Genomic DNA, 40,695 nt, shown 5'->3' on the forward strand with positions numbered 1-40,695 from the left:
TATATAGTCTTCGTTGTATCTAGTAAAACTCTCAAATGGAGCCCATAACCGGATTTGAACCGGTGACCTCTTCCTTACCAAGGAAGTGCTCTACCTACTGAGCTATATGGGCCTAAATAAGATGGAGCGGGTGATGGGAATCGAACCCACGTGATCAGCTTGGAAGGCTGGAGTTCTACCATTGAACTACACCCGCAGATAATTGGTAATAAAGGTGGTGGAGAGGGGAGGATTCGAACCTCCGAAGGCAGAGCCGGCAGATTTACAGTCTGATCCCTTTGGCCGCTCGGGAACCTCTCCGATATTGCATAAACGCGGCATTATGATTTATAGACTCTTAACTGTCAACTGATGATTTTTTACTTTTGGCATTTACGGGAGTTCTGGACATTTGTTTGGGACATGGTCGGTCAAGGTTTCCCTGAGTAAAGCGAGGGGCTTATTATAAGCGGGTTTAAACCGCCATGGTTCCTGTGATTTAACCCCTAACTCTCTTCCGCAAAGAGAGAGGGTTATCGTGGCTCAGCTATTGATCTTGTTCATTACCGCTCCAATGTCGCCAGCAATGATCTGGTCGATAAATCCCTTCCCATTGTCAATTGCGGAGAGCATAAGCTGGCTATCAGCCTTGGACGGGGCTGACAGTACATAATCGGCGACGACCATTCCCGCAGGAGGACGGCCTATACCAATGCGTAAGCGGTAAAAGCTGTTGCCGCCTAAATGGGCGATAATGTCCCTAAGCCCGTTGTGCCCGGCGTGGCCGCCGTCTTTCTTCAGCTTGACAACACCTGCATCGAAATCCAGTTCATCGTGGACAACAAGGATTTCTTCTATGGCTATTTTGTAATACCGCGCCACTTTGCCTACCGATTGCCCACTTCGGTTCATGAAAGTCTGCGGCTTAAGCAAGAAGACTTTTTCGTTGGCAATGTTACATTCGGAGATATGGCCTTGAAAATCCGGTTTATTTGACCAAGCAGATGACCTTCCTGCAACCAAACTGTCCAAAAACAAAAACCCGGCATTGTGCCGGGTTTTTTCGTATTGCTGACCCGGATTTCCAAGGCCAACGATGAGCTTTATCATAACCAGTCTATTGCATTACTCTACAGCTTTGCTGGCATCATCCGCCGCATCCTCTTTGCTGGCTTTTGATGACATCATCGATACAACCGGCAGGTCATGTTCTGGCCCTTGATGCAAAGCAACAATTTCGACACCTTTGGACAATACGAGGTCGGACAAATGCAGGGTGTCGCCAATATCCAGTTTAGTCAAATCCACTTCGATGAACTCAGGCAAAGCTGAAGGCAAGCAGGTCACTTCGACATCCACCATGGAATGCGTGGCAATACCGCCTTTTTTACCACCAATTGAGGTGCTTTCGTTGATAAAATGCAGCGGAACATGCACTTTAATAGCTTCTTTCATGCTAACCCGTTGGAAATCCAAATGCAAAATCTGGAATTTTGCAGGATTGCGTTGTACACCTTTCAATATCGCTTTTTCCGTTTTACCATCGACGGTGACATCCAAAACGTGCGAATAAACCGCCTCGTGTTCAAGGTGCTTAACGACTTCATTATGGCTCAACATGAGCATCTTGGGTTCGTCATGACCACCATAAATTACCGCAGGCACTTTACCTATACGACGCACGCCCCGTGCTGCGTTCGTTCCTGACTGTCCCCTGCTTTCAGCGACAAATTCAAATACATTTGACATTTCAACTCAACCTCGCGCCTTCAAGCGCTCATAAAAACTATCTTAAAACTTTCAATCGACGTAAAGCGAGCTTACGGATTCACCTGCGGTAATGCGGCGTATCGTTTCAGCCAACATTTCAGCAACACTTAATTGCCGTATCTTTTTGGACACCGTCGCTTCATCACTTAGCGGGATGGTGTCGGTCACCACCAATTCATCCAGCGTCGAGCCGTTAATATTCTTTAATGCAGCCCCTGACAATACCGCATGAGTACAATAAGCCACGACTTTTATTGCGCCATGTGCTTTCAGGGCAGTCGCTGCGTTGCATAGCGTACCCGCCGTATCGACCAAGTCATCTACCAAAACGCAGGTACGGTCTTCTACATCACCGATAATGTGCATGATTTCCGACACATTGGCTTTTGGCCTGCGCTTATCGATAATGGCAAGATCGGCATCGTCCAACCTTTTTGCCAACGCCCTGGCACGAACCACCCCGCCTACGTCTGGCGAAACAACGATTAAATCTTTGTATTGCTGCCGCCACACGTCGCCCAGCAAAAGTGGGGATGCGTAGACATTGTCAACCGGTATGTCAAAAAATCCCTGGATTTGGTCAGCATGTAAATCCACGGTCAAAACCCTATTCGCACCAGCTTGTTCTATCATCTGGGCGACCAGTTTGGCCGTTATCGGCACCCTTGCCGACCTCGACCTACGGTCTTGCCTGGCATAACCGTAATAAGGCATTACTGCAGTTATTCTCGCTGCGGAGGCGCGCTTGAGCGCGTCCATCATCACCAGCAGTTCCATCAAATTTTCGTTAGTGGGCGAACAGGTTGGCTGGATAACGAAAACATCCTTACCGCGGACATTTTCCTCAATTTCTATCGCAACTTCACCATCACTAAAGCGCCCAACATCAGCCATCCCTAAGCGCATATTGAGCTTTTTGACGATACCCTCGGACAAAGCCAAGTTAGCATTTCCCGAAAACACCATCATGGCGGTGTCGTTCATCCGAGCACTCCTGATTCTTTCTTAGCCCATGCGAAGAGAGTGGCTGGGTCGCTAGGATTCGAACCTAGGTATGCGGAGATCAAAACCCCGTGCCTTACCGCTTGGCGACGACCCATTAAATCATTAAATTCAAATTTGCTGTATCAAGCTTCACAAATAAAGGCGAGCGATTAACCCCTTTTGCCAAATAGCTGACCCACTTGCCTTTCAGTTTCTGGTAAGCACCACTTGCGTCTTCATAGGAATCAAATTGGGCGAAAACACACGCACCAGTCCCCGTTAACCTCGCCACTGCAAATTCGGACATATCTTTTAACGCCTCATCTACTATAGGGTAAAATCGGCAAACTGTCTCAAGGCAATCGTTTCGGCGATCACCTTCTATAAAATCAGGCATTTTGATGGATTTGCTGTTACGTGTCAAATCTTTAGCTGAAAAAATTTCCTTGGTGTTCACATGACAATCTGGCTTTAGGATTACAACCCATTGTTCAGGAACAATAATTTCACTAAGCTTTTCGCCAACCCCTTCTCCCCAAGAAGCATGCCCGTAAATAAATACCGGAACATCCGCACCCAGCGACAAACCCATCGTAAGCAATTTTTCTTTTGGTAAATTCAAACCCCAGAGTTGATTCAGCACCACCAACGTGGTTGCGGCATCAGAACTGCCCCCACCTAAACCGCCACCCATTGGCAAATTTTTCTCCACTTCGATACAAACACCTGAACTGCAGCCAGTCTCGGCTTTCAGCAATTTGGCAGCCCGTACCGTCAGGTCGTCGCTTTCTGCCACGCCTGGGATGGTTTTTAGCAGGCTAACTTCACCATTATCAACCGGATGAAAAGTCAGCCAATCGCAGAATTCCACAAACTGGAACACGGTTTGCAGCAGGTGGTAACCGTCTTCTCGTTGCCCAACGATACGCAGCATCAAATTCAGTTTTGCAGGTGCGGGCCAGCGCCCTGACCATGCCGACTCCTTAGTTAGTCTTTCCGCCATTCAAATCCCATCGGTCAACAATCAATTTTAGCTTTACATGCTCGTCGGAAACCGACATTTTATGCGGCATGGTCTCAACGCCTGTTTTTTGCATTTCTTTATAAGCGATCAGCCATCCGCCCTGCACAAAGCCATCGGACGTTTCTTGAAAATCCTGTCCTGATTCCGGCAAGCCCACCGCCCAAAAGCGCAAGGATTCCAGAGGCACAAGCAACCCCAATTGCTGGCTGATAAACTGTTCAGGATGATTTGATGTCTGCACATTACCGCCACCCCGGTCAATTTTAACGACATTACCCGCCAGCTCAATCACGACAGCACCCTGGCCTAAAGGTCCCGACAACCTTATTTTCTCACTGTTCGGCAAATGGCCCCATTCAATATTGGCCGACCATGAATCTTTAGGCGAAACGACCGCCAACCGCCCCTGCAAGCGCCATTCCTGTATGCCATAAAGATGCGCTCGTGCTGCCTGTGTATATGCGCCTTGATGAACAGGCGGCACACTGGCGCAAGCGGACAACAACAGCACCACGCAAGTCGTGCTTAAGTGATTTGTTAGTCGGTGAAACACGTTAATGTGCGGAATTTAATTGCAGGAATTTATGTTTAAAATGGAGAAGGAAGCTATCATCTGGCGCATCTTGCAATGCTTTTGCGATTAATTTTTTGGCTTCTTCTTTTTTTCCTGAAACCCAAAGCACTTCGGCAAGATGCGCAGCGATCTCGTTTTCCGGTTGCTTGTCGTACGCTTTTTGCAAATAGTCCAGTGCGGCTTGGCGATTGCCCATCCTATATTTTAACCAACCATAGCTATCCAGTATAACCGCCTCGCCCGGCTTTAAGCGTAAGGCATGAAGGAGGTAGGTTTCTGCTTCCGCATAACGAGTGGTTTTGTCAGCCAAACTGTAACCCAAGGCATTTAACGCTTCCACATTATCTGGATGCTTAGCCAATATTTTTTGCAGATCGGCCTCCATGATGCCTAAATTACCCATCCGGTCAGCCATCAACGCACGGGAATAAAGCAATTCTTCTTGATCCGGGTAGACGCTTAATTCCTCAGTCAAGTAGCTGTAGGCTTTTTCATACTGCTTTTGTTGACTATACAATTCAGCCCGAAGCAGCACAATGCGTGGCTTTTGCTTTGGAAATTTACCCGGCAATGCCTTCAAGCGCTGCTCTGCCCTGTCATACTGCTTATCTTTGGCGAGCAAGGAAATACCCGTCAAAGCGGCTTCAAATTGAAATGGGCCGTCCGTGACTTTATCAAATGCGCTCAGCGCGTTTTCTAAATTACCCCGCTTTTCTTCGATTTTGCCCAAATAGAAATTTGATTGGTTGCGCCAATCGGCTTGCACTAGCAGCTGCTTAAAAATATCTTCCGCTTTACCGTCGCGATCCAATTGCAAATGTACCAGGCCCAAGGAAAATTGGCTTTCGAAATCCTTGGGGTCATTCGCAAAAAGCGTTTCGTATACCTCGCCGGCTTCTTCATATTTAGCCGACTTGATTAGCACCTGCGCCAGCATTTTCTTAAATTTTGGATTGTCGGGATATTTTAGCGAAGCGTTCCTCAACAAGGTTTCTGCACGCTTGAAATCTTCGCCATAGACCGCCAATTGTGCTTGTAAAATTAGCGCCTTATCCCAGTCCGGCTGCAATTTTAAGGCACGTTCAATTTTTCTTTCCGCCAAATCCTTGTTTTTCAAATCCGAAGCCAGCAAAGACTGGATAAAAAAAATGGACGCTTGGTCGGGATGTTTAACGGCCAAATCGTCCATGACCGCGTAAATAAAGGCGACGTTATCCTCTTTTTGCAATGCACCTGCCAGTTCAAACAAGGTTTTTTCAAACCCGGCGGGATCTTGTTTCAGGAGCGCGCTTAACTGTTCGACGGACTGCTGCTTATTCTCCGCTTTCAATGCCGAAAGCGCGGCTATTTTTCTGGCCGACAGGTTATTGGGGTCTTGTTTCAACCACAAAGAAACCGCTTCGTTCGTCTTGTTGCCGTCTTTCATATACATGGCAATCATTGCCGCCCGTTCCGTAAGCCGTGGATCATGTACACGCTTTGCGGCTTCCAGATAACCTTCCATGGCGACATCATACTGCCCCCTTTGTCCGGCGATTTCAGCTGTCATCAACATGAATAACACATCTGGATCTATAGATGTTTTGCTTTCCTTCTGTTGCTTTTTACCTAAGGGCTTAGTCAGTTCAACAGCTTTTACAGCCGCTCCAGGTGTTGCAGCCTGTTCATTTGTGGTTGCACAACCATAGAGCAAAACGAGAACAATAACGGGAAACAATCTAAAAATTGGCACAGATGATCCTATCCATAATTCATTAAATATCACACATAGATTAGCAGAAAACCTAATAGGTTCAGACTGTTAATTTATCTGACGCATATTGTACATTTATTCAGGTACTTACTGAACAACTAAACAGCCCGTCACCGTATTCGCATGGAATTTTCAACTCCCTTGCAACAAGCTGACTTATTTAGGCGGTATATTATCGACCCCATAACATGGTATTCCTTCTGGATTAAGCAATACTTGTGTTGCATGTATTTATTCAACATGAAGTTCTATTGTTACAAATGCTCACTGTTTCACAAAATTCGGGTAAATGTGTGCGAGTTAGGGGCCTAGCCCAATAACACTTTCCAAATCTGTTACAATTTAGCCAATATTTTCATTCTGTTGTCACATGACATTTTTAGCCATCGGAATCAATTACAATACCGCACCGGTCGCAATCCGTGAGCGTCTGGCGTTTCCTGCCGATACCTTGCACACGTCTTTGCTCGATTTGCGGCAGGTGAGCGAAATCAGCGAAGCCGCAATACTTTCTACGTGTAACCGCACCGAATTTTACTGCAACGCAAACACCTCCGACGAAAAATTCTTGATTGACTGGGTGGCTGAAACCAAAAGCATTGACCCTAACGCCTTCAAGCCGTATTTGTACACCCATGCCGACAATCAGCTAATCCGGCATATGTTCCGGGTGGCTTGCGGCCTGGATTCCATGATCTTGGGTGAGCCCCAAATCCTGGGACAAATGAAATCCGCTTACCAGACGGCTTGCGAAGCCGGCACCTTGGGTAAGGACTTGGGTAAATTATTCCAACAAACCTTTACTGCCGCCAAGAAAGTCCGCACGGATACGGCAATCGGTTCCAGCCCTGTTTCTGTCGCATTTGCCGCCGTCCAGCTTGCCCAGCAAATTTTTTCTAATCTTGGGGAACAAACCGCACTACTGATCGGTGCCGGAGAAACGATAGAGCTCACCGCACGGCATTTAACCCAACAAGGCATTGGCCGACTTATCATTGCCAACCGCACTCACGCAAAAGCGCTTGCCCTCGCCGAACAGTTTAAGGGATTGGCTATCGCCTTAGCCGAATTGCCTTCGCATTTGGCAGAAGCCGACATTGTCATTTCGTCGACTGCCAGCCAACTGCCCATACTCGGCAAGGGAAGCGTCGAAAGCGCCTTGAAAAAACGTCGGCATAAGCCCATGTTCATGGTCGACCTTGCCGTCCCCCGTGATATTGAAGCCGAAGTCGAGCAACTTCGGGACGTATACCTGTACACAGTCGATGATTTGCAAAACACCATCGACCAGAACATGGATTCCCGCCGCCGCGCCGCCGCGCAAGCCGAAGAAATTATCGACACCCAAGTCGACCATTTTTTGGCTTGGCTACGCGCCCAAAGCGCACAAACAGTCATCCGCGACTACCGCTTGCAAGCTGAACAAACCCGCGATGAAGCCCTGCAAAAAGCGATCGGCTTATTGAAAAACGGTGGCACACCCGAAGAAGTCTTAACACGCTTGGCTTACAGCCTGACCAATAAGCTAATCCACACGCCCAGCACCCAAATCCGTGATGCGGCTGCCAACGAAAGGCACGATGTCATTGCCGCCGCACACGAGATCTTTAAGTTGAATAAAACGTAAGGCACAAAACAGCAAAAACCCTTGCGCCTAGATTAAAAAACAAACCAAGAAGTTAAAATGAAGCCTTCAATCCAACACAAACTGGAAAACCTCTGCGAACGCTATGAAGAAATAGCGGCGTTATTGTCTGAGCCGGAAACGCAAAACAACCAGAACAAATTCCGCGCCTTAAGCCAGGAATACGCGCAAATCACGCCATTGGTCGAATGTTATAAAAAACGTGCGGAAGCGCTTGACCAAAAGGCCTCGGCTACCGAAATGATGAGCGACAGCGACCCCGAATTGCGGGAACTCGCCAAGGAAGAAATCGCGGAAGCGGAGCGGACCATCGACGCTATTGAGCATGACCTGCAAGTCTTACTGTTACCGAAAGACCCCAATGATACCCGCAACATCTTCCTGGAAGTCCGGGCCGGCACGGGTGGCGACGAAGCCGCCATTTTTTCCGGCGACTTGTCCCGTATGTACCAACGCTATGCGGAACGTAAAGGCTGGCAAACGGAGATCATCAGCGAAAATCAGGGCGAACACGGAGGCTATAAGGAAGTGATACTTCGGGTGTCCGGTCGTGACGTGTATTCGCAACTCAAATTTGAATCCGGCACGCACCGCGTTCAACGGGTGCCGGAAACCGAATCGCAAGGCCGTATCCACACCTCTGCCTGTACCGTCGCCATTATGCCGGAAGTCGAGGAAGTCGATGCCATCGACATTAATCCTGCCGACTTAAAAGTGGATACCTACCGATCATCCGGCGCGGGCGGCCAACACGTAAACAAGACCGAATCCGCCATCCGCATCACCCACATCCCATCAGGCGTGGTCGTCGAATGCCAAGATGAACGCTCGCAACACAAAAACCGTGCCCGCGCCATGTCCCTATTGGCTTCCCGATTGCTGTCCGCCGAGCAGGAAAAGCATCATGCCGAACAATCCCTTAACCGCAAATTACAGGTCGGTAGCGGTGACCGCTCCGAGCGTATCCGCACCTACAATTACCCCCAAGGCCGCCTGACCGACCACCGCATCAACTTAACCTTATACAAACTGGACGACATCATGCAAGGCGGCTTGGAGCAAGTCATCCAACCCCTCATCAGCGAACATCAGGCCGAACTGCTGACCCAACTGGGTGACGAATAACCCACACAAGCCGCAATCAATGCCTACCCTTAAATCGACGTTGGCAGAGGCAGTCAGCTTATTGCAAGCAACGACTGAATCACCTTTGCTGGATGCCGAGCTATTGCTTTGTCACGTATTGGGCAAAGACCGATCTTATTTGCGGGCTTGGCCGGATGCCGAGCTCAATCCCGAACAACTTCACGCCTATCGGGCGTTGGTCAATGACCGGCGACAAGGCAAACCCATCGCTTACCTCACGGGTACGAGAGAATTCTGGTCACGGGATTTTCATATCTCGCCCGATGTGCTGATTCCCCGGCCTGACACTGAATTGCTTATCGAGCTTAGCCTTGCATTAATCCCGACAAACCAACCGTCCAGGATCATCGACTTGGGCACGGGTTCCGGTATCATCGCCATCACCCTTGCCGCCGAACGCCCCGCTATCCACGTCAGCGCAACCGATATTAGCGCAACCGCCTTGCAGGTTGCGAAAGCCAATGCCGCGCGGCATCAGGTCGAACGCATCCAATTTTGCCAAAGCCATTGGTTTGACGATGTCCCAACGGGAAAATTTGACCTCGTCGTCAGCAACCCACCTTATCTTGCGTCTGATGACGAACATCGACAACAAGGCGACCTGCGTTTTGAGCCGCTTACTGCCTTGGTTTCGGCCCAACAAGGGCTCAGCGATATACAAACGATAGCCGAAACTGCCCGTAACCGCTTAGAAAACGGCGGTTTTTTGCTGGTAGAACACGGTTATAACCAGAAAGAAGCGGCCCAGAAACTATTCCGCAACTTGGGTTATCATAACGTGCAGACGCACCATGATTTATCAGGGCAACCTCGCGTGACTTTAGGGCAATACCTATCGCCTTCTTGAAAAAGCTTTTACAATGCTGTCCCAACCACTTCCCCTCTCCCTCTGGGCGAGGGGCAAAAAGTAATTTAAAACCCTCATCCCGMCCTTCTCCCAAAGGGAGAAGGGGACGTTTTCTGTTAAGGAATCAATATGACTCAACACGAGCAAACCACAGAAACCCAGATACCCCGCAAACTGACCAACCAGTTACTGCATCTTGCCCAACTGTCGCCCGACGACGAAATTTGCGGATTGGTCGGCAGCCTTAACGGTATCCCCATCACCTGTTACCCCATCGCCAACATAGCCGAACAGCCGCAGCAGCGTTTCCTGCTCGATGCCAAACAGCAAATTGCCGCGATGGCAGAAATGCGGGAACAAGGCGAAGAACTGTTCGCCATTTATCATTCCCATCCGAAAACACCCGCCGAACCGTCCAGTTACGACCTGGAATCCACTACTTACCCCAAAGCGCTTTGCCTGATTATCTCGTTGAACACCAAAGGCGTATTGGAAATGCGTGGCTTTAAAATAAGCCCACAAAAAGCAGAGGAAGTGGAGTTGACGTTGCTGGAGGAATGATTCCGCTTTTGGGGCGACGTATTACCTAATACGCGGTTTTCCATGAAGCAAATCGGTCAAGCCGTACGTGATACGTACTGGGCTTGACCCCATCTTAGTTGTTAACGATGGTTGGGGCCATCGTCATGTCCACCATGGTGGTTATCATGGCCGCCATGACGCATCCTGCTTTTCTTTCCACGGCATTTGGCGTTATCGTCTTCAACCAATTGGCCGGTCACGCCATTATCAGTGGTTTTAAAAATCGAACCTGTAACAGACCGGTTTTTGATAAAGTCGAAAGTAATAGCGGTTGCGCCTTCAGCAATGTCATTGGTATTGCTATCGAAATCAAACTCAACTTCATCGCCAGATGAACTAATCGTTTGAACATCGCCCGACTTAATGATCACTCCACCTGATTTCACTTCGGCATAATAACTGCCATTACCAAGCCCTTCTCCGTCTACAGATACCTTAGACCGGTCAGGCCGCACTCGGCATTTTGTCTCAACTTGGTCGGCATACACATCCGCCAAAACAGTCAAATAAAGCCCCAAAATTGTTGCCGCTGCGAAAGCGAGTTTTTTTATGCTCATAGTTATCTCCTTAAAGCTTACAAAATAAATAAAGAGAAATAATTCAAAATTGCTCATTTCGCCTTATCACCCTTCCGTTAATTGCAAAATATAGGGTAAAGGTTCAAACCCAACGGTAAAAATTTAGGATCGCCAACATTGATAGATTGTTTTTGTTATTAGTTTCAAAACCATATAGGGGATATTCAAAAAACTGGGGAATTGCTTACGTTTACGGTATCGAGTCCTTATTTGGAAAATAAGGCAATCGACTCCACATGTCCCGTTTGGGGAAACATGTCCATGACACCCGCCTTGATAAGCTTATAGCCTAGGTCGTTAACCAAAATCCCGGCATCACGGGCCAGGGTTGAGGGATTGCACGAAACGTAAACAACCTGCTCCGGTTGCCACTGTTTAAAATGATGCAGCACTTCCGATGCACCTGCCCTGGACGGGTCGAGCAGGATTTTATTGTATTGCCGCTTAACCCAAGGTTGGTCGCTGATATCCTTGCTCAAATCCGCCGCATAAAATTCTGCATTGTCGATACCGTTATGTTGGGCGTTTTCCCTGGCATGTTTAACCAAGGGCAGGTCGCCTTCCACGCCGACCACTAAGCCTGCATACTTGGCGATGGGCAAGGTAAAGTTGCCTAGGCCGCAAAACAGGTCCAGCACGGTATCGGCCTTGGTCAGGTTGAGGGTTGCCAGCACACGGTTTACCATCAGGCGGTTAATTTCATAATTGACCTGGGTGAACATGGCGGGGCGAAACTTGAATGTTATGCCGTGTTCGGGCAAGGCGTAAGTCGGGATAACTTCCGGCTCGCCGTCCAAAGGCACTATTGTGTCCGGACCTTTGGATTGCAGACATAGCGTTAGGTTATGAGCTTTGCCGAAAGCGCGCATCCGCTCCTGGTCGTCTGCCGTCGGCGGCTCCAATACGCGAATCGACAATACGCATTGCTCATCACCGATAGCGACTTCGATCTGCGGGATAAGTTCGCGGATGCTCAAACCTTCAATCATCTCACCCAAGGCGACAAGCCGTGTCCCAACGATGGGGTGCATAACCACGCAATTGTCCATCTCGGCAAGATAAGGATGACGCTTTTCGCGGAATCCGACCAGCACGCGGTTTTTTTTGGCCACGTATTTAACGCCCATTCGCGCTTTTCGGCGATAGCCCCAATGCGGGCCGATGAGCAGCTCCCAAAGTTCTGGAATCGTAATTTTGCCGATACGTTTAAATTGTTCTTCAAGCAAGCCTTGTTTGATCTGGATTTGGGTGGCGGAATCCACATGCTGGAAGCTACAGCCGCCGCACACGTCAAAATGAGGACAAAGAGGTTCAACCCGATGTTCGGACGGCGTTAAAACATTAACAACCCTACCTTCAGCATAATCCCGGCGGATTTCCGTGTACAGGAATTCGACTTCTTCGCCCGGCAAGGCGGCATCAATAAAAACAGCTTTACCTTCAATATGTGCAACGCCCCTGCCATCGTGGGTCAGGGAATTAATTACTGCCCTTACCGGCTCGGTCGGCAAGGGCTTTCTTCTTGTTCTTGCCATGTTTATTTCTGCTTCCATGCCCCTGCGGCTTGGTACCACCAGCCAGATTGGGCATTGCTTATCCAACGCGTGGCAAACGTCGATTTAATTTGCGTCACCCATTCTGGATGCCCGTTGGCATTGGCAATGGCCTGATAAAGTGCCTGACGGTCGGCATTTTCACTCGCTACCAATTTATTCACTTGGTTACGATCTTTTAACGGCACACTGGCGGCGTCCCTAACCATTAGCAAGCCATCCGACCTTATACCGATAGCCCCTGATGCATAAAAACCTTGTAAGGATGAAAACCGTCTTTCCATTGACGCGGTGAGCTGCCTAATTTCCGGGCTGTCTATGGACAAATCGGCTTCGGCGGCCTGTGCGGAGGAAATGGCAAAAGTTATGGCTTGATCCATAAGCCTGTAGAAACTCGTCTGTAAATCAGACCTCTGGGACGCAGGGCCTAGTTTAGATTTTAGCTCAGGTTTGTCCTGTGGTTTTGGCGGCACGTTATCTTGAATATTCTTGATAATCTCATCCGCGACTTTTTCGGCGGCTGCAGCAGGAAAGTAGATATTGATGGTGACACAGGCGGTAAGCATTAACATGCCTAACACAGAAAATTTTTTCATAATGCACTCCAAAGTTTGTTGGGAATTTCCCAAAATTTCAAAAGCTGTTGCTCCCTCTGCTGCTGGAGAAGGTTGGGGTGAGGAGATTAAAATTAACCCTTTTACGCCCCCTCATCCCAGCCTTCTCCCTCGAGGGAGAAGGGGCAAGCACCTAAGCAATCAAACTAAAATTTTCAGGTATTTTTAATGCCAAATCGAAGCACAAACCTAGGTTTGCACTCCTATTGCACAATAACCTTATCCGATTCCGTTACACGACCTAGCCGTTCCACCAGGACATCCCAATTGACTTGGGGATTATACCCCAGCACGTCAATTCTCGGCAGGCCGCCGCCTTTGATAAGGTAATAACCCTGTCCTGCCGCTTCCAAGCCCATCATTTGGCAAACGCCGTTATGCAGATAACAGCCCACCCCAATCTTGTCGTAACCGAAAGTCTCAAAAAATCCCAGAAAACTGCGCGACAACAAATCCGATGCACCGCCACCACCGATACTGGCGATATTCTTGACCGCTTTTTGGCTGATGCGATGCCTGGAGCCATCGTTATCCGGCGTTCCTAACCAAGCAAAAAACGTAACCGGATGCCAATTCTCCAAGACTAACTTGTTGATAAAACCAGTGAGCCTTCCGGTAATATTGCCGAATTCAAATTTTCGGGTGAGTTGGTCCAAATCCAGGTTTTCAACTTCGACATCGCTAAATACTTTAGGGAAATCGGTGAATAAGCCGGTCGCAGCAAGCTGATTGACTTTTATTTTGCCGTCAAAAACACGTATCAACAGTTCCCCGTCTAGGCGCAAGATTTTGTCGTTGTAATCGATACCAGGAATCCGCCCGCTGATATTCCCCAATAAGGGTGTCCAGCCCAAAGTTTTCGATAATGCCTCTAATGACACGTTATCCACTGAACCCGCAAAAGAAACATCGGGTTCATCCTGTTTCTTGCCTTGCCAACTGAACTTGTCGATGGCAATCGAACCGCCCAATAACGGCAGCTTGACTTTCTCAGCCAGGCTGAAATGATTGCCTTGGCTAGTGAACCGCAACTTGGCAGAATCCAAAGGCAAGCCCTTAATCGTCAGCCATTGCCATGCAAGGTCGGATTGCTTAACCTGTATTGGATCGTCCGACCAATTAATCGCCCCCGTCCCTTCCTTGATCGCCAAGCGCCCCGCTTCATCTTTAACTTGCAATCGGCTGAAGTTTATGGAGGTATCGGTTAATGCTTGCTTAATGAATGAGAAATTTGCCTGGAGATTACCCGCCACTGTAACACCCGTAAAGGGAGATTCGGTAAAAAAAGGGTTGATATAGGTGTTCAACAAGCCTTGCAATGTTTCACTTTGTAACGTGACATTGGCCTTATCCACCTTGATGCCATTGCGATAATAAGCCGCACCGTTTCCTGTTAAAATGCCGACACCTGGATGTTTATAGGCAAATAATTGGACATCCGCCTGCTTGGTAAGATTGTTCCAATTGCCTTTGGCATTCAAGGTTATCGGCTGCGCTCCAACTTCCAGGTAAACCGGATCGACATAGAGAGCACCACCCAACATCTTGGATTCGCTTCGCCAGTCCCAGTCATCATCCTTGGTCTTTTTGCCATCGAACTGCATCAACAAATTTAGTTTTTCCGTGGCGACCTTGCCATCCTCAGCCTGATCCGTTAATCCCTCAACTTCGGCAAGAATACTGAACGCTTGCATTATGTTGCGCTTACCCGAAACCGTCCCGGTTAGGTTCAACTTGCCGTGTTTCTTGTTGGCCGGTTCTAGTTTGACTGATTTCGGTTTAGGCGCATTGGCCTGAAACAGCTTATCGACAAGGCGATTGTCGATATGTTTTGCGCTGAATTGACATTGCCAGTTCTCTGCATCGGTTTCTACATAAAGCGATAGTCGGCTACCCGCCAACCGGGCATCTTCCAATTTAAGCCTGTTAAGTTTCGGGCCAAGACGAAAAGAAAAATTCGTCGCGGGCGATTGCCAATAAACGGAACGGACGGATGCCCTGCCCTGCTTACAATCTACTTCATCGTGATTCCAGGTAAAATCATTACAATAAATGTTTGCAAGCGTGAAGTCATTGAACGGTTTAGGAAGCGTGAGTTTTGTCGCAGACAAAAGGAATTGCGGCTTTTTTTGATTGAGGCCAATAACCGCAACGTTAACGCCTTCCAGTTTCCAGCCTTCGCCCGCTATTGCGCCTACATCGAGTACGCCCGTATCAACCGCCGCAATGGGCATGGCTATCAGGCAAAGTGCGATGAATAAGCTGTGTTTGATGATATTACGGCAAATAACCTGTGCTTCTTTCAAAATCAGGTCGCTTTTTTTGTGGAGTTTATTATAGCGTTGATTATATGATGGAATTGCAGGATGTGCCGAGGAACGAGGCGCATCACTCGCGACTGATGCATTTCACTTTGTGAAGCACATCCTACGGCGCTTTCACCTTACTCTTTTAATTTCTAATCTTCCGGAATCTATGACAGTTGGCACGGAAACAGAAATTAGCCTTAAGTTAGACATATTTGGTATATCCTCGTACTTTTTATATTCAGTAAGATATGTGTGCATGTTTGGGATGTCCTCCGTTTTTATAAACAACTCCGCTTCATTCAACTCAATATTGTGAAGGGCTGCTATATTAGGAAGATCAGACAAATATCCAAAAAAATGACGAATTGTAAACTTAATTTTTAATGAAAAATCAAATCCGGTGATTGGTTCTCCGTCATCGTATTTCAAGGCTCGATTCGTGTATGGGGTTTCAATTGACAATGGTTTCCACTCATTCTCTGATGAAACCAAGGGAATCTGGATTTTTCCAGCTAACAATTCATCACGATAAACATCGGGCAAATAAACCCCGTTGATTGTATAAGCGTCTTTCAGTCCATTAAATACCAAACTTCCTGTTTTTTTTGTTTCAATACTAAATGAAGTATAAGAAAGCGAGGTTTCTACAGATGTTAATGCAACTGGTATTTGAATATCTATTGTGCTTAGAACTTCATTTACATTTGATGCAATGCATAGTGTAATCCCGACACGTTTGGCCTTAAATTTAGCGTCTTTAGAAAATCCTTTACGTGAAATGAGCACCCCTTTCGCTTTAAAATCCATCAGCTTAGAATGAAACCCATCAACATGCTTAATACCCAAACGATCTGCAAAATCCCGACATTCAATAAAAGTCAATAATTCCTTATGCTCGACTTCGTAACAAAGCAGAACATCAATCTGTCGCATCCCATCGGGGCCGGGTAATTTCACATCTAACTCAACTGATTTAAAGCGCTTGTCCTTATTGAGTGCTTGGTGAAGCTCGTACACGAAAGCTTCATAATGTTTACCAGTGTTTTTTGTCAATTTTTATCTCTCCCACGTTCTACATGAGAATGATGATACCAAATGCTTGATTTGCGTGTACTTGCTGTTCCTACCCACAGGCAACACCTCTACGCCGCCACATCCACAAACATACTTTTTGACACAGGTTGAGGAATCGGTCGGCCTTCGCTTTGTAAATCTTCCAGGTGGAATTGGATAGCTTCTTGAATCAACGCCCTGACTTCTTGCTCGGTTTCACCAACTGCAATACAGCCCGGTAAGTCAGGTACGAAAACCCCGTAACTCGATTCGCCTTTTTCAATGATAACCATATACCGCATAATCACTCCTTCAAGCCAGCTTGTTTCAAGATATGGTTTAACGTACCACGCGCTACGTCAAGGCTGGGTTCACCGTCACCGTCACCGTCACCGTCACTGTACCCGATTTTGTGGCATGATGAAATTGACGGGGCTACCTCGCTGGCGCACTAAAAACCAACCATCTTGTTCTAAAATACCCAACAATCATGCGAACAATTTTACGCCTTTTGTTCTATAAAAAACTAACTCGGAAACACACCCGTAGACAAATACCGATCACCGCGATCACAAACAATCACCACAATCACCGCATCGGTCAATTCTTGCGACAAGCGCAATGCAGCGTAGACCGCCCCACCGGATGAAACACCCGCAAAGATGCCTTCCCTTGCCGCCAGTTCCCGCGTGGTCTGTTCGGCGGAAAGCTGATCGACTTCGATAATGCGATCTACCCGCTCGGCTTGGTAAATCTTCGGCAGGTATTCCTGCGGCCAGCGCCGGATGCCGGGGATTTTGGATTCGCCTTCCGGCTGTACGCCGATGATCTGGATATTGGGATTTTGCTCTTTGAGGAATTTTGACGTGCCCATGATCGTCCCGGTCGTCCCCATGGAACTGACGAAATGGGTAATTTCACCGTGGGTATCGCGCCAGATTTCGGGCCCCGTGCCTTCGTAATGGGCACGGGGGTTATCGGGATTGGCGAATTGGTCGAGTATCCGGCCTTCGCCATTGGCTTCCATTTCCCTCGCCAAGTCAATCGCGCCTTCCATGCTGCCTGCTGCGGGTGTCAGGATGATTTCAGCGCCAAATGCTTTCATGGAAGCGATCCGCTCGGAACTCATATTGTCCGGCATAATCAAGATCATCCTGTAACCTTTAATCGCCGCCGCCATCGCCAAAGCAATACCCGTATTGCCGCTGGTCGCTTCAATTAAGCGATCGCCCGGTTTGATCTCGCCCCTTTCTTCGGCATGTTTAATCATGCTTAAGGCTGGGCGGTCTTTGACCGATCCGGCAGGATTGTTGCCTTCGAGTTTGGCAAGAATGGTATTGCTGGACTTTTCAGGCAAACGCTGCAATCGGACTAAAGGGGTATTGCCAACAAAAGATTCAATGGTGGGATAGGACATGGCAGAGGGATTAAAACCAAAACAGCTTTGATTATCCCATAAAATATTGTCGCGAATGTCAGGATTATTTTGAGTTTGAAAATTCCAATCCGCCGACTGAATATTTAATTTTAAGCAGATTTGCTTAGAACTGTAGATGTGTTATAGTTGATATTAATGAGAATGATTATTGATTCCTGTCAATGAATCTAATAATTGTTTTGGTAATTGTCGGATGGGCACTATGGCTACGGGATTAAAGAATTTGGTGATTGGCGATTTGGCCAAAATTGTTGGCTTTGAACCAACAGGGAAACCTTATCGCAAGAAATTACTCGCAATGGGGCTGACTCCCGGCACAGAGTTCAGCGTTACCCGCTTTGCGCCGATGGGCGATCCGGTCGAAATTAAATTACGGGGATTTGCCCTCACACTGCGTAAGGATGAAGCCTCGGTCTTGCAAATCGAGAAACTCTGATGTCACACCTCATTACGGTGGGGGTGGTCGGTAATCCAAACTGCGGAAAATCTACGCTGTTCAACGCGCTCACCGGAGCTAGCCAACAAGTCGGCAACTGGCCGGGCGTTACCGTCGAAAAAAAGACGGGCGAATACCGTTTTAATGACCAACTGATCCAGGTTGTGGACCTGCCCGGGACTTACTCGCTGGAATCATCTGACGACCAAGTATCGTTGGACGAAAAAGTTGCCCGGGATTTTGTCGCTTCCGGCCAAGCCGACCTTATCGTCAATATCGTCGATGCCTCCAATATAGAGCGCAACCTTTACCTGACTTCCCAACTTCTTGAAATGAAAGTGCCGATGATTTTGGCACTCAACATGATGGACATCGTCAAGCAACGCGGGATCAAGATAGACGTCGAATTCATTTCCCAAGCGTTGGGTTGCCCGGTTGTTGCCATTTCAGCGGCAAGCAAAAATGGCATCGCAGGTTTAAAAGAAACGATCAATCAAGCGGCCCGCAACAAACCGATACCGACTGCCAAAATTCACTATTCAGATGCATTAGAACAAGCGATAAACGAACTTTCGACGGCATTAAGGCTAGCATCCAACCATTATTCCTGCGATTTGCGTTGGCTGGCCATTCGCTTATTGGAAGGCGATACGTTGGCAAAGCAAATAGCCGATCTTGCTATTTTAACTTTGGTTTCAGGATTACAGGCTAGGGTTGAAGCCGAAACCAATGACGAAATCGACATATTGGCAGCCGATGCGCGTTATGGCTTTGTCAACCAACTCACCCAATCAGCGGTCTGCCGATTAACGGACGTAGGAAGACGCACCACAGACAGGATTGACCGTATCGTTTTGAACCGTTTTTTGGGCATCCCCGTGTTCTTGCTGGTCATGTACGCGATGTTCATGTTCACCATCAACATGGGCAGTGCCTTTATTGATTTTTTCGACCAGGCCGTAGGTGCGTTATTAGTGGATGGCCTGGGCGGGCAACTTGCCAACCTAAATTTACCGCCTTGGTTGATAGTTTTGATTGCCAACGGCGCAGGCGGTGGGGTGCAGGTGGTGGCTACGTTCATTCCCATCGTCGGCTTCCTGTTCCTGTTCCTGTCCGCACTGGAGGACTCTGGTTACATGGCAAGGGCGGCATTTGTGATGGATCGGTTCATGCGAATGATCGGCTTGCCCGGCAAATCATTCGTGCCCATGATCGTCGGCTTTGGTTGTAACGTCCCCGCCATCATGGCTACCCGCACGCTTGAAAGTCCGCGTGACAGGATATTGACTAACCTGATGAACCCATTCATGTCCTGCGGCGCACGATTGCCCGTGTATGCCTTGTTTGCCGCCGCGTTTTTTCCGGTGGGTGGGCAAAATATGGTGTTTGGCTTATACATCCTGGGGATTGCGGTCGCCGTCCTGACTGGCTTGATTATGCGCCATACCTTGTTCAAGGGCGAGTCGATGCCGTTTATCATGGAGCTTCCCACGTATCATTTGCCGACCGTACGGGGCGTATTGACAAGGACCTGGGATCGGCTGCGATCCTTCCTGTTCAATGCAGGCAAAGTGATCGTACCCATGGTATTGGTGTTGAATTTCCTGAATGCCTTGGGCACCGACGGCACATTGGGCCATGAAAACAGCAATAAGTCGGTATTGAGCGCCATCGGGAAAAGCCTTACGCCATTATTTGAGCCAATGGGCATAAGCAATGATAACTGGCCTGCCACTGTGGGTATTTTCACTGGCGTGATGGCTAAAGAAGCCGTCGTCGGCACGCTAGATTCCTTATATGGCCAGATGGCGGCAATCGATGGCGAATCGTCAGAAAAACCGCCTTTTACACTGAGCGTAGCTTTGCTTGATGCCTGTAAGACCATCCCGGAAAACTTTAAAAAACTTGCTAACAACATATTGGACCCATTAGGGTTAAATTTAGATAACGTGGATAACATAAAGGAAGTCCAAACCGCCACCTATGCGGCCATGCAAAATAGCTTTGACGGTAAAATGGGTGCATTCGCCTACCTGTTGTTCATCTTGCTGTATGCTCCTTGTGTGACGGCTACGGCAGCCATTTTCAGGGAAACCAACCTTAATTGGACCGTGTTTGTCGTGTTGTGGACGACCGGAATAGCCTATATAACTGCAGTGGTTTTTTACCAAGTGATGACCTACAGCCAGCATCCCGACTATTCCCTGGGTTGGATAACGGGCCTGATGTCGGCATTTGGTTTAGTCCTGTTCAGTCTTTGGCTGCTCGGAAAGAATACACGCACAGGCGAAATACAAGGAGCGCTGCAATGATCCTGTCTGATTTACGTAATTACCTGAAAGAACAACAGCGTGTGGCCTTAAAGGACATGGAAATGCGTTTTGACATTGATGCCGATGCCTTACGCGGCATGCTAGGGAAATGGATCAATAAAGGCTATGTCAGGAAGCTGCCTTCAGGCACTTCGTGCAATTCCGGCTGTTGTCAATGCGACCCTGCGCTAACTGAGCTTTACGAATGGGTGGAGAGATAGGGAGGGACGGCTCCAATTCTCTCTGCCCAGGAGTAATATCTGCCGAAAAGATAACCTTTTTTATTTGCCAACAACGGAAAAGCTGGGTTCGCCCGATTCTTCCTGCGCCACAAAATAACTCTTGAAATAAGGCATGAAACTGCCGGTGATGATAATCGAAAAGAAGCAATAAATCGCGGCGGCTTCCCCAGTCGTCACGCCGAATAGCCATTGCGGCATGAATAAGGTCAACAGCGCCATCACGCAGTGGTAGCTTGCCATCTTAGTGTTATTTTTCCACAAGAACCCGCTCAAGGCCAAGCCGAACAGCGAACCGTGTGTAACCAACAAGCCGAAGGCACTGACGATATGGTAGCCGATGTGGTATTTGCCCATGTACAGGCAAGACACTAAAAAATCGCCGATGAAGTTGGGCGCAATGCCTAAAGGTTGCCACGTTTTCGGCAGGAAGGTGGCAATAATAAAGAATGAACTGAGCGACGAGCCGATAAAAAACGCCTTCTTCAACGCCGTCTTATCGGTGGAATAAGTCGCCAATGCAGGCATAATGGCAAAGGCTTGTAGGCTGATATGGAAGCGGGACATTTCGCTAAGCAACATATTCGTCCCGTACCCGCACTGGTCGGCGACCGGATAGGCGAAATACTGGATCAATTCCATCAATGCGAAGTGGAAAATCGCATACGAACGCGCCGCCCGAACCCAAAATGTTTCTTCTTTATCTAAAAAAGTGACGCTGGCGGCGGCAAAACCCGCGATACCCATACCGAGTGACATACTTGCGCTAAAACACATAGAAAATCCGTCTTTTTAACCATTAGAAATACAAAATATCGTGAGGTTACGTTAGCTAACTCGATAAAGTTATTAGCTTGAGTTAACTTGCTTCCACACATGACTTCAAATTTTAACAATAAAAAGTCTCTTTTATCAGTTTTTTTGACAGGCTTAAGTAGCTTTGTTACAAATCATAACCTGGAGCGGTGTTAAGATGCTCCAAATTTTGAACCCATCGACAAATTGTAAATAAGGCAATCAAAACGGATGAGCAACGACTATAACGCAGCGGCAATTGAGGTATTGACAGGGCTAGAACCGGTCCGTAAACGCCCCGGCATGTACACAGACACGACGCGGCCTAACCATCTGGTGCAGGAAGTTGTCGATAATAGCGTCGATGAAGCCATCGCAGGGCATGCCGATACGATTGATGTGAGCATCTACAAAGATGGCTCGATTCGGGTGAGCGATAATGGCAGGGGGATGCCTGTCGACAAACACCCAGAACAGGGCATACCAGGCGTGGAAGTCATTATGACCCAGCTTCACGCCGGCGGAAAATTCTCCAATAAGAATTATCAGTTTTCCGGTGGCTTGCATGGTGTGGGTATCTCGGTCGTCAATGCCTTGTCCGCCAAACTGGAAGTCGAAGTCAAGCGCAATGGCAAAATCTACCAGATGGCGTTTGCCGACGGCGAAAAAAAGACAGAATTACGTGAAACGGGTACGGTTGGACGTAATAACACAGGTACCACCGTCACGTTCTGGCCGAATGAGAAATACTTCGATTCCAATAAGATCTCAGTCCTGAAATTGAAGCACGTACTTCGTGCTAAGGCGGTATTGTGTCCGGGCTTAAAGATCAGCCTGAAAGTTGAGCAGACCGATGAAGATTATTTTTGGTGCTATGAAGATGGTTTAAAAGAATACTTGCTGGATCGTGTCGGCGACATCGAGTTTTATCCTGACCAACCCTTTATGGGCAATATGGCGGGAAACCATGAGGCTGTCGAGTGGGGTATTCTCTGGGCGACTGAAAACCCGCCTGAAATGCTCAACGAAAGCTATGTCAACCTGGTGCCTACCGTGCAAGGCGGGACGCACGTTAACGGCTTGCGTGCGGGTTTGACCGAAGCCATGCGCGAGTTTTGCGAAATCCGAAACCTGTTGCCGCGCGGCGTAAAAGTCGCACCTGAAGACGTGTGGGAAAACTGCCATTTCGTCTTGTCGGTTAAGCTGGAAGACCCCCAATTTTCCGGTCAAACCAAAGAACGTTTGAGCTCGCGCGAATGTGTCGCCTTCGTGTCCGGCGTAGCCAAGGACGGTTTCAGCTTGTGGCTGAACCAGCACCCGTTGGAAGGCGAGAAGATCGCCGAAATCATCATCAACAGCGCCCAGAAACGACTGCGCGCCAATAAGGCTATCATCCGTAAGCGGATAACCGCAGGCCCTGCATTACCTGGAAAACTGGCTGACTGTACGGCACAGGATATTGCAAGGACTGAATTGTTCCTGGTGGAAGGGGATTCCGCAGGCGGTTCCGCCAAGCAAGCACGGGAACGCGACTTCCAAGCAATCATGCCGCTGCGTGGCAAGATATTGAACACTTGGGAAGTGGAATCAAACCAAGTCATGGCTTCGCAGGAAGTCCACGATATTGCGGTTGCCTTAGGAATTGAGCCCGGCTCCAATGACCTGAAAAACCTGCGTTATGGTAAGGTTTGTATCCTTGCCGATGCCGATTCTGACGGCAGCCATATTGCCACCCTCATCTGCGCCCTGTTTTACCAACACTTCAATGCGTTGGTTGCCGCTGGTCATGTCTATGTCGCGATGCCACCACTCTATCGCATAGATGTAGGTAAGCGTGTGTTTTATGCGCTGGATGAAGCCGAACGCCAAGGAGTCGTCGACCGCATTAAGGCGGAAAAAATAAAGGGCGCGATTTCCGTGCAACGCTTCAAAGGCTTAGGTGAGATGAATCCTTCCCAATTGCGGGAAACAACCATGAATCCAGATACCCGTCGGCTGGTACAATTGACAATAGAGCACGCTGACGATACCCGTGGACAACTGGATTTACTGCTGGCTAAAAAACGTGCACCGGATCGGAAAACATGGCTAGAAGCCAAAGGAAATTTGGCCGATGTTGTTTAGGCTTTGTTTAGGGTGCTCTACGTAGTGCCGAGGAAGCAATGACCTATAACTCATAGTAAATAATGCTTTTATGATGTCGCTATTTTTTATCTTTTTCTTGATTTTCAAGTGCAAAAGCATCGACTGAAAGAATCAGTGCGAACAGGTAAGTAGCCATTATTTTCATATATACCCCCCGAGGAACCCGATAAAACATTAATATAATATTGATACACTATTATTTTGCTCCTTTATCGACTAAAAAACAACTGCTTTTTATGCCCATGCCGAGCAGAACTTTGGAATGGCTCCGTTAAACCGCTATTTAATAGCGAATACCTGCAAAAGTGGCTTGGATGGTGATCATAGTTTGTAGGCTGGATTTCGTCCCGCAACAACCTATTTCGATTTCTGTTATAAAATCGGTTTAGCCGATATAATGACCGAGAAGTTATTGGACGAATCAAAAAGCAGTGAATATTAAAGAGTACATGAACAACCTTGGCCTAAAAGCCAAAAAAGCCGGACGGGAAATCAGCCGTACCGAATCCGGCAAGAAAAACTCGGCATTATTGAAGATTGCCGAGGTGATCGAGCTAAGCGTGGATAAGCTGATTGCCGAAAACGCAAAAGACTTGCAAGCCGGTAAAGCCAATGGCCTTGATGCAGCAATGTTGGATCGCTTAGCGCTCACGCCGAAAAATATACTTTCGATGACGGAAGGCTTGAAACAAGTTGCAGCCTTGCCCGATCCGGTCGGAGAAATCACTGATTTAAGCTACCGCCCGTCTGGTATACAAGTTGGACAAATGCGTGTGCCGTTGGGCGTTATCGGCATAATATATGAATCACGTCCGAATGTTACCGTCGATGCTGCTGCCTTATGCCTTAAATCCGGCAATGCCTGCATTTTACGTGGCGGTTCTGAATCCATCCATTCCAATCAGGCAATTGCTGCATGTATTGCTAAAGGCTTGTCGGAAGCTGGTTTGCCTACAGAATCGGTGCAAATTGTTGCCACTACTGATCGCTCTGCGGTCGGCGAATTGATTACGATGAGCCAATATGTCGATGTGATTGTCCCTAGGGGCGGCAAGAGCTTGATTGAACGCATTTCTAAGGATGCGACGATTCCCGTCATTAAGCACTTGGACGGCATTTGTCATGTGTACATCGACGACAAGGCTGATATTGCTAAGGCTATCACTATTGCAGTTAACGCCAAGACCCATCGTTACGGCGTTTGCAACGCAATGGAGACTTTACTGGTAGCAGAAAGCATTGCCGAAAAGGTGTTGCCTGCACTGGCTGAACAATATCTTGAGAAAGGGGTCGAACTGCGTGGCTGCCCAAAGACGTGCGCCTTAATTCCAGGTTGTTCGACAGCAACCGAAGAAGATTGGCTTACCGAATACTTGGCGCCCATCCTGTCGATAAAAATAGTCGATGGCTTGAATGAGGCTATCGAACATATTAACCATTACGGATCCCTCCATACCGATGCGATTGTGACCGAAGACTACAGTAAGGCCAGACGTTTTTTGCGGGAAGTTGATTCCAGTTCAGTCATGGTCAATGCTTCCACCCGTTTTGCCGACGGCTTTGAATACGGGTTAGGTGCCGAAATCGGCATCAGCACGGACAAGCTCCACGCCCGTGGCCCAGTCGGATTAAAAGGACTGACTTCGCTCAAGTATATCGTCCTGGGTGACGGCCACATCCGACACTAGATGATCGGCATTTTCGGCGGCACATTCGATCCGGTACATTATGGCCATCTTAGGTCGGCCATTGAAGTCAAAGAAATCTTCGGACTTGACGAAGTTAGGTTGATTCCAAGCGCCCAACCGCCTCATAGAACCTCTCCCCTTGCCTCAGCCGCTATGCGGCTCGACATGCTGCGCTTGGCTACTGAAAATCAACCCAGCCTCTTTATTGACACGAGAGAACTGGATCGACAAGGCGCTTCTTTTATGGTTCATACTTTGTTATCATTGAAGCATGACTTTCCGCAACAACCTCTACTATTGATTATCGGCAGCGATGCATTCAATGGCCTGACGGGCTGGCATCAATGGCAGCAGCTATTTGATTATGCCCATATCATCGTATTGACGCGCCCCGGATTTATCGTACAGCGGCTTGATATTTTTTTTGCCTCCCGACACACGATTAACAAACAAGAACTGTCAGAACAGTCGGCAGGTAAGCTGTACTTCCAACCCGTAACGCAACTCGAAATCTCCGCAACAAAAATCAGGACGATGATTGCCGATAACCGCAATCCGGCCTATTTATTGCCCGATGCCGTGCTAACTTACATCAGGCAACATCAGTTATATCAAGCGCAAACCGTTACTTAATAAATCATCAGTCGCCAGGAGCCTGAATGCAATCCGACACATTATTGAAAATTGTTTTAGCTGAATTAGACGAACGCAAAGGACTACAGATTACCACCTTAGACCTGCGGGAAAAAACCAGCTTCACCGACTACATGGTACTGGTTACGGGTACTTCTAACCGACACTTGATGTCCATGTGCGAGCATGTGGCTACAAAAGTTGAGGAAAATGGCGTAATGCCTTTAGGTTTAGAAGGCGGTTCTAGCGATGACTGGGTGCTACTGGATGTCGGCGATGTCATCGTGCAAGCCATGACTGCCCAAGCGCGAGACTTTTACCAACTGGAAAAATTATGGTCAGTAGACAAACCCAAGGAAATGGAAAAACAGGCAGGTTGAACGGATAAATAAAATATTCCAGATTGTTTATCCTAAATCATCTGTCTAATTAATGCGGTGTCACAATCCTGTTGCACTGTTACAAGTGCATCGCTCCCAAGCCCGTCCCTGTCCGTTTTTTGCGTAACTATTTGTGTTTATAGCCAAAAATATGGTACCGATGGCCGGATTTGAACCGGCACGACTTGCGTCACCACCCCCTCAAGATGGCGTGTCTACCAATTTCACCACATCGGCGTATTCAATATCCGTTATTTCTTTTTTGCGGCTTTTTTGGGCGGTTCTTCCGTTTTTAGCTCTGATTCCTGCTCTTCAACCACTTTTGTGTCTTCTGCCTTGGCTGCTGTTTTTTGCTCCATAGCTGGGCTAGGTACAACAACGGGTACGGGTTGTTTTGCACTAACGGGCGGCACTGCAACAGGCGGTGGTGGTATTGTGCCCCCTTCATTACTTTGCGGTACTGGGGCAGCAGGCAAGCTTTCCTTAATATTTGCGCCATCCACATTCGGTAAACCCGAATCTGGCACTTCTTTTTCAACTGCGGGAGTCCCTATAAAATCGACCGCTGCGCCGGTTTTATTGCCGTTGATCCAAGCTAACCCAAGGCTCGTGCTAAAAAACAAGGCCGCCAAGATTGCCGTGGTACGGGAAAGGAACGAGGCCGCACCTTGGGCACCGAACACTGAACCTGATGCGCCACCGCCAAAGGTTGCACCCGCATCGGCACCTTTGCCTTGCTGCATTAAAATCAAACCGATGATGCTTAAGCCCAGCAGTATGTGAATTACGATAATTACCTGATACATAAATATTTTACGGTTTTATACCGAATGATAAATCTTTAAAAAGGACTCCGCATCCAGAGAAGCCCCACCAATTAAGCCGCCATCAATATCCGGCATGGCAAACAAACCTTTTGCATTGTCAGGTTTGGCACTGCCGCCGTATAAAATCTGTATTTTTTCCGCCACGGCCTGATCTTTGGCAGCCAGATAATTCCTGATGAACAAGTGCGCTTCTTGTGCTTGATCATCTGTTGCCGTCAATCCCGTACCGATTGCCCAGACTGGCTCATAAGCGATCACGGCATTGTTGAATGCCGCTATACCGGCCAAATTAACCACTGCATCTAGCTGGGTGGTGATGACATCAAAGGTTTGCTCTAGCTTGCGTTGCTCAAGGGTTTCACCGATACACAAGACCGGGATAATGCCCTGTTCTTGAGCCTGGCTGAAACGGGCAGCTACGGATTGATCGGTATCGCCATAGTAAGTGCGCCGTTCGGAATGGCCTACGAGCGCGTACTTGCAACCGAATTCCATTAGCATGGCGGCAGAAATTTCGCCAGTAAATGCACCTGACGGCTTATCCGCTACATTCTGTGCGCCTAATGCCAAACGGCTATTTTGGACGACGTTACCGATGTCGGGCAGAAATACGTACGGGACACAGATGGCGATATCGGCAACATCCTCACCCAAACCGGCAATAATGCCTTTTGCCAACGACTCCGCACTGCTACGCGTCCCGTTCATTTTCCAATTTCCCATCACCAGTGAGCGACGCATCGTCCTACCCCAAATTAATCAAACCGCTTATGATAAAGCGTAATGGTCACCAATTCAAGCATCCATTGTGCCCATAGATTGTGCCTTGTTGACTTCATCCGCTATCTGATTAGCGTAAGCAGTCACTTTGTCTTCATCCTGCCCTTCGACCATTACTCGGATCAGGGGTTCTGTACCGGATGCCCTTAACAACACACGTCCTGTATTACCCAGCTTTTTTTCGACATTTTTAACAACCTTTTGGATCGCCTCATTACTGTCAAGATCCAGGGGGGCTTTCGTTTTAATATTTAGCAAAACTTGTGGGAATTTAGTCATTCCGGACTTAAGTTCGTGCAAATTTTTCCCGGTATGTTGCATTTCTGCCATGACTTGCAACGCGGCAATAATGCCGTCGCCTGTCGTTGTCTTGTCCAAGCAGATGATATGACCGGAATTTTCACCGCCTAAAATGCCCTTGTTTTCGACCAGCAATTCCATGACATAGCGATCCCCGACTTTTGCCCTGAGCAGGTTGATGCCCAATTGCTTTAAGGCAATCTCCATACCTAGATTGGTCATGAGCGTACCAATGACGGGCCCGGTAAGCTCATTGGCTTCCAGCTTGGATTTGGCAATGATGTAGATTAACTCATCACCATCAACGATTTCGCCCTTATGGTCGACCATAATCAAACGGTCGCCATCACCATCCAAGGCAATGCCAAGGTCTGCCCGATAAGCCAGGACGGTTTCCGCCAGTTTTTGCGGCTTGGTCGCGCCGCATTCGTCGTTAATGTTGAGCCCATTCGGTTCGACGCCAATGGAAACGACTTCTGCACCGATTTCGCTGAATACATGCGGGGCAATATGATAGGTCGCACCGTGGGCGCAATCGACCACGATCCGTAAACCATCGAAATCCAAGCGGGTTGGCACACTGGCTTTGCAAAACTCAATATAACGCCCTGCGGCATCCACTACCCGCTTGGCCCTGCCCAAGCCGGAAGATTCAACTGTCGTCATGGGTGAATCAATATAGCGTTCGATTTCTTCTTCTATTTCATCCGGCAACTTAGTTCCATGCACCGAGAAGAATTTTACGCCATTATCATAATAAGGATTGTGGGAGGCGCTGATGACAATACCCGCATGGGCCCTTAACGTGCGCGTCAGGTAGGCGATGCCAGGCGTAGGCATGGGGCCCAGCAAGTGCGTGTCGACTCCAGCGGCGGTCAAACCGGCTTCGAGCGCGGATTCAAACATATAGCCTGAAATGCGGGTGTCTTTACCAACCAGGACAATATCGTGATTTTCATTGGCAAAAACCTTACCGGCTGCCCAGCCCAACTTTAACAAAAAATCGGCTGTGATGGGGTGCTCGCCAACCTTGCCTCTGATTCCATCAGTACCAAAATACTTTTTTGCCATATTATTTCAATCTATTAATCCTTACTGTAAAGATAAACAAAAAAGGAGAGATACCCTCTCTCCTTTTTTGCGGTGGCCTTAACCCTTAGTTCTGTTCTGCGGCATCGCCTATGGGTTTTTCAGTTTTGATTTCCGGCTTTTTTTCGTTGATTTCAACACCGCCTCGTGGCGGCAAATCATCCCAACCTTCGGGTGCCTTGACTGGCTTACGCGCCATCAAATCATCGATTTGGTACTTGTCGATCGTTTCATATTTCATCAAGGCCGCTGCCATAGTATGCAATATATCCATGTTTTCTTTCAGAATTTTTACGGATCGCTCGTAATTTCGATCAATAATATTACGTATCTCTTCGTCTATCGTGTGGGAAGTCTCATCCGCAACGCTTTTATGTTGGGTTACGGAGCGACCCAAGAAAACCTCCCCTTCTTCCTCGCTATAAGCCAATGGCCCCAAGCGTTGCGATAAGCCCCATTTAGTGACCATATTCCTTGCCAGTTCAGTCGCACGTTCTATGTCATTTGACGCGCCGGTACTGACCTGTTCCCAACCGAAAATCAATTCTTCTGCGATCCGTCCACCATAAAGGCTCGAAATCATGCTGTCCAATTTTTGCTTGCTGGCGCTGTAATGGTCGCGTTCGGGCAAAAACATGGTAACTCCCAAAGCGCGCCCCCTGGGCATAATACTGACTTTGTAGACGGGGTCATGCTCCGGGACAATTCGACCAACGATGGCATGGCCCGCCTCGTGATAAGCGGTCATCCTTTTTTCTTTTTCGTCCATGACCATAGAGTGCCGTTCCGCACCCATGATGAGTTTGTCCTTGGCTTTTTCCAAATCAACCATGCTGACCAAACGCTTGTTCATCCTGGCGGCGAACAAAGCCGCTTCGTTAATCAAATTTGCCAAATCAGCCCCCGAAAAACCTGGCGTACCCTGGGCGATATACTTGACTTCAACATCGCTCGCCGCAGGCACTTTCTTCATGTGGACATTCAGGATTTGTTCCCTGCCCTTGACATCGGGCAACCCCACAGTCACCTGACGGTCAAAACGGCCAGGGCGCAATAGGGCTTTGTCCAACACGTCGGGTCGATTGGTTGCCGCAATCACAATGATGCCTTCATTGCCTTCAAAACCGTCCATTTCGACCAGCAATTGGTTCAGGGTTTGCTCGCGCTCATCATTGCCACCGCCCAAACCCGCACCGCGTTGACGGCCTACCGCGTCAATTTCATCGATAAAGATAATGCATGGCGCATGTTTTTTAGCTTGCTCGAACATGTCCCTGACGCGTGAAGCACCAACACCGACAAACATTTCCACGAAATCAGAACCGGAAATGGTGAAAAACGGGACTTTAGCTTCCCCCGCTATCGCCCGCGCCAGTAAGGTTTTACCCGTACCTGGAGGCCCTATCATCAACGCACCGCGTGGGATTTTTCCGCCCAATTTCTGGTACTTGGCTGGATCTTTAAGAAAATCGACCATCTCGACGACTTCTTCTTTAGCCTCATCACAACCCGCGACATCAGCAAAAGTGACTTTAATCTGGTCTTGTTCCAACATCCGCGCTTTGCTCTTACCAAAGCTCATCGCGCCGCGCCCACCTGCACCGCCGCCCTGCATTTGCCGCATAAAGAAAACCCAGACCGCTATTAAAAGCAGCATAGGGCCAAAAGTCATCAGCAACTGCATAAACATTGACGTTTGCTCAGGCGGGATCGCCTTGATATCAACGCCATTCGCCAGTAAATCATCGACCATGTGGGCATCGGTAGGCGCATAAGTCTTAAATGACTGACCTCCCTGCAGCTTTCCTTTGACGATATGCTCATCAATCATTACTTGCTGCACTTGCCCCGCCTTTACCGCGTCAATAAATTGGGAATAGGAAAGTGCAGTTGAATCAGCCTTGTCGCCCTGTCCTCCAAAATTGTTAAAAACGGACATCAAGACTACGGCAATAACAACCCATAGGATTATATTTTTCATCATGTCATTCACTACACACCCCAGACCTGCACGGCTCGGTTAAAAACAGCTTCAATTATATCAGGATACGGGCATCCTGACTGTCATACATATTCACTTAACTAAAATTAAGTTTAAGTCCTTTATGGGGACGGATGGCCTTATTTAAAGCCTCTCGCCAAAATATAAACCTCATTGCTCCTTGGCCTGGATGCTTTGGGCTTCCTGACAACGACCTTATCGAAATGCTGTTGTACATCCCGATGGAACGCCTCAAATCCCTCACCCTGAAACACTTTGACCAAAAAATCACCGCCTTTCTCCAACACGTTTTTTGCCGTATCGAATGCCAATTCAGCCAAATACATGGCATTGGGCTGGTCTATGCCTTTGCTGCCGCTCATATTGGGCGCCATGTCAGACAGGACAATATCCACGGGGGCAGCACCTAGAACGCTAGTCAGTTGATCTAAAACATCGGTTTCACGAAAATCGCCCTGGATAAAAACGACCCCTTCAATCGGCTCCATAGGCAATATATCCAAAGCGATGAGTAGGCTTTTTTTGCTTAAAAGTGGGCGGACGAACTGCGACCACCCGCCGGGCGCAGCACCTAGATCAACCACATTCATACCGGGCTTGATGAACTTGTCTTTTTCCTGTATTTCCTTAAGCTTAAAAACCGCCCGGGACCGATAGCCCTGTGCTTGGGCCATTTTGACATACTCATCGTCGAAATGCTCCTGCATCCAGCGGTTGCTGCTTTTAGTTCGGCTCATGCTGTTCTTTTACGGTAAAATTATCGCTTTGAATTGGGAATAACAACATGGATGCGGCACTAAAGAAAAAACTGAAGGCACAAGCCCACGGCTTAAAGCCAGTGGTTATGGTAGGCCAGGCTGGGCTGACCGATGCGGTACTCGCTGAAACAGAAATCGCCCTGAATGCCCATGAGTTGATTAAAGTAAAAATCCGCGCCGAACGGGATGAGCGAAATCAAATTAGCGAAAAAATTTGCACAGCAACAAACGCCACCTTGATTCAAAGTATCGGCCAAATCGCGGTCATTTACCGATTAAACCCCAATAAATAATGCCTAAATCTTTCACCTTGAGCCTGTTTTTTAAATATATTCTATCGAAATAATCTCATAATCCACATTGCCGCCTGGCGCTTTAACGGTAACAATATCCTCGACCTGCTTACCGATTAACGCCCTGGCGATGGGTGAGCCTATCGAAATCCGGCTTTCTTTGATATTGGCTTCGTCTTCGCCAACAATCTGGTAAGTCACACGTTTTTCAGTCTCAACATCCTCTATTTCGACCGTCGCCCCAAACACGACCTTGCCATTGGCATCGACCTGAGTCACATCAATTATCTGCGCATTTGACAACTTACTTTCAATTTCTTTAATGCGGCCTTCGGCGAAACTTTGCTGCTCTTTGGCGGCATGGTATTCGGCATTTTCTTTTAAGTCGCCATGCGCCCTTGCCGTGGCAATGGCATTAATTATGCGCGGACGAACGACAAATTTGAGTTCTTCCAATTCTGCCCGCAATTTTTCCGCGCCTTTAACTGTCAGTGGTACTTTATTCATTAACTATCTGCTCCAACTGTTCTTTATTTCAAACTGTCATGCAAATCTTGCAAACAGTTCACATCCCCGGCATCCAGTTCGCCCAAGGCATAACACGCAGCTTTCGCCCCTGCCATCGTCGTGTAATACGTCACGCGGTGCTGTAGGGCTTCCCGTCGCATGGTGAAGGAATCCGATATGGCTTTTTTGCCTTCGGTGGTGTTGATGATTAACTGTACCTGATCATTCTTAATCATATCAACCGTGTCTGGACGCCCTTGATTTACTTTATACACGACTTCACAGGGAATTCCCGCTTCTTGGAGGAACTTTGCCGTGCCGCCTGTCGCTACGATCTGGTAATTTTTGCTGACCAGCATCCTGGCAATTTCCGGCACTTTGGCCTTGTCTTTATCCCTGATGCTTATCAATACCTTACCCCCGGCATTCAAGTTCACGCCCGTCGCCCGCTGTGATTTGGCAAAAGCCTCGCCGAATGTTTTGCCCACGCCCATGACTTCGCCGGTGGATTTCATTTCCGGCCCCAGTAAAGGATCCACGCCCGGAAATTTGACGAACGGAAATACGGCTTCTTTGACCGAATAATAATCAGGGATACGCTCTTGGGTAATGCCTTGTTGCGCCAAGGTCTTGCCGACCATACAACGTGCGGCAATTTTCGCCAACGGATAACCTGTCGCTTTCGACACAAACGGTGCGGTTCGCGATGCCCTGGGGTTAACTTCCAACACATAAATATCCTGTCCCTGAATGGCAAATTGGACATTCATCAAGCCCCTTACACCCAAGGCTTCGGCCATTCTTCCAACCTGATCACGCAATTGATCCTGAAGCTCTTGCGCCAATTCATAAGGCGGCAATGAGCAGGCAGAATCGCCGGAATGGACACCGGCCTGTTCGATATGTTCCATCAAGCCGCCAATCAACATCCGTTCGCCATCGTAAATGGCATCCACATCCATTTCGACAGCATCATCCAGGAAGCGATCCAGCAGCACCGGCGAATCGTTCGATACGCTCACCGCCTCCTTCATGTAACGCTGCAAACTTTCTTCATTAACGACGATTTCCATCGCCCGCCCGCCCAAGACGTAAGACGGGCGTACGACTAACGGATAACCAAGCTCTTTAGCGGCATTAATCGCCTGTTCCACCGAACGGGCTGTCGCATTGGGCGGCTGCTTTAAACCCAGCCTTTCCAGCAATTTCTGGAAACGTTCACGGTCTTCAGCTAAATCTATTGAATCAGGCGACGTACCGATAATCGGCACACCCGCCGCTTCCAACGCACGCGCCAGCTTTAACGGCGTTTGCCCGCCGTATTGGACGATTACGCCTTTGGGCTTTTCCAGATGCACGATTTCCAACACATCTTCCAGTGTCAGGGATTCAAAATATAAGCGATCCGAGGTATCGAAATCGGTCGACACGGTTTCAGGATTGCAGTTAATCATGATGGTTTCATAACCATCTTCGCGCAACGCCAAAGCCGCATGGACGCAGCAATAATCGAATTCGATGCCTTGCCCTATCCGATTCGGCCCACCGCCCAGGATGATGATTTTTTCCTTATCAGTAACCCGCGCCTCACATTCTTCTTCGTAAGTGGAATACAGGTAAGCCGTGTCGGAAGAAAATTCTGCCGCACACGAATCAATCCGCTTATAAACCGGACGGATATTTTGCTTATGCCGGACATTGCGTATTTCTGATTCCGACGTGTCCAACAATTTTGCCAGGCGTATATCGGAAAAACCCTTACGTTTGAGCCTATATAGCTCGCCTTCTTTCAAGGTTGATAAGGTTTTAGTCGCTAGGGATTGCTCGGTTACCACTAAATCCTGCATTTGTGCCAAAAACCACGGGTCAATCTTGCTGGCATTATGGACTTCATCCAAAGTCATACCGCTACGGAACCCATCCGCAACATAGAGCAAGCGATCCGGCCCTGGATAACGCAATTCGCGCTGGATCTTGTCATGGCTATCTTCAGCTTGTAGATCGACTATTTCATCCAAGCCACTAATGCCGATCTCCAAGCCACGCAAGGCTTTTTGTAAGGATTCTTGAAACGTGCGGCCTATTGCCATCACCTCACCGACTGACTTCATTTGTGTGGTTAGGCGGTCATCCGCTTGCGGGAATTTTTCAAAGGCAAATCGCGGCACTTTAGTGACGACGTAATCAATGGTCGGCTCAAAGGAGGCGGGGGTTGCGCCGCCAGTAATCTCGTTTTTCAGTTCGTCCAGGGTATAGCCGACCGCCAGTTTTGCCGCCACTTTAGCGATAGGGAATCCGGTTGCCTTGGATGCCAACGCGGAAGAACGCGACACCCTGGGGTTCATCTCGATGACAATCAAACGCCCGTCAACAGGATTAATCGCCACCTGCACATTAGACCCACCCGTATCCACGCCGATCTCGCGTAACACGGCAACGGCGACATTACGAAGAATCTGGTATTCCTTGTCGGTCAAGGTTTGTGCGGGCGCGACGGTGATCGAATCGCCGGTATGTACGCCCATAGGGTCGAAGTTCTCAATCGAACAAACGATGATGCAATTGTCCTTGGAATCGCGCACCACTTCCATTTCGAACTCTTTCCAGCCCAAGACAGATTCTTCGATCAACAACTCATTGGTGGGCGACAAATACAGGCCGCGCTCGCAGATTTCGACAAACTCTTCCTTGTTATAGGCGATACCGCCACCGCTGCCACCCATGGTAAACGAAGGCCTGATAACGGTCGGATAACCCACTTCCTGCTGTGCCGCAAGCGCTTCCTCGATGGAATGGGCGGTTTTGGACTTGGCGACTTCATAGCCGATTTTTCGCATGGCTTGGTTGAACAGCTCACGGTCTTCGGCCTTATTGATCGCCTCTTTGGTCGCGCCGATCATCTCAACGCCGTATTTTGCCAACACGCCGTGCTTGTCCAACGCCAATGCACAATTCAACGCCGTTTGCCCGCCCATCGTCGGCAAAATCGCATCGGGGCGTTCTTTTTCGATAATTTTTTCCACCGTCTGCCAGTCGATAGGCTCGATGTAAATTCTATCGGCCATATCGGGATCGGTCATGATGGTGGCCGGATTGGAATTCACTAAGATGACGCGGTAACCTTCTTCCCGTAACGCCTTGCAGGCTTGAGTGCCGGAGTAGTCGAACTCGCACGCTTGTCCGATTACGATCGGCCCTGCGCCCAACAACAATATGGATTTTATGTCAGTTCTTTTTGGCATGTTATATACTGCTCAGTGCGTGCTGGCTTGCTTCATCATGTCGATGAATTCATCAAATATGCCTTCAACATCGTGCGGCCCAGGGCTGGCTTCGGGATGCCCTTGGAAGCTCATAGCAGGACAGTCCGTCCGTTTAATACCCTGCAAACTGCCGTCGAATAAGGAATGGTAAGTCGCCTCGACATTAGCGGGAAGGCTGGCCGCATTGACCGCAAAACCGTGGTTTTGGCTGCTAATCAGTACCCGCCCCGTCGCTTTATGCTGGACCGGATGATTGGCGCCGTGATGGCCGAATTTCATCTTCTCGGTTTGTGCGCCGCTTGCCAAAGCCAGCAACTGGTGGCCTAGGCAAATGCCAAATACCGGAATCTTCGTCGTCAAGATGGCTTTGATAGCTTCGATTGCATAAGTACAGGGTTCAGGATCGCCAGGCCCGTTGGACAGAAAAACCCCATCGGGATTCATTGCCAATACCGCCTCTGCCTTGGTCGTCGCGGGTACAACCGTCACCCTGCAGCCTCGGTTTACCAATAACCTGAGAATATTGCGTTTGATGCCGAAATCATAAGCCACCACATGCTTAGGCAAGCACTCGCCTTGCGTATAACCTAACTGCAAATCCCACACATTTTCCGTCCATTCATAAGGCTTATCGGTAGTGACCGCTTTTGCCAAATCCATACCCTTCAAGCCGGGAAAACCTTCAATCATTTTTTTAGCTTTTTCGATATCGACCGTTTCGCCTGCGGCAATACAACCGCGTTGTGCGCCTTTGTCACGCAGCAAACGGGTCAATTTGCGGGTATCGATTTCGGCAATGGCAACCACTTGACTATCCAGCAAATACTGCTGCAGGGTCTTTTGGCTGCGCCAACTGCTTGCCAGTAACGGCAAATCACGGATGACCAAACCGCTGGCAAACACCTTGGCCGACTCGTCGTCTTCGCTGGTCGTGCCGACATTGCCGATGTGCGGATACGTTAAAGTCACAATCTGCTGGGCATAAGAAGGGTCGCTGAGGATTTCCTGGTATCCCGTCATCGCCGTATTGAACACGACTTCCCCCACAGAATAGCCCTCAGCGCCGATGGCTACTCCATTGAATACCGTTCCATCCTCTAATACCAATACTGCGGACTTAGTCAAACACGTCACCTTAAATGTGCAAAACGGGATGGAACCTGACGGCTACACCCCGTTCTCGAAAACAAAAAAACAGGGGAGATTTTACGGGATTATGACGATTGGGTCATTAATAATTTGAAATATTACCCATAACTAGCGCTGTATAAGCTTAGCCTTGCGGTAATTTGAATAGCCGTTTGTCGCCATTCCTAAGAAGCTGGCCAACTAAAATCCATAAGGGGATTTGTTGGAATGTCGTTTTATGGGGCCCGTTAACGGCGAAATTGTTGCCACATTAAGGCTCAGTAATTTCAGTCGTGCATAAGACAGTATTCCGAACCTCGCATCGCAGGTCAACGCTTTTGGGCGTATCGCCCACCCCACTTCCGTTCCAATGGAAATCACGACCCAGATAGTGAAAGCTGATTCCGTAGCTGAATTTCGTATCACCGATATAGGGGACTAATTTGTCAAATTCCCATTCGGCTTCAAAAAAAAACCGCCCTTGGCCATCCGTCAAGGTTTTTTTGATCCGTTCGCATTTCCTGGGCAATTGGCCTCTGGCGCAAGAAATAATTAGCACGTCAGGGACTGGCATACCGTTCTGCAAAAGGATACCCGTCATCTCGGGCTTAGACGTACGGACATACGGAAGCGGAGCGCAACCAGCCAGAACAAAGGAAAATAGAGAGATCAGCGCTACTAGAAAAGATGGCATGGGCTATGAGTCTATCCTAACATGTTGACATTAATTAAGTGATACGCCCAAATTTGGTATAGCTTTCATAATTTTTACATACCCGTCGCCATAGTTCTCATTATAGATTAATGAGGCATCATGCGGAAACAAAAGTACCCGGCACATTGATAAACTTTGCCTAGAAGAAAGCCTCATGTTAAGTTTACCGTCCGCATCCCAACCGAGACAGATAGAAAAGACCTAGCCATAGGGTTATAACGGCATCGGCTTCAAATGAAACTTTATGACGCCATACCTTACTAACCGACAAGACTGAAAGTTTTTCTGCCATACACGCTTTCGTTTTATCATTACCCAAACGACAACCCCTCGAATCAACCTCAAGCGGGCTTTAGAATGTTGAAAATACTATTATTTTTTATAAGCCTTCCTGCTTTGGCCGCCCCCCGTGGACTTCAGCCTCCAAGCGGATTTCAAGACAATTTTTGGCAGCAAGTCCAGATCCAGAATTTACAAACCCAGCAACAACTCCAATCGCAGGATCAATACCGACGGCTACTGCTATTGCAGGATCAAGAGCGGGATATACAACGGATACAGGACCAACAAAACCAGTTAGAGTACCTGCAAGGAAGCTCGCAAATGCACCAGTATTCTGATCGGTTGAAAATATATAGTTACCCTGTTAGGGGCAAGGTGGATGTTGTGAAGAAAAAACATAGCAAGTAGGCTTGGCGTATTTTACTGTTTGGTATATGTAGATTGATGTGTCGCTACCGCGACGATTGATTTTAATTCCAGTTCCCGCACTGTCAGGCGAGCTTATTTAACCCATTACTTTTAACTCAATTTATAGGATGCGCTGAACGAAGTGAAGCGCATCAAACACGAACGATGCGCCTCGTTCCTCGGCACATCCTATATTTCTTATATCGCATTAATTAATAATGTTCGCATGTACCTGAAATAATTATGCCACTATCCATAAAAGTAAATGGTTTCGAACTATTTTTATTAAATTCTTCAATTTCTAGGTAAGCAACGCTAACTTTAGGTTGGTAAATCGTTAAGACTTTGTAAGATTGTTCTTTAGAACCAATATCTAAAACCTTTGGAGAACCATATAATCCATTAGAATTATCAAAACCTTTGCTCCCTATAATTTTTCCGGTGGCTTTTTCAACAACAAATTCAGTATTAATATTCAATAAAATTTTTGTATATCCTGTTTCTCTCAAAATCCCATCATCTTCTCGGCCAAGTGCTTGCTTAGGGTGACATTTATATCCTTCAGTAGCACTTATTATTGTTGAATAAAGTGACAATACAATAAAAATTATTGGTCTAGAATTCATAAAAACCACCTCGTAATGCCCTCGTTTCTTTCGAAGTTCATATTTTTAGTAATTTGGGTTAATTACCTCAAATCTCCAGACGAAACCCTGGGTTAGCAATTGAATTGTGAGTTAGCTGTTATTTTCTTTACCTAACAGTAACCGACGTAGAGCGATTTCAGCGACCAGTAGTGCGTCTTGAACGTCAGTTCGTAAAATTTCATCGCGTGTATGCGCTAAGCCCATCAAGCGATCATCTATCGCTAAAACTAGATCACGGGCTTTGTCCGCAATTTTAAGATTAGATTGGGAATCATCTTTGCGAAATGTTTGCATAATGTACTTTATACGGTGCCTGCGAGTAATACCGGACCTGCTTGAAGCATCAGCTTGATACCATGGTTGTTCCTTTATCTTCGCATCTGTTGCCACTTCTTTTATGGTTTGATCAATTAACTCTCTACCCGAATGAGCAGCTTGACGAAGCGCATCCGGTTCTTGTGAGGCAACTGCTGACCAAGCACCCGCTCTGATATCTACAAGATGGGGACTAATTTGTTGAAGTTTTTCATCAAGACTATCTAAGGCATGACAATCAAGTGCTACCTTGCCACGATCAGTAATTGTCACCCATGATTCAGGATCAATCAAATCAATCATAGTTGGATAAATCAACCCATCAGCTTTCAATTCATCAAACGCTCGAATTGCGAGTACTCGTTCTGTAGACTCAAAAGCACAATCTAAATGATGTTCAAGATGCCCTGGTTGGTTGTTACGCCCAACAAGATTGATCTTATTTATGCCCGAAGGAGATGAGCTAGATAAGATTCCAAGAATTGCAAATTTCAATGAACGGATAGTGTGTGCCGAAATATTCAATGTATGTCCGGTTTTGTTTCTAAACTCGTAAGATGCACTTTAAGTAGGATTTGCTGAGGTACGAGGTGCATCGTTCGCGATTGATGCGCTTCACTTTGTTCAGCACATCCTACATTTTCTTTAAACCTCTTCTACTTGCGGGACAGAATTTAAAGCCTTGTCCAGCTGTGTTTCCTTCGTCCAAGATATGCACCCTTTCCCGTTATGCCGCGCCGAGCACTGGCGGTTTTATCGGGAACAGCCCGAAGGGATGCGGCAGGGATGCCGTACTTTGCCAGAAGGACAGGGATGTCCTTTCTGGCAAACCCCGATAAAAACGACGGAGCGCAGGAAGCAAGCGGCATCGGGCGGATTTCTTTTGGATACTTTTCTTTGTCCG

Annotated in this window: 38 protein-coding genes and 5 tRNA genes; 13 read left to right on the forward strand and 30 right to left on the reverse strand. The window is 48.0% G+C overall.

What is annotated here, in order from left to right:
• Positions 1-36 precede the first annotated feature (36 nt).
• The 10 genes from MGMO_RS10955 to MGMO_RS11000 form a co-directional block, all read right to left on the reverse strand.
• Positions 37-112, reverse strand: a tRNA-Thr gene (locus MGMO_RS10955).
• Positions 113-122: 10 nt separating this feature from the next.
• Positions 123-196: transfer RNA gene (locus tag MGMO_RS10960), tRNA-Gly, on the reverse strand.
• A gap of 19 nt (positions 197-215) precedes the next feature.
• Positions 216-300, reverse strand: a tRNA-Tyr gene (locus tag MGMO_RS10965).
• A 222-nt stretch (positions 301-522) separates the two neighbouring features.
• Positions 523-1,089: an aminoacyl-tRNA hydrolase gene (gene pth, locus MGMO_RS10970; protein WP_023495121.1), complete on the reverse strand. Its 567-nt coding sequence runs from the start codon at positions 1,087-1,089 to the stop codon at positions 523-525.
• 15 nt (positions 1,090-1,104) lie between these two features.
• Positions 1,105-1,728, reverse strand: a complete 624-nt coding sequence (locus tag MGMO_RS10975; protein WP_023495122.1) for a 50S ribosomal protein L25/general stress protein Ctc — start codon at positions 1,726-1,728, stop codon at positions 1,105-1,107.
• A gap of 51 nt (positions 1,729-1,779) precedes the next feature.
• Positions 1,780-2,733 carry a ribose-phosphate diphosphokinase gene (locus MGMO_RS10980; RefSeq protein WP_023495123.1) on the reverse strand — a complete coding sequence of 318 codons (954 nt, stop codon included), beginning with the start codon at positions 2,731-2,733 and terminating at the stop codon, positions 1,780-1,782.
• A 40-nt stretch (positions 2,734-2,773) separates the two neighbouring features.
• Positions 2,774-2,848, reverse strand: a tRNA-Gln gene (locus MGMO_RS10985).
• Positions 2,849-3,736, reverse strand: a complete 888-nt coding sequence (gene ispE, locus MGMO_RS10990) for a 4-(cytidine 5'-diphospho)-2-C-methyl-D-erythritol kinase (protein ID WP_023495124.1) — start codon at positions 3,734-3,736, stop codon at positions 2,849-2,851.
• The gene (gene lolB, locus MGMO_RS10995) at positions 3,717-4,310 is read right to left on the reverse strand and encodes a lipoprotein insertase outer membrane protein LolB (protein WP_023495125.1); all 594 of its coding nucleotides are present in this window, start codon (positions 4,308-4,310) and stop codon (positions 3,717-3,719) included. Before lolB ends, ispE begins: the two co-directional genes overlap by 20 nt.
• A gap of 1 nt (position 4,311) precedes the next feature.
• Positions 4,312-6,063 carry a tetratricopeptide repeat protein gene (locus MGMO_RS11000; RefSeq protein WP_023495126.1) on the reverse strand — a complete coding sequence of 584 codons (1,752 nt, stop codon included), beginning with the start codon at positions 6,061-6,063 and terminating at the stop codon, positions 4,312-4,314.
• Positions 6,064-6,454: 391 nt separating this feature from the next.
• Here MGMO_RS11000 and hemA point away from each other — a divergent pair, with 391 nt between their 5' ends.
• From hemA to MGMO_RS11020, 4 genes are all read left to right on the forward strand, one after another.
• A complete protein-coding gene (gene hemA, locus MGMO_RS11005) occupies positions 6,455-7,711 on the forward strand; it encodes a glutamyl-tRNA reductase (protein WP_023495127.1) in 1,257 nt (418 codons plus the stop codon).
• A 57-nt stretch (positions 7,712-7,768) separates the two neighbouring features.
• On the forward strand, positions 7,769-8,854 hold the full coding sequence (gene prfA, locus MGMO_RS11010; RefSeq protein WP_023495128.1) for a peptide chain release factor 1: 1,086 nt from the start codon (positions 7,769-7,771) through the stop codon (positions 8,852-8,854).
• 19 nt (positions 8,855-8,873) lie between these two features.
• Positions 8,874-9,722, forward strand: a complete 849-nt coding sequence (prmC, locus tag MGMO_RS11015) for a peptide chain release factor N(5)-glutamine methyltransferase (RefSeq protein WP_023495129.1) — start codon at positions 8,874-8,876, stop codon at positions 9,720-9,722.
• A gap of 129 nt (positions 9,723-9,851) precedes the next feature.
• On the forward strand, positions 9,852-10,283 hold the full coding sequence (locus MGMO_RS11020; RefSeq protein WP_023495130.1) for a Mov34/MPN/PAD-1 family protein: 432 nt from the start codon (positions 9,852-9,854) through the stop codon (positions 10,281-10,283).
• A gap of 101 nt (positions 10,284-10,384) precedes the next feature.
• On the opposite strand, the gene MGMO_RS11025 is transcribed toward MGMO_RS11020, so the two are convergent.
• The 7 genes from MGMO_RS11025 to cysM all read right to left on the reverse strand — a co-directional run bounded on the left by MGMO_RS11025 (position 10,385) and on the right by cysM (position 17,828).
• Positions 10,385-10,861, reverse strand: coding sequence for a hypothetical protein (locus MGMO_RS11025; protein ID WP_023495131.1), 477 nt, complete (start codon positions 10,859-10,861; stop codon positions 10,385-10,387).
• A 227-nt stretch (positions 10,862-11,088) separates the two neighbouring features.
• Positions 11,089-12,435 (reverse strand): 23S rRNA (uracil(1939)-C(5))-methyltransferase RlmD, encoded by a 1,347-nt coding sequence (gene rlmD, locus MGMO_RS11030; RefSeq protein WP_023495132.1) that lies wholly within the window; start codon positions 12,433-12,435, stop codon positions 11,089-11,091.
• Positions 12,420-13,031, reverse strand: a complete 612-nt coding sequence (locus MGMO_RS11035) for a YdbL family protein (protein WP_023495133.1) — start codon at positions 13,029-13,031, stop codon at positions 12,420-12,422. The genes rlmD and MGMO_RS11035 overlap by 16 nt, the downstream gene beginning before the upstream one ends.
• Positions 13,032-13,252: 221 nt before the next feature.
• Complete coding sequence (locus MGMO_RS11040; protein ID WP_051384029.1) at positions 13,253-15,355, reverse strand: AsmA-like C-terminal region-containing protein; 2,103 nt, start codon at positions 15,353-15,355, stop codon at positions 13,253-13,255.
• 132 nt (positions 15,356-15,487) lie between these two features.
• On the reverse strand, positions 15,488-16,411 hold the full coding sequence (locus tag MGMO_RS11045; protein WP_023495135.1) for a restriction endonuclease: 924 nt from the start codon (positions 16,409-16,411) through the stop codon (positions 15,488-15,490).
• Between the two features lie 89 nt (positions 16,412-16,500).
• Complete coding sequence (locus MGMO_RS11050; protein ID WP_023495136.1) at positions 16,501-16,713, reverse strand: type II toxin-antitoxin system HicB family antitoxin; 213 nt, start codon at positions 16,711-16,713, stop codon at positions 16,501-16,503.
• Positions 16,714-16,937: 224 nt separating this feature from the next.
• Positions 16,938-17,828: a cysteine synthase CysM gene (gene cysM, locus MGMO_RS11055; RefSeq protein WP_023495137.1), complete on the reverse strand. Its 891-nt coding sequence runs from the start codon at positions 17,826-17,828 to the stop codon at positions 16,938-16,940.
• Positions 17,829-18,051: 223 nt separating this feature from the next.
• On the opposite strand from cysM, the gene MGMO_RS11060 reads away from it, so the two are divergent.
• The 3 genes from MGMO_RS11060 to MGMO_RS11070 are packed head-to-tail and all read left to right on the forward strand — an operon-like array spanning position 18,052 to position 20,818.
• A complete protein-coding gene (locus MGMO_RS11060; protein ID WP_023495138.1) occupies positions 18,052-18,285 on the forward strand; it encodes a FeoA family protein in 234 nt (77 codons plus the stop codon).
• Entirely contained in the window at positions 18,285-20,597 is a 2,313-nt protein-coding gene (gene feoB, locus MGMO_RS11065) for a Fe(2+) transporter permease subunit FeoB (protein WP_023495139.1), read from the forward strand. The genes MGMO_RS11060 and feoB overlap by 1 nt, the downstream gene beginning before the upstream one ends.
• Entirely contained in the window at positions 20,594-20,818 is a 225-nt protein-coding gene (locus MGMO_RS11070) for a FeoC-like transcriptional regulator (protein WP_023495140.1), read from the forward strand. Before feoB ends, MGMO_RS11070 begins: the two co-directional genes overlap by 4 nt.
• A 60-nt stretch (positions 20,819-20,878) precedes the next feature.
• Here MGMO_RS11070 and MGMO_RS11075 read toward each other — a convergent pair whose 3' ends face one another.
• On the reverse strand, positions 20,879-21,613 hold the full coding sequence (locus MGMO_RS11075) for a DUF5765 domain-containing protein (protein ID WP_023495141.1): 735 nt from the start codon (positions 21,611-21,613) through the stop codon (positions 20,879-20,881).
• A gap of 249 nt (positions 21,614-21,862) precedes the next feature.
• On the opposite strand from MGMO_RS11075, the gene parE reads away from it, so the two are divergent.
• From parE to rsfS, 4 genes are all read left to right on the forward strand, one after another.
• Positions 21,863-23,755 (forward strand): DNA topoisomerase IV subunit B, encoded by a 1,893-nt coding sequence (gene parE / locus MGMO_RS11080; protein WP_023495142.1) that lies wholly within the window; start codon positions 21,863-21,865, stop codon positions 23,753-23,755.
• A 470-nt stretch (positions 23,756-24,225) separates the two neighbouring features.
• Positions 24,226-25,464 (forward strand): glutamate-5-semialdehyde dehydrogenase, encoded by a 1,239-nt coding sequence (locus MGMO_RS11085; RefSeq protein WP_023495143.1) that lies wholly within the window; start codon positions 24,226-24,228, stop codon positions 25,462-25,464.
• The gene (nadD, locus tag MGMO_RS11090; protein WP_023495144.1) at positions 25,465-26,097 is read left to right on the forward strand and encodes a nicotinate-nucleotide adenylyltransferase; all 633 of its coding nucleotides are present in this window, start codon (positions 25,465-25,467) and stop codon (positions 26,095-26,097) included.
• 26 nt (positions 26,098-26,123) lie between these two features.
• The gene (gene rsfS / locus MGMO_RS11095) at positions 26,124-26,477 is read left to right on the forward strand and encodes a ribosome silencing factor (RefSeq protein ID WP_023495145.1); all 354 of its coding nucleotides are present in this window, start codon (positions 26,124-26,126) and stop codon (positions 26,475-26,477) included.
• A gap of 152 nt (positions 26,478-26,629) precedes the next feature.
• Here the strand turns inward: rsfS and MGMO_RS11100 are convergent.
• The 6 genes from MGMO_RS11100 to rlmE form a co-directional block, all read right to left on the reverse strand.
• A tRNA-Leu gene (locus tag MGMO_RS11100) sits at positions 26,630-26,714 on the reverse strand.
• Between the two features lie 14 nt (positions 26,715-26,728).
• Positions 26,729-27,283, reverse strand: coding sequence for a preprotein translocase subunit SecG (gene secG, locus MGMO_RS21130; RefSeq protein ID WP_023495146.1), 555 nt, complete (start codon positions 27,281-27,283; stop codon positions 26,729-26,731).
• A 15-nt stretch (positions 27,284-27,298) separates the two neighbouring features.
• A complete protein-coding gene (tpiA, locus tag MGMO_RS11110) occupies positions 27,299-28,045 on the reverse strand; it encodes a triose-phosphate isomerase (protein ID WP_023495147.1) in 747 nt (248 codons plus the stop codon).
• Positions 28,046-28,099: 54 nt separating this feature from the next.
• On the reverse strand, positions 28,100-29,455 hold the full coding sequence (gene glmM, locus MGMO_RS11115; RefSeq protein ID WP_023495148.1) for a phosphoglucosamine mutase: 1,356 nt from the start codon (positions 29,453-29,455) through the stop codon (positions 28,100-28,102).
• Between the two features lie 85 nt (positions 29,456-29,540).
• The gene (gene ftsH / locus MGMO_RS11120; RefSeq protein WP_023495149.1) at positions 29,541-31,457 is read right to left on the reverse strand and encodes an ATP-dependent zinc metalloprotease FtsH; all 1,917 of its coding nucleotides are present in this window, start codon (positions 31,455-31,457) and stop codon (positions 29,541-29,543) included.
• Between the two features lie 137 nt (positions 31,458-31,594).
• Positions 31,595-32,212 (reverse strand): 23S rRNA (uridine(2552)-2'-O)-methyltransferase RlmE, encoded by a 618-nt coding sequence (rlmE, locus tag MGMO_RS11125; RefSeq protein ID WP_036307647.1) that lies wholly within the window; start codon positions 32,210-32,212, stop codon positions 31,595-31,597.
• A 47-nt stretch (positions 32,213-32,259) separates the two neighbouring features.
• Here rlmE and yhbY point away from each other — a divergent pair, with 47 nt between their 5' ends.
• Entirely contained in the window at positions 32,260-32,526 is a 267-nt protein-coding gene (yhbY, locus tag MGMO_RS11130) for a ribosome assembly RNA-binding protein YhbY (protein ID WP_023495151.1), read from the forward strand.
• A gap of 30 nt (positions 32,527-32,556) precedes the next feature.
• Here the strand turns inward: yhbY and greA are convergent, their stop codons facing one another.
• From greA to MGMO_RS11150, 4 genes are all read right to left on the reverse strand, one after another.
• The gene (greA, locus tag MGMO_RS11135) at positions 32,557-33,033 is read right to left on the reverse strand and encodes a transcription elongation factor GreA (RefSeq protein WP_023495152.1); all 477 of its coding nucleotides are present in this window, start codon (positions 33,031-33,033) and stop codon (positions 32,557-32,559) included.
• Between the two features lie 23 nt (positions 33,034-33,056).
• Complete coding sequence (gene carB, locus MGMO_RS11140) at positions 33,057-36,275, reverse strand: carbamoyl-phosphate synthase large subunit (protein ID WP_023495153.1); 3,219 nt, start codon at positions 36,273-36,275, stop codon at positions 33,057-33,059.
• Between the two features lie 12 nt (positions 36,276-36,287).
• Positions 36,288-37,421, reverse strand: coding sequence for a glutamine-hydrolyzing carbamoyl-phosphate synthase small subunit (gene carA, locus MGMO_RS11145; protein WP_036307650.1), 1,134 nt, complete (start codon positions 37,419-37,421; stop codon positions 36,288-36,290).
• 274 nt (positions 37,422-37,695) lie between these two features.
• Positions 37,696-38,118, reverse strand: coding sequence for a hypothetical protein (locus tag MGMO_RS11150; protein ID WP_023495155.1), 423 nt, complete (start codon positions 38,116-38,118; stop codon positions 37,696-37,698).
• A gap of 378 nt (positions 38,119-38,496) precedes the next feature.
• On the opposite strand from MGMO_RS11150, the gene MGMO_RS11155 reads away from it, so the two are divergent.
• Positions 38,497-38,829 (forward strand): hypothetical protein, encoded by a 333-nt coding sequence (locus MGMO_RS11155; RefSeq protein WP_023495156.1) that lies wholly within the window; start codon positions 38,497-38,499, stop codon positions 38,827-38,829.
• 212 nt (positions 38,830-39,041) lie between these two features.
• Here the strand turns inward: MGMO_RS11155 and MGMO_RS19630 are convergent, their stop codons facing one another.
• Positions 39,042-39,455: a hypothetical protein gene (locus tag MGMO_RS19630; protein WP_023495157.1), complete on the reverse strand. Its 414-nt coding sequence runs from the start codon at positions 39,453-39,455 to the stop codon at positions 39,042-39,044.
• 111 nt (positions 39,456-39,566) lie between these two features.
• Complete coding sequence (locus tag MGMO_RS11165; RefSeq protein WP_023495158.1) at positions 39,567-40,316, reverse strand: pPIWI-associating nuclease domain-containing protein; 750 nt, start codon at positions 40,314-40,316, stop codon at positions 39,567-39,569.
• Between the last annotated feature and the right edge of the window lie 379 nt (positions 40,317-40,695).

This window comes from Methyloglobulus morosus KoM1 (assembly GCF_000496735.2).
Classification (GTDB): Bacteria; Pseudomonadota; Gammaproteobacteria; order Methylococcales; family Methylomonadaceae; genus Methyloglobulus; species Methyloglobulus morosus.

What these genes read in the sequence shown, in the direction of transcription:
- pth (WP_023495121.1), bottom strand. Translation starts at nt 1,089, where the DNA reads ATGATAAAGCTCATCGTTGGCCTTGGAAATCCGGGTCAGCAATACGAA.
- MGMO_RS10975 (WP_023495122.1), bottom strand. Translation starts at nt 1,728, where the DNA reads ATGTCAAATGTATTTGAATTTGTCGCTGAAAGCAGGGGACAGTCAGGA.
- MGMO_RS10980 (WP_023495123.1), bottom strand. Translation starts at nt 2,733, where the DNA reads ATGAACGACACCGCCATGATGGTGTTTTCGGGAAATGCTAACTTGGCT.
- ispE (WP_023495124.1), bottom strand. Translation starts at nt 3,736, where the DNA reads ATGGCGGAAAGACTAACTAAGGAGTCGGCATGGTCAGGGCGCTGGCCC.
- hemA (WP_023495127.1), top strand. Translation starts at nt 6,455, where the DNA reads ATGACATTTTTAGCCATCGGAATCAATTACAATACCGCACCGGTCGCA.
- prfA (WP_023495128.1), top strand. Translation starts at nt 7,769, where the DNA reads ATGAAGCCTTCAATCCAACACAAACTGGAAAACCTCTGCGAACGCTAT.
- prmC (WP_023495129.1), top strand. Translation starts at nt 8,874, where the DNA reads ATGCCTACCCTTAAATCGACGTTGGCAGAGGCAGTCAGCTTATTGCAA.
- MGMO_RS11020 (WP_023495130.1), top strand. Translation starts at nt 9,852, where the DNA reads ATGACTCAACACGAGCAAACCACAGAAACCCAGATACCCCGCAAACTG.
- MGMO_RS11025 (WP_023495131.1), bottom strand. Translation starts at nt 10,861, where the DNA reads ATGAGCATAAAAAAACTCGCTTTCGCAGCGGCAACAATTTTGGGGCTT.
- rlmD (WP_023495132.1), bottom strand. Translation starts at nt 12,435, where the DNA reads ATGGAAGCAGAAATAAACATGGCAAGAACAAGAAGAAAGCCCTTGCCG.
- MGMO_RS11035 (WP_023495133.1), bottom strand. Translation starts at nt 13,031, where the DNA reads ATGAAAAAATTTTCTGTGTTAGGCATGTTAATGCTTACCGCCTGTGTC.
- MGMO_RS11050 (WP_023495136.1), bottom strand. Translation starts at nt 16,713, where the DNA reads ATGCGGTATATGGTTATCATTGAAAAAGGCGAATCGAGTTACGGGGTT.
- cysM (WP_023495137.1), bottom strand. Translation starts at nt 17,828, where the DNA reads ATGTCCTATCCCACCATTGAATCTTTTGTTGGCAATACCCCTTTAGTC.
- MGMO_RS11060 (WP_023495138.1), top strand. Translation starts at nt 18,052, where the DNA reads ATGGCTACGGGATTAAAGAATTTGGTGATTGGCGATTTGGCCAAAATT.
- feoB (WP_023495139.1), top strand. Translation starts at nt 18,285, where the DNA reads ATGTCACACCTCATTACGGTGGGGGTGGTCGGTAATCCAAACTGCGGA.
- MGMO_RS11070 (WP_023495140.1), top strand. Translation starts at nt 20,594, where the DNA reads ATGATCCTGTCTGATTTACGTAATTACCTGAAAGAACAACAGCGTGTG.
- MGMO_RS11075 (WP_023495141.1), bottom strand. Translation starts at nt 21,613, where the DNA reads ATGTGTTTTAGCGCAAGTATGTCACTCGGTATGGGTATCGCGGGTTTT.
- parE (WP_023495142.1), top strand. Translation starts at nt 21,863, where the DNA reads ATGAGCAACGACTATAACGCAGCGGCAATTGAGGTATTGACAGGGCTA.
- MGMO_RS11085 (WP_023495143.1), top strand. Translation starts at nt 24,226, where the DNA reads ATGAACAACCTTGGCCTAAAAGCCAAAAAAGCCGGACGGGAAATCAGC.
- nadD (WP_023495144.1), top strand. Translation starts at nt 25,465, where the DNA reads ATGATCGGCATTTTCGGCGGCACATTCGATCCGGTACATTATGGCCAT.
- rsfS (WP_023495145.1), top strand. Translation starts at nt 26,124, where the DNA reads ATGCAATCCGACACATTATTGAAAATTGTTTTAGCTGAATTAGACGAA.
- secG (WP_023495146.1), bottom strand. Translation starts at nt 27,283, where the DNA reads ATGTATCAGGTAATTATCGTAATTCACATACTGCTGGGCTTAAGCATC.
- tpiA (WP_023495147.1), bottom strand. Translation starts at nt 28,045, where the DNA reads ATGCGTCGCTCACTGGTGATGGGAAATTGGAAAATGAACGGGACGCGT.
- glmM (WP_023495148.1), bottom strand. Translation starts at nt 29,455, where the DNA reads ATGGCAAAAAAGTATTTTGGTACTGATGGAATCAGAGGCAAGGTTGGC.
- ftsH (WP_023495149.1), bottom strand. Translation starts at nt 31,457, where the DNA reads ATGATGAAAAATATAATCCTATGGGTTGTTATTGCCGTAGTCTTGATG.
- rlmE (WP_036307647.1), bottom strand. Translation starts at nt 32,212, where the DNA reads ATGAGCCGAACTAAAAGCAGCAACCGCTGGATGCAGGAGCATTTCGAC.
- yhbY (WP_023495151.1), top strand. Translation starts at nt 32,260, where the DNA reads ATGGATGCGGCACTAAAGAAAAAACTGAAGGCACAAGCCCACGGCTTA.
- greA (WP_023495152.1), bottom strand. Translation starts at nt 33,033, where the DNA reads ATGAATAAAGTACCACTGACAGTTAAAGGCGCGGAAAAATTGCGGGCA.
- carB (WP_023495153.1), bottom strand. Translation starts at nt 36,275, where the DNA reads ATGCCAAAAAGAACTGACATAAAATCCATATTGTTGTTGGGCGCAGGG.
- MGMO_RS11150 (WP_023495155.1), bottom strand. Translation starts at nt 38,118, where the DNA reads ATGCCATCTTTTCTAGTAGCGCTGATCTCTCTATTTTCCTTTGTTCTG.
- MGMO_RS11155 (WP_023495156.1), top strand. Translation starts at nt 38,497, where the DNA reads ATGTTGAAAATACTATTATTTTTTATAAGCCTTCCTGCTTTGGCCGCC.
- MGMO_RS19630 (WP_023495157.1), bottom strand. Translation starts at nt 39,455, where the DNA reads ATGAATTCTAGACCAATAATTTTTATTGTATTGTCACTTTATTCAACA.